Below are 53,667 nucleotides of genomic sequence, written 5' to 3' on the forward strand. Positions count from 1 at the left end.
TCATGGCCATTAACTAAAGAAAAAAAGAATTTACATACAAAAATAGAGAAAGGTGAATTTGAGTTTCCTCAAATTCACCTTTCCCACTATTTGAAGCTAGTTATGTCCCAGCCTCTTTATTCATTATAACGATTATAGTCCTTCCGTTAACACAGGAACAATTTGTTTTTTACGAGAAACAACACCCGGTAATTCGACTAAATTATTTACTAATTCTTTACCAAAGCTTTTCGCAGCAGCTTCCGCAGCATCCCCTACAACAACAGCTGTAGAATCATTGTTTAGAATATCTGTTACAACAAAGAAGAATAAGTTTAAGCCATTGTCAGCTACATTTTTATTTAATAAACTTACTAGCTCATCTTTACGATTTAATACGTCATTTACATCTACTGCGTTTACTTGAGCTACTACTGATTTTACTTCACCAAAAGTAAATTCTTTCGCATCTAACGATAGTAAATCTTCTAGCGATTTATCTGAAAGGTCAGCTCCTGCTTTTAACATCGCTAAACCGTACTCATCTAAATTTACCCCCGCTTTTTCAGCTAATTCTTTACCAGCTTGTACATCTTGTTCTGTGCAAGTTGGAGATTTGAATAATAATGTATCTGAAATAATAGCAGAAAGCATTAAACCTGCAACATTTGAAGGTACTTCTACATTATTTTCTTTAAAAATTTTATTTAAAATCGTAGCCGTACATCCTACTGGCTCTGCACGATAGTAAAGAGGATCCGAAGTTTCAAAATTTGCAATGCGATGGTGATCAATTACTTCTGTTACTTTTACTTCTTCAATGCCATCAGCTGATTGTTGGCGCTCGTTATGGTCTACTAAAATAACTTCCTTTGCTTCACTAGCAACATTTCCAATTAAACGAGGTGCTTCAAAACCAAATTTCTCTAAAGCATATTTCGTTTCATTGTTTACTTCGCCAAGTCGTACCGCTTCTGCTTCAACCCCTAGTTGTTGTTTTAAATAAGCATAACTAAGTGCAGATGTAATTGTGTCTGTATCTGGATTTTTATGACCGAAAACTAATACTTTGCTCATTAAATGAGTCCTCCTATTTACAATGTTCATATTTATTCGATTTTATTTTATCATACCTAAGTTGGAATAGAAAAATAGAACATGAATGTCATTTCGAAAGCAAGAAGGTAATTGAATTTACACTCTCCACTATTGAATATGACGATCAACAAAGCGCATTCGTAAATGCCCCCGCAATTTACGAATACGCTTTACTTTGTACTACATACTGTTTGCCTTTTTTAAGTAGGAATCCTGTTGATTTGTTTTTTTATACTTTGTATATTGGCTTCTATTTTGTGCCACCATTCCTTCTACTAATGCATGGATTAAAGAATGGGATGCCATAATCGTCTCAGATGTTTCTTGTTTTTGACCCCCTACTTTAAATAAAACATCTACATAGTCATTAATAGGGGAAATGGTAGTATTCGTAATCGCAATAACTTTTACATTTTTATTTTTTGCTAATTGAATAGTAGTTAAATCATCCTCATGAATGCCATCCAATGCAATCAAAATTAAAAGAGACTCTTCATCCATAGCGCTAATTTGCTGCACAATATTATCAACATCATGTTCTATTTGCTTCACATGTTTACGATAATGACTTAACGTACAAGTGACAAAGCTAGCTGACGGAGAAGATTGTCTAAACCCTAGAACATACAAGTAGTTAGACTCATGCATTAGTCGAATTGCATATTCAAACTGTTTTTCATCGATAACATGTATCGTGTTCAAAATACTTTTAATATCGCGATTCATCACTTCGCTTAGAAAGTGTTCATGTTTCTTTGAAATAAGAGGATGTTCATATTCTAGTTTTCCCTCAGCTTTTAACAGATCCTCTTTAATTTTTTCCTGTAATTCTAAATAGCCCGATAAATCCATCGAATAACAAAAACGGATAACTGTCGACTCGCTAATTCCAATCTGCTTCCCTACATCTGAAGCTATATGAGTTGCTATAATATTTGGATTATCAATAACAAATTGAGCAACTTTTCGCTGCCCTCTAGAAAGTCTTATAAACCTTTTTTTAATCTCATCACAAAAGCTCATGGTAGCTTCATTTCCTCCTTTATATTATTTTTATTTTGTATACAAAATAGTTTGATAATTGATAGATTATCATTAACATTGATTGAATACAATGATTTTTCTGAAAAAACTTCAACGCTTTAAATGATAAAAGTTGAAAATTTGTCATATCCCACTACTATTCGACTTCCAAATTAAACAATTTAATTTTTATAAAATGACAAAAGAATAACTTTCCCAACATTTAAATACAACAAAAAAACTGATTCAAAGGTTGAAATGAACCTTGAATCAGTTTTTCCGTTAGTTATTCTAATTCTATTTGTTTCGTTTCTTTTCCTAAAAATAATACTGCTGCTACCCCAATTAAAATGGAGACGCAAAAAATTCCAAAGATAAATCCAATTTCATATTGTGCTTTTAGTAAGTATCCAACTAAAAGAGGACCAAAAATCCCACCGATACGCCCAACTGCTGCGGCCATTCCGGCTCCAGTCCCTCTTATGACCATTGGGTATTGCTCTGGTGTATAAGCATATAAAGCTCCCCATGCGCCTAAGTTAAAGAAGGATAATAAAATTCCAGATATTAATAATACTGTCACCGTTTCAGCATTACCAAACACATAAGCACTTGCTGCCGTTCCTATTAAGTACGTTACAAGGACAAATTTTCGTCCGAACTTTTCTACGAAATAGGCAGCTGTAAAATACCCGGGTAACTGGGCAATTGTCATAATAAGCACATATTTAAAGCTTGATATTAGATCAAACCCTTTTCCAACCATAACACTTGGTAGCCATAAGAACATTCCATAATAGGAAAAGACTACTGTGAACCAAAGAATCCAAAGCATCAGTGTAGAACGTGCATACTTCTTTTCCCAAACCCCTGCAATGTTTTGTCGTATTGTACGACTTTTCGCTTCTGATCTTGCAGTAAATTGAGGAGAATCAGGTAAATGCATGCGAATATAAACTGCATAAAGCGCTGGAATAGCAGTTAAAATTAATGCAACTCGCCATCCTTCAATCGGCCAAAATTCAGTTGGAATAACAAAATAAGATATGATTGCTGCAATAAGCCAGCCTGCCGCCCAAAAACTTTCAAGTAATACAACTACACGACCTCTTTCTTTTGCTTCTACACTCTCTGAAACTAATGTAGAGGCAACTGGCAGTTCACCGCCGAGTCCCATCCCTACAAAAAATCTTAATAACATAAATGCGGCAAAAGTTGTTGTTAGAGCTGAGAGTCCGCTGGCAACGGAGAAGATAATCAATGTCCACATGAATATCTTCTTACGTCCTACTTTGTCAGCAAATACTCCAAATACTAAAGCCCCTACTGCCATCCCGATAGAGTTAATACTTCCAATCCACCCCATTTGTGAAGAGGATAAACCCCAATCAGCTGCAAGAGCCGCTATTACAAATGATAAAATCCCTACGTCCATTGCATCGAACATCCAACCTACACCTGCAACACCTAATAATTTGTTGCGTGAGATGGGTGTTGTATTTGAATTTTTACTCACTTAATTTTCACCTGTCTTTACATTTGGATTTACACATTAACAATACCTTTTTTTTAATTGACTTACAAGATAAATTTAAAATATTTACATTTAGGTAAATTTCTCAATTTCTATTGAAAAATACATCAGTATTGCGATAAAATGTCTCTTATAGAAAAACAACTGTTCATTCAGTGAGAACAAAAGGAGCAAATTCGATATGTGGAAAGGTCTTATTGAAGAATATAAATCATTTTTACCTGTTACCGAAAATACACCTTCGCTAACTTTAAATGAGGGAAATACCCCACTTATTCATTTAGTTAATTTGTCAAAAAAGTTAGGGATTGAGCTTTACGGTAAAATTGAAGGGGCAAACCCAACTGGTTCATTTAAAGACCGCGGTATGGTTTTTGCAGTAGCAAAAGCTATTGAGGAAGGGGCAAAATGTGTTATTTGTGCATCCACAGGGAATACTTCTGCTGCAGCGTCAGCTTATGCTGCCCGTGCTGGAATCCAGTCGATTGTCGTTATTCCTAAAGGGAAAGTAGCCCTTGGTAAATTAGCACAAGCATGTATGTATGGTGCTAAAATTATTGAAATCGACGGCAATTTCGATGATGCACTCGCCATTGTACGCCAATTAAGTGAAACGACTTCTGTTCAATTAGTGAACTCCGTCAACCCATATCGTATTGAAGGCCAAAAAACAGCTGCATTTGAAATTGTAGACAGTTTAGGACAAGCTCCTCAATATTTATGTATCCCTGTAGGTAATGCGGGGAATATTACCGCTTACTGGAAAGGTTTTAAAGAATATAATGAGGCAAAACACACTGGCTTGCCGAAAATGTATGGCTTTGAGGCAGAAGGTTCCGCAGCCATTGTCAAAGGAGAACCTATCTCCAATCCCGAAACTGTGGCAACGGCGATTCGTATCGGGAATCCGGCAAGTTGGAAATTGGCTGAGGCCGCTCGCGATGAATCTGGTGGTATAATCGATTCTGTAACAGATGAAGAAATATTAGAAGCTTATCAATTAATCGCTAGTACTGAAGGAATATTTGTTGAGCCGGGCTCTGCCGCTTCTTTAGCAGGTGTTATTAAATCGGTTAATAACGGGAAAATTGAGAAAGGAAGCCAGGTTGTTACAATATTTACAGGTAACGGATTAAAAGATCCGGATACTGCAATGAACGTTTCTAAAATTGATTTAGTATCCCTTCAAAACAATGAAGAAGAAATTCGCCAATATATCGAGGAGATTTTATGAGTAAAAAATGGCAAATCACTGTTCCAGGAAGCACCGCTAACTTAGGACCTGGATTTGATTCCATAGGACTTAGTTTATCTTTATATTTAAATTTAACCGTGTCTATTTCGGATAAGTGGGAAATTATTCACCTTTCTGACCACCTTCCACAAAATATCGTAATTGAAAACCATTTAATTTATGAAATTGCTTCGGAAACTGCGGCTCGTTTTAATAAAGAACTTCCACCTTGTCGTATCGAAATGAAAAGTGAATTACCTTTTGCAAGGGGTTTAGGTAGTAGTGCAGCGGCGATTGTTGCAGCGGTTGAGTTAGCAAATCTCGTTTGTCAGTTAAATTTATCAACCCAAGATAAATTAAACATCACTTCTCAATTTGAAGGACATCCTGACAATGCTACTGCATCAGTTCTTGGTGGTTTAACGATTTCAGCAATGGATGATTTCGGTCATGTGGATACAATCCATGTACAAGATTTAGAAGTCTCTTTTGTTGTATTTATACCTAATGTGGAACTAAAAACGTCCGATGCTCGGAAAGTATTGCCTGAAAAGTTCGACCGTCACTACGCCGTTCACGCTAGTGCCAACGCTAATATGCTAGCGGCATCTTTCATATCAAAGGATTATGAACGGGTAGGTTATTATATGGAGTCCGATCTTTTCCATGAACCATTCCGTGCCAAGTTGATTCCATTTTTTGATGAAATTCGAAATGCAGCAAAAAATGCTGGTGCTTATGGAACGGCATTAAGCGGAGCAGGCCCAACTGTTATTTCCATTATACCGACCGCTATTGAGGAAGCATTTATTTCCAAGATGAAAGAACTATTCCCCTCACTTGAAATTATTTTAACAAAAGCAGATGATCAAGGGATTTCAGTAACTGAAGTCATTGAGGATGTGCTCGCTTAATCGCAAACCCATTAATATAGATGTCCAATAATTCATATATATGAATTATTGGGCATCTTTTTCTATTTGAAAAGATGTTCAAAATAACCTAACTTCCGTACACCTCAAAATGAGGTAAGTCATTTCGTCGCATGTACTTAAATTCAATTGAAAGGAGTATCGAAATGAAAATTGGCATTATTGGGGCAACTGGAAAGGCGGGCAACAATATTTTAACCGAGGCAAGAATGCGACATCATGATGTGACAGCTATAGTCGCTAATAAAGAGAAATTAAAAAATCAACAACATATTCATATTATAGAAAAGGAAATGTTTAATTTAACTAGAAATGATTTAATTCAATTCGATGTTGTTGTAAATGCTTTACTTCCTTTACATGGAGAAGAACATTTACACATTGAATTTGGCCGGTTTCTCATCTCCCTTTTGGAAGGTAGCCAAACAAAGTTATTTGTAGTTGGTGGAGCAGGAAGTTTATTCATCGACGAAAGAAATACTAGACTCATCGATATTCCTGATTTTCCAGAAGAATATAAAACAATAGCTTTCCAACAGTTACAACATTTAATAGATTTGAAACAATCCTCGATAAAATGGACGTTTTTAAGCCCCTCCGCTCTATTTGACTCAGACGGACCAAGAACTGGCCATTACATTTTAGGCAAAGACCATCTCCTATTAAATTCCCAACATATTAGTTATGTAAGCTATGCAGATTATGCTGTAGCTGTTTTAGATGAATTAGAAAACCCGAAACACGAAAATCAGCGTTTTACAGTCGCTTCTGAGAACGCAACAATTAGTTCATAGTCAATTCACTTTTTATAAATTAGAATGCCCTAAAAGCTATCCAAAGCTTTTAGGGCATTCATTCATTTTATGCTAACAATAACAAACTTAGCGCCATGACTGCCATACCGGCAACTAAACCATAAATCGATAAATGGGTTTCATCATATTTTTTAGCAGCTGGCAACAACTCGTCTAACGATATGAACACCATTATTCCTGCAACTGCTGCAAAAATAATCCCAAACATCGTATCCGTTAAAAACGGCATTAATATTAAATAAGCTACAACAGCTCCAATTGGTTCTGCTAACCCTGAAAGGAATGACAATTTAAATGACTTTTTTCGGTTTCCAGTCGCGAAATAAATTGGGACGGCAACAGCTATTCCCTCTGGAATATTGTGTATCGCTACAGCTATCGCAATGGCTACCCCGACACTTGGATCTTGAATGGCCGACATAAATGTTGCGATACCTTCTGGAAAATTATGAATAGCTATAGCTAACGCAGTAAAAACTCCCATTTTCATTAGCTTTTGTTCATCTATTACTTTAGAATTCAATTCCGCTTCATGGACATCTTCTACAGTTTTCACTTCATGAGGATTATTTTTCTTTGGAATGAAACGATCTATTAATGCGATAAACACCATTCCCCCAAAGAAGCCTATGACCGTCATCCAATACCCTTCCGTTTCACCTAAAGAAGTCGTTAACGCATCTTTCGCCTTAACAAAAATTTCAACTAAAGAGACATAAATCATAACACCTGCAGAAAACCCTAATGCAACGGATAGGAACTTCTTATTTGTTCTTGATGTAAAAAATGCAATTAAAGCCCCCAATCCGGTAGCTAACCCAGCAAATAGTGTTAAACCTAAAGCTAAAAGTACGTTTCCATCCATTTTACTTTGTCGTCTCCTCTTATCATTTAATAATTGTATTATACACTAAAAGTTTCCCTAGTGAAACTTTTTTCACCTTGGTTACATATTATTCACAAAGAAAACTTTTATGCAAAAAAATAACACCTAGTTAGGTGTTATTTTTTAGCTTATTAAATTTTCTTTTACTTTGTTCATACCAAAATACACAAAGGACAAACCAAGTGTATCCAAGACTCCACCCTGCAATGACATCAGAGCCAAAATGACGACTTTCTGCGATGCGGGATAGACCAATAAGGAAGGAAAGAATAATCGCAATAACCCAAACAATTCTACTTTTTTTACTATTTCCTACCCATTCCCCTACTAAATAAGCGATTGTGAATAAATAAAGCAAAGAGAGCATAGCATGTCCCGACGGAAAACTAAATGTGGACAATTGATCAACTATTTCTGGTCGAGGCCGTTCAATCCATTTTTTCACTAATTGATTTAACACATTTCCAGCTGCTATCGTTAGTAGTACAAAAATCATCCCATGATAATTTCGTTCCTTTAACCAAAGTACGATTAGTAATAGTAAACCTATTGAAATAACAAACCATGTATCACCAATATAATGAAAGGCAGTGATAAATACGTTCCCACCAAAAAGTTCAGCTAATGTGTTATCTAGTTGTTGAATACATTCTGAATCAAAACTCAACAACAAGGCAAGAAATATAAAAAATGTAACTCCTGCTAAAATATAATTCCATGGTTTCAACATGTATTCCACCTTTGTAAAAGCACTATATTATTTAACTTATTTAATTACATATTACTCTATGCAATCCAATTGTTGTTACGAAAAAATAAAAAAACCTCGACAAGTCGTCAAGGTTCTGAAAGTTATTGTACGTAATATAAACTATTGGCTGATTCAATAATATAGTCTGGTTTTGGCTGGCCAATTTTAGCTTTGTGGCCCGCTATATGTTCGGGACTCTTCTCCCAGCCTTTCCAAGCTTCTTCTGATTCCCAGCGTACCATAATGATAACTTCTTCATCACCACGACGGGATTTTTTCACTAACACTTCTTTACCGATAAAACCAGGTTGTTGTTCCATTAAAGATGGGCCATCCTTTTTAGCACCAAAACGGTCAATAATTTTTTGGGCATTTCCTTCAGCAACAACAAAACGTTTCATTTGAACAAACATTCTCATACCTCCCGAGAGAAAAAGCTGTCCTACTATTAGGACAGCTTAATTTGGTTAATAAATTATTTTAATTCATCTTTAATTTCTTGGATTTTAGCAAGCTCAGATTCTAAACCGCCACCGCTTAAGTACCAAAGTGGGCCATCTAAATAAACAATTCGATTTTCTTTATATGCAGTTGTTTGTTTAATGATGTCATTTTCCATATCCGCTTCGATATTAGACTCACCGCCTGTTGCAGCAGTTCTGTCAATTACGAATAATACTTGTGGATTGAATTCTAAAATCGCTTCAAATCCAAAGTTTGAACCATGAGATGAAGATTCGATATTATCTGTTACTGGTTTAAATCCATAGATGTCATAGATGTAGCCAAAACGAGAATTTTGAGCAAAACCAGATAAATTACCTTCATTATACATTGTAACTAATGATGTATCATATTTCCCAGCTAAAGCTTTTACCTCTTCAATACCGGCATTAATTTCAGCAATTTTCTCTTTTGCTTCTTCTTCTTTACCAAACATTTTTGCTGCAACATCAACAGATGCTAAGAATGTATTCCAGTAATCATCTTGAGACGTACCAACGAAGATTACATTAGGAGTAATTTCTTTTAATTGATCATAAAATGCAGATTGACGACCTGAGATGAAAATTACGTCCGGTTCAAGTTCTGCGATATCTTCTAATAAAGGAGCTTTTAAAGTACCAATGTTTGCATATTCATCACTAGAATATTTTGATAAATGTTCTGGTAAAGTAGAATCTTTGGCAACACCAACAATTCCTTCTACTCCAAGAGCATCAAGTGTATCTAAGAAACCGTAGTCGAATACAACGATTTTTTCAGGCATTTTTTCAAGGGTAACATCTTCATAAGCAATAGTTCCAGCTTCTTCAGATTGGCTTTCTGCAACAGTTGGAGAAATAGTCATTGGGTATGTAGGACCCTCTGCATTTTCAGTAGTTGTCTTCTCCCCTGTAGTAGAGTTTGTATCTGATTCTTTTTTATCATCAGAACCACATGCTGCAAGTACGAATAATAAACTTGCTAAAATGACCGTTAATAACTTCCAATTCTTCATTTATATTCTCTCTCCTATCTCTTATTAACGATAATGATAATCATTATCAATCTAATGAAAATTATAGCATTTAGAAAATAAAGGTCAATAGTTTTTTAGTTATTTTAACCAATTTTATTTTAAAAAATGATTTAGAAAAGCATATGAAATAAATACTTTTCTAAATCATTATCATAGCTAATGCGAGTTAAAATATACGCAAATTCGACAACCATTTTGTTCCTGTACCGGAATATTCATGTCGTAAATTTCACGAAGTGCATCTGAATTAATGATTTCATTCGTCGGTCCACTTTTTACAACTTTACCGTTTTTTAACGCTACAATGTAATCAGAATAGACCGAAGCAAAGTTAATATCATGCAATACAATAACTACTGTTTTCCCTAGCTCATCAACAAGCTTACGTAAAATTTTCATTATTTGTACGGAATGCTTCATATCCAAGTTATTTAAAGGCTCGTCTAAAAGAACGTAATCTGTATCTTGGGCGATGACCATTGCGATGAAAGCCCGTTGTTTTTGTCCCCCAGACAGCTCATCTAAAAATTTGTCTTGCATATCTGTTAAATTCATATATTCCATAGCTTGATCGACAAATTGTTCATCCTCAGGTGTTAAACGACCTCTTGAATAAGGATAGCGACCAAATGAAATAAGCTCACGTACCGTTAAACGTACATTAATAAAGTTTGCTTGTTTTAAAATGGATACACGTTTCGCAAATTCAACGGATTTCCATTGTTTTACGTCATTTTTATCGAGTAATACTTCACCTGTATCTGCATCTAATAACCGACTCACCATTGATAATAACGTGGATTTACCAGCACCATTTGGACCAATAAAGGATGTTATCGATCCCGGTTGAATCGTTACGGAAACATCTTCTACAACAGGCTTGTTACCAAACTTCTTTGTTAAACCTTTGATTTCAATCATCCTGCTGCCCTACTTTCCTTTAGTAATAAGTAAATGAAGTAAATACCACCAATAAAGTTAATAATGACACTTAAGGTAGTACTCATTTCAAACACATGTTCAACGATAAATTGACCACCGACTAAAGCAATAACACTCATTAAGCCGGCTCCTAAAATATGAATCGAATGCTTATATGTGACTAAAAATTGGTAAGATAAATTTGCTACGATTAAACCAAAGAACGTAATCGGACCGACTAGAGCAGTGGATGTAGCAATTAGTACCGACGATAAAATTAATACATTCATCACTAAGCGGTCATAATTAATTCCTAGGTTTATCGCATTTTCCCTACCAAGGGACATAACATCTAACTGACCCAAAATCCGATATCCGTAAATAAAGGCAATTAATAAAATCACAATCGAAATATATAGTAACTCGACTTTAATATTCGAGAAACTTGCAAATAAACGATTTTGTAAACTTAAATATTCTACTGGGTCAATTAATACTTGCAAGAACGTTACAAGACTTCCGAGTAATGTTCCTAAAATCATCCCAATTAATAATAATAAGTAAATTGGATGTTTATCTGCTCGGAATAAGAAGCGATATAAGAACAATGCAAACAGCACCATCGCTCCAATTGCTACTGCAAAGTTTAAATATTGATTTAACACCCAAATGGACATGGACCCAGCTAAAAAGTAAATAAGAGTTTGTACAACTTCATACATGGAGTCAAGCCCCATTACGGAAGGGGTTAAAATACGGTTGTGCGTAATAGTTTGAAACACTACCGTCGAATAGGCAATTGCAAATCCTGTTACGATCATTGCCCCAACCCGCATCATACGTCTTGGAAATGCGTAATCAAAACCACCCTTAATATCGTAGAATCCGTATAGCAAAATACAAATTATTGCTACAACTGCTAGAATAATTAGTTTTGTACTATTTCGCATATGCTCTCCCCCTAAATAACATAATTAAGAAGATCGCACTGCCGATTACCGCTACCGTTACATTTACCGGTATTTCATACGGATAAATAATGACACGCCCTAAAATGTCACAGATTAATAGGAAAACAACACCGAGAACGGCTGTATGTGGAATCGTCTTTCGTAAATTGTCCCCTAAATAAAGGGATACAATATTCGGTACGATTAATCCTAAGAATGGGATAACACCAACTGTGAGAACGACAGTTGTAGCGATAATTGCTACGAGAATTAACCCTATATTTAATACGAATTTATAACTTAAACCTAAGTTTTTAGCAAAATCTTCACCCATACCAGCAACGGTAAATTTGTTTGCATATAAATAGGCTAAAATTACAGCAGGTATACTTAAATATAGTAATTCATAGCGTCCAGATATTACTAATGTAAAGCTTCCCATTAACCAAGAAGAAATATTTTGAAGTAAATCAGCTTCATAAGCAAAAAATGTTGTAATGGAAGATAAAATATTTCCATACATAATCCCGATTAAAGGTACAAAAATAGCATCTTTAAACTTTATACGATCTAAAATTTGCATGAATAGCAAAGTTCCAACTAACGCAAATACAAAGCTAAAAATAATTTGCTGTGTATAGGTTACATTCGTAAAGAACAGCATCGAAATGAGAATCCCTAACTTAGCGGCATCTAATGTTCCAGCTGTCGTTGGAGAAACGAATTTGTTTCGACTTAAGCTTTGCATAATCAAGCCCGCGATACTCATCCCAATCCCCGCTAAAATAATCGCCATTAGACGTGGTACACGACTGATTAAGAAAATTTGTGTTTCTTCTGATTGCCAATCAAGTAAATCGCTTGGCTTTATATCAATCGCGCCAATAAATAGCGAGATAAACGACAGGATGATCGCTGCGATAATTAACATCCACAGTCTCATTTTTATCCCCATATTCTATTTATTCTCAAGTATGTAATGAAAATGATTCTCAACCTCGAGTACGTATTTCATTATAAGTTGAAAAAGTCGAAAAATCAATGCCGATAACTTGAAGTTGAAAAATTAGAGAGTATATTTCAAATTTTAGTAAAATGTAGTTTTTTTAAGTATTACTTATATTTATTAATGTTTGTCTCATGAAAAAAGCTTAACCCTTTTAGAGTTAAGCTTAAAAGTTTATTAATATTGTACGTCAACCGCCTTATCGATTACTTCTTGAGGAATTGTAATTTCTTTAACACCATTGAAGTTATCAAATTTGCTTACCATATCCGTCTTAATTGTCATTGACTCACCTTCGATATCCATCGTGAAAGTGACATTCATATCCATTGTCGTCATATCAAAGGTTTCCTTATCAATTTCAATTTTATAGTTAAGATTCTCAACTTTCGTATTTTCAAGCATTTGCGTGTCTTCTTCAGAAAGACCTAAAGTTTGATTAATTTTCATTTGCTCCAACATATACTTTGTAAACTTATCGCTAGCAGCTTCTAAAGTAAGAATATACTGATCTTCCGATTGTTCAAATGTAAAATCATTAATAAATGATTTCATTTGTTCAAGCTGTTCTGATGTATTAACTTGATTTGCTGTTTGCCCCATAATCGCGTCAAACTCTTCAGATGGTAGCTTCACCCATTGGTTAGTTTGAGAATCAAACATGTACATCCCTTCCTTGGACATATACATCTCCATATCCATCGATGCATCGCCCTCCGCTGTTGGCTCTCCCATCGTCATTGTTCCATCCATATACATGGAAACAGGATCTGTAACCATATCAAGTTTCAAATCACTCTTCGTTGTCATTTCAATACTTTCTTCCCCAGTTCCAAAACCAATTGTTTGGTCCATTGCAATCGAGCCACTGACACTTTTTAGTTCATTTTGTCGTTCTATCGCTTTGTTATAAACCTCTTCCAACGTCAAATCGCTACTTTTCGATGTTGCACCAGACTGTGGTTCTGCCGTGCTATTACATGCCGTTAACACGAATAACAATAAACCGATTAATAAGTATCCCCATTTTTTCATAAAAACCCTTCCTTTCATTAAACCTTTAGTTTACACACCATAGGATAACAGTATTTACAATATTTTCCTAACTATTTTTATCATTTTATACAAAATGTTACTTTTTTACTTCTTTCATTTCTGTAACTAATTCTCTATACAATTTGCTACATACTAATAATTTGTTTTATTTATAGGATAGCTACTATTATTTATTACGTATAAGTATGGAAAGGGTGTCATTTTTTTCTAAAATAATAAAAAAGAGGCTGGGACAAAAGAAAAATGTTAGACCAAAATTGTAAATGGTCTAACATTTTTTTGCGGTATAAAGGCGTAATCGAAGTTTTAAATCAGAAAGTTAATGCCCGACTTTTAGATTTCCTCAAAAATTCGAGTTATGTCCCAGCCTCTCATTTATTAATTTACTCCGCGCATCGCCTTTGCAATGATTGGTGTTAATATTAATAGTAAAAGACCTAAAAAGATAGATAATGCGCCAAGTGTTCCGAAGTACGTAATTTCTGTTACTGCTTCATAAACACGAACGAGTTGGGCATTAATCGCTTGGGCAGCCGCACTAGTTAAGAACCATAAAGACATTGTTTGTGCTGCAAATGCCGCTGGTGCCAATTTTGTTGTTGCTGATAAACCGACTGGTGATAATAATAACTCCCCTACTACAACAAGGAAGAAGGAAAGAACTAACCACCAAGGGCTAACAAGTTCTGTACCGCCAGACATTTTCGCTGGAATAATCATTACTAAGAATGATAAACCTGCAAAAAATAATGAAATAGCAAATTTCTTCGGAGTAGAAGGTTGACGGTTACCAAGTTTTAACCACATCCATGCAAAAATAGGTGCAAAGATAATAATGAATAATGGGTTAAGAGATTGGAACCAAGATGCTGGGATTTCAAAGCTTCCCACAGTTAAATCCGTACGAGTATCTGCATATGTTGCTAAAATTGTTGCTCCTTGTTCTTGAATAGCCCAGAACATAACAGCAGCAATAAATAAAGGAATATAAGCTAATACTCGAGATTTTTCATCTTTCGTCGTTTTAGGACTTCGATACATCACAATGAAGAACACGGTTGGAATTAATATACCCAGTGTTGTAATGATTAAACTAAACACAGCCATTGTTAAATTACCAGTAGCATTTAAAATGAACCCTACAATTAAAATGGCAATAATGGCAATAATAACATTACGAATTGTTTTCTTTTTCTCTTGTTCTGTTAATGGGTTTGGCACTTCAAGACCAGCTAGTCCTAAAAATTTCTTTTGCGTTACAAAGAAAACGATTAAACCGATTAACATACCGACAGCAGCTAAACCGAATCCGAAATGGAAATTATATTTTTCCCCAACAGTACCAATAATTAATGGTGCGATAAAGGCACCCATATTAATACCCATGTAGAAAATACTAAATCCTGAGTCACGGCGATTATCTCCCTCAGCATACATATCTCCAACAATCGTTGATACGTTAGACTTTAATAAACCAGTTCCGACAATAATAAACGCCATCGAAATGAGTAAAGCAGTAAGACCGAATGGTAATGCTAATACAATATGACCAATCATGATCAATATTCCACCATAAAATACCGTCTTACGTGTACCCCATACGCGGTCCGCAAACCAACCGCCAATAATACCTGACATATAAATTAAAGACCCGTAAAGAGCCATTATAGAGTTCGCAGTTCCTCTATCTAATCCTAATCCACCATCGTGCAATTCATAATACATATAAAGGATAAGAATGGCACGCATTCCATAATATGAAAATCTTTCCCAAAATTCAGTAAAGAATAATGTGAATAAGCCCTTTGGTTGACCAAAAAATCCTTTTTGAGGAACGGATTTGACAATTTCGTCTTTACTATACATAAAGAAATCCCTCTTCCGTTAATATTTTTATATTTTCAAACAATTTAGATTATTGAAATCACAGTCTGAAAACTCGTTTTATTACCTTAAAACAAAATGAATGTTTTTTCAATATATTATAAAAAAGTTAGAAATTTCGATTTCTTCTTTATTTTCTATATCTTTTACTAAAGAACTGTTATTAACGGACTTTAAAAGGTATATAAAAATAATTTTTATTTATAAAAAAATAGGCAACGACAAATACATCGTTACCCATTTTCATTATTTTATTACAAAGCTTTCATACTTTTTCATATCCGACTCTTTTAATTCAACTACTAACCTAGTCCCATTTTCTTCATATTCTGTTTCTTTCACTTGTGCATACGTATTTAAGTACGAAACGATATCGCCACGCTCAAAAGGAATAAACATTTCACATTCAACGTAATTGGAAAAAATATGTTGTTTAATCATTTCGATTAATTCGTCTAAACCACTATCTTCCTGGGCAGAAATCCAAATATTGTCTCCACTTATTAATGGATATTTTACGTTTGCAATGTCCGATTTGTTATATACATAAATGGTCGAAATCCCCTCTACGTCAACTTCACTCAACGTTTTGTTCGTCACGTCCATCATAAATCGATACTGCTCATTAGAAACATCTACTACGTGTAATAATAAGTCTGCTTCTCTTGCTTCCTCCAAAGTAGAACGAAATGCCTTTACTAAATGATGGGGTAACTTACTTACAAATCCAACTGTATCTGTTAATAAAAATGTCTTTTTATCTGGCAACTCAATATTCCGAACAGAAGTATCTAAAGTTGCAAACAACATATTTTTTTCCAAAACTTGTTTATTATCTTCTTGTCCAATCTTTTTCAATAATCGGTTCATTATTGTTGATTTCCCAGCATTTGTATACCCCACTAAGGAAACAATTGGAATTTCGTTTTTCCTTCTTTTTTTCCTTTGGGTTTCCCGTTGTTCTTTCACACCTTCAAGCTCTTTACGAAGCTTTGAAATTTGGTCTTCAATTTTTCGCCGATCCAACTCTAGTTTTGTTTCCCCAGCACCCCGGTTTCTAAAACCTCCACCAGTGCCACCACCTTGACGGGATAGTGAAGCATGAAGCCCAACTAGTCGTGGCAACATATATTGAAGCTGAGCTAATTCGACTTGCATTTGCGCTTCCCGTGTTTTTGCACGGCGATCAAAAATATCTAAAATAAGCATCGTACGATCTATTACTTTAACTTCTAAATCATGTTCTAAATTTCTTATTTGGGAAGGTGAAAGTTCATCATTAAAAATGACTAAATTTCCATTTAACTCTTCTATAAAACTTTTTATTTCCTCAATTTTTCCAGTTCCTACATAATGGGATGGATTTACCCGCTCTAAATTTTGTGTAACTGTCCCCATTACCGTCACATCAAGAGCTTCAGCTAAACTGGATAACTCCTCCATTGAGTAATGGAAATTAGGATCATTTTGTAAATTAACGCCAACTAAAATGGCCTTTTCAATAATTGTTTCAATCTGTTGCATATTCGTCACTAAAAGATTCCTCCCTGTTAACGTAGGGTATTTTCCACAATCGTATCATACATTATATCCCTTTTTACACAAGAAAAGACCTATAACAAAGGAATGTTATAGGTCTTTTAAAATTCTATTGTTTCTCTTTTTCTGAATGTAACAAGTTTAAAGTTTCATCGAATTCATCTTCAATTTCATCATTTCGTTTATAAGTTAATAAACTTACAATAATCGCCAAAATTAAATTGATTGCAAAACCAGGTACAATTTCATATAGCATACCGGATAGCTCTTTATTTTGTCCCCAAATAAAGGCAACAACAGCCCCTACTACCATACCTGTTAGCGCACCAACATTTGTTAACTTTCTCCAATATAGAGCAAGTAAAATTGTTGGTCCAAACGCTGCACCAAATCCTGCCCAAGCAAATCCAACTAAATCTAAAATTGAACTGTCCGGGTTCCATCCTAATATTGCAGCAACGACTGAAACAACAAGAACTGCTAAGCGACCTGCGAAAACATAATGTTTATCCGTCGCATCTTTTTTAAATAACGCTTTATACATATCTTCCACAAGGGCCGAAGATGTTACAATCAATTGGGAAGAAATCGTACTCATAATAGCGGCTAGTATCGCAGCTAACATAATACCAGCAATAAATGGATGGAATAAAATTTGCCCCATAACAATAAAGATTGTTTCTGGATCATCAATATTCCCACCATTTTGTTGGAAGTAGGCTAATCCAACTAGTGCAGTACCAATTGCACCAAATAAACTTAATATCATCCAACCAATACCGATACGACGGGCTTGTTTTGTTTCTTTTACCGATTTGATTGCCATGAATCGAACGATAATATGCGGTTGTCCAAAGTAACCAAGTCCCCAAGCAACAGAAGAAATAATCCCAGCTGCTGTTGCCGTTTGAGCAAACAAATTAAAGTGTTCTGGATTCACCGATTGAATGGAGTCGATTGTATCGCCAAATCCACCAGTGAAAAACAAACCAATTGTCGGTACTAATATTAAAGCTAAAAACATAATAAGACCTTGTAAAAAGTCAGTGTAACTAACGGCTAAAAATCCGCCAAATAACGTATAGCCAACCGTCACGACGGCAACAACTAATAGACCTGTATGGTAATCAAAACCAAAGGAACTTTCAAAAAATTTACCGCCAGATACCATACCTGATGATACATAGAATGTAAAGAATACTAAAATAACGATACCTGAAACGATACGAATTAATTTCGTCTTATCACGAAGACGGTTATCTAAAAAACTCGGAATCGTAATGGAATTTTTCGAAACTTGAGTATAAACCCGTAAACGAGGTGCAACAAAATACCAGTTTAGCCAAGCTCCTACCGTTAAACCAATTGCAATCCATGCTTCTACTAAACCTGCAGTATAAATTGCACCTGGTAACCCCATTAGTAGCCATCCAGACATATCTGCTGCTCCAGCACTTAAGGCCGTGACAGCTGGACCTAAATCACGTCCGCCTAACATATAATCATTTAAATTCGTTGTTCTTTTATAGGCGTACCAACCAATAATAATCATTGTTAGCATGTAAATAACAATGGCTAACAATTGAAAAGCGTGATCTGACATAATCCATCCCCCTTATTTCAATTTTTTTGAAAATAGTGTCGAATAATAGAAAATAAACGCGTATTCTAGAAACACTATTATTTGCTTATAATTTATCATACTTCATAATAATTGTATGTAAGATTTTTTAAAAAATAAAATTTTCAATATACTTCCATTATTATTTAATTTTATAGTCCAATATATGAATATAAAAACTAGAATTTAGCACTTGTTAATAGAGCTATGTTAAACTATTTTCAACAATTTAAAAGTAGAGGCTGATTCAAATGGACTTTGAACAAATGAAAGAACAATTTTTAAATCGTATTAATAGCCACCAATTAATTAATGCAACCTTTAGCCAACCACGGCAAAAATCAAACGAGTTAAAACGAGTGAAGTTAAAACCAATTGAACTAAAAGGGCTTTACCATATTCAATTGGAATATCAATACGAACGTATTTTAAAACATGAAAATATTTTATTAGAAAAGTTTTCCGATTCCTTCGATATATTATTACAGCAATTTCGTCAAATTCATGCCCAATTTACGGATGAAAAAATACACATACAATTGTCGAAAAAAAATAAAGTACTTTGGAAAGTTGAAAAACTTGAAAAAGCAAAACAAGTTAACCTTTCCCATAACCGTAAAAAGCAATATTTACTTGATGAATCGACACCATATCCTTTCCTTATTCGTCTTGGTGTTCAAACGGAAGATGGGAAAGTGAAAAAGCAAAAGTTTGATAAATTTCGACAAATTAACCGTTTCGTTGAGTTTATCGATGATTCATTACAACATTTACCTAAAGATCGACAAATTCGAATTCTTGACTTTGGTTCAGGAAAATCCTATTTAACCTTTGCCTTATATCATTATTTAAAAATCGAAAAGGGATTAGACATACGAGTAACTGGACTGGATTTGAAAAAAGAAGTTATAGAAGAATGTAATCGTATTGCTCATGATCTACATTATGATCAGCTTGAATTTTTAGTGGGTGATATTAATGATTATAATGATGAAAATGCAGTGGATATGGTTGTAACATTACATGCTTGTGACGTTGCGACAGATCTGGCTTTGGCCCGTGCCGTTAAATGGGGAGCAAAAGTTATTTTAAGTGTTCCTTGTTGCCAGCACGAATTAAATAGACAACTAAATGCACCTGCCCTAGATATTATGATGCAGCACGGTTTAATTAAGGAACGATTTGCTTCCCTTGCAACTGACTCCATTAGGGCGGAAATATTAACTTTAGCCGGCTATGATACACAACTTTTAGAGTTCATCGATATCGAACATACACCTAAAAATATTTTAATTCGTGCTTACTTTACTGGAAAAAAACCATCATTAGAACAGCTTGAACGCTACAATTCGTTTATTCAATTTTTATCTGCAGAACCATTTTTACAAAAAGAACTTCAACAGTATTTTTAATTCAAAACTCTTCATAAAATCAAATTAATGGGCAAGTATATTATTGTAGGAGAATAATCGTACTCTAATATGCTTGCTTTTCTATTTGTGAACTCTTTTTATGTTACAGCAATGTAAATTTTGTGAAATGAAACATTTAAGGTGTATAGATTTTTTTAAAATTTTGTTATGATTATTTAGGTTTAAAATAACTATTAAAAATTTGCACATATACCAGGGGGCATTTTCATGTTTAGTCCAAAAAAATCAGATCCATTTTTCTTATCTTTACACAAGATAGCAGAAAATATGAGAGAGGCTGTTCATTACGCAAGAGATTTTAAAATCAATTCCATAGCGGATTTAAAAGAACTTAGTGTTCGAATGAAAAAGTATGAAACAGATGGCGATAAATTAATTCATGAGTTAATCGTTATGTTAAACAAATCTTTCATGACACCAATTGAACGTGAAGATATTTTAGCTTTAGCTAACAAAATGGATGATGTACTTGATGGAGCAGAGCATTGTATCGCACATTTTGAAATGTTTTCATTTATTGAAATCGATGAATCGATGGAAAAATTCTTAGACTATATTTCAAAAAGTGCCGATGAAATCGTTGCAGCAACAGATCTTTTAAATAAAAAGGACTTAGTTGCAATGCGTAAACATATTATCCTTATTAAGGATTATGAACGCGAATGTGATGAAATTTCACGTTCATCTACAAAGCAACTATTTTTAAATGAAAAGGATCCAATCCGTCTAATTAAAATGCGCGACATCTATGATCAACTAGAAGAAATCGCTGACTCTACTCAAGATGTAGCGAATACATTAGAAACAATTATTATGCGTAACGCGTAGAATCAGGAGATTTTATAAATGGATACTATATTAATACTTACAATATTAGTCGTAATCTTCGCCTTAGCTTTCGACTTTATAAACGGTTTCCATGATACAGCAAACGCAATCGCTACTTCCGTATCAACTCGTGCTTTACCACCACGGGTTGCTGTATTATTGGCTGCTGTCATGAACTTTTTAGGGGCAATTACATTTGTTGGAGTGGCAAAGGCTATTGCAAAAGATATCGTTGATCCCTTTTCATTGAACGTAACGCCAGATGATACAACTGGTACAGTCGTTATTTTAGCAGCATTATTATCTGCTATTACTTGGAACTTATTAACATGGTATTTCGGTATACCATCAAGTTCTTCCCATACATTAATCGGTTCTATTGCCGGGGCAGCTATTGCGGCAGCTGGATTTGGAATATTAAATTACGGTGGTTTTTCAAGTATTATCATCGGTTTAATCGCTTCTCCATTTTTAGCATTAGCTATAGGATTTATCTTTATGTCCGCATTTAAAGTAATTTTTAAAAATTTCAACCTTTATCGAACAAATAAAGGTTTCCGTACAGTCCAAATTTTCACAGCGGCTATTCAATCCTTTACCCACGGTACAAACGATGCTCAAAAAGCAATGGGTATTATTACGATGGCTTTAATTGCTGCCGGCTTACAATCAACGGATGAAGTACAAGAATGGGTACGAATTGCCTGTGCCATTGCAATGGGTCTTGGTACTTCAGTTGGTGGTTATAAAATCATCAAAACGGTCGGTGGTAAAATTATGAAAATCCGCCCTGTAAACGGGGCAGCTGCCGACTTAGCATCTGCATCCGTAATTTTCGGTGCAACACTTATTCATTTACCAGTTTCAACTACCCACGTCATTTCTTCTGCTATTATGGGGGTTGGATCTGCACAACGGGTTAAAGGTGTAAAATGGGGAGTTGCTCGTAAAATCGTTTTAACTTGGATTATTACAATGCCAATATCAGCGGTGATGGCAGGAATTTTCTTCCTTATCCTTAACCTATTCTTCTAATCATTTGATGAAACCAAACGAAAACTTTCGTTTGGTTTTTTATATAAAAAAGAGCTAAAGTAGATTACTTTAGCCCTTTCGATGATATTATAAACGAATTATTTCTCCCTCTTTAACAGGAGTTAACAATGAAGTTTCATTATTTGTTGTATCTTTTTTCGGTTCATATGTAGCGAAGAATATTTGCATCGCAATTACTATTAATAAACAAACTACTACGATAAATCCAACAAAATAAATGGCCACTTTTTTCCCGTTCATTATTATGTTTCCCCTTTTATTTTTTCAACTTAAATCCTTCTTCTTGTAAATAATTCATCGCTGCCTCACGGGTTCCAAAGGACTCTTCTAAATTATTTTGATGATAAATATCCCAATTCCACTGATCATGAACTAGTGTTAAAATGGTCCCATCACGGGAAACCCATGTTTCTTCAATTGGTGTATCCGTCTCTTCCGACAAGTAATCAATTGAATCCTGAATAATTTCCCGTAATGATTTTTCATCAAAATCGCGAATGTTGACTAAGCCTTTATCATTTGCCAACTTCTCATATTTTAGCAAGTCTCCTACGTAAACGAATCCATTACCGTTCGGATGTAACTTTTCAACAACAATCGTTTTTTCGTATAGGCTTTCTTCAAAATGATAGTTTAATCGTTTTAATGAAATTTCCTTTTTCATTAATTCAGGAAACGATTCAATGATTGATTGCTTTTGTTCAAATGATAACATGTATGAACTCCTTCGTATATCTACTAGTAATTATACCGTCTTAGTAGCAGCCTCTTTTATTTTTTTCCGTTCTTCGTAAATATTTTTTACGATAACTTTAATAACCGCATAAGTTGGAATGGCGATAATAATGAAAATAAAGCCGCCAATATTACCTGCTGCTAAAACAATCGTAATAACGGTTAACGGATGTACATCTAATGTTTTCCCCATAATATTAGGTGTAATTAAGTTACTTTCTATTTGTTGAGCAACTAAAGTAATCACCCCAACCCAAACAACTAAAATTGGGTCTTGTACAATTGCAACGACAAGAGCCGGCGCTAATGATATCCATGGTCCGATAAATGGAATCATATTCATAAAGAATGCAAAAATCGATAGTAATAGTGCATAATCTAGATCGATAATTAAGTATCCAATAAACATCATCGAAGCTAAAATTAAACTAATTAATACTTGTCCTTGAACATAATTTCTTAATACATTATCGATATCTGATAAAGTTTCCTTTACCCATGTACGTCTTTCTCCTGAAAAGATTTTATAAATATTTGGCGCAAACTTTTCATGGTCTTTTAACATATAAATAAAGAAGAACGGTACTAAAATTAAAGTAAACACTGCTGAAAACGTTCCGCTGACAAAAGAGACGATATATTTACTCCCTGTCATAGCAATTTCTTGAATCGAGTTAGAAATAGAGTCAACAAAATTTTCTACCTGTGGAGGCAAATTATCTTTGTTATCTAGTACTATATCTGCTGTATCCATTATTTTATCTCCTATATAAGGAGCGTTTTTCACTAAATTGTTTACCTGTTCCGAAATTGGATTACCGATTAATAAAAGAATTCCTGTTACGATACCTGCTAATAATAAGATGATTGTAGAAATGCTCGCCCATCTTGGAGCACCCTTTTTTTCCATAATTCTTTGTAATGGTTCAGATATGTAATAAAGTACACCGCCTAACAACAACGGAATAAATATCGTTTTAATAATGATAAAAATCGGATTAAAAATCCAATGAATTTCGACAACATATTTAATAATTAAAAGTGCTATGATAATTCCTATACCAACTTGAAACCATACTTTTTTTGTCATTTACACAACCTCCTTTCCACATTGTTCCAACAATCATAATTTCCTATTCAACCATTATATACTATTTTTGATTTTATAATATGAAATAGAAAGAAACTACAAAAAAACTCCCGAAAGATTAACTTTCGAGAGTTTTTTAAACTATAATGCCACATCGTCTACGGAGTTTAAATATTCTTCAATGGCATCGATGACCGATTCCACACAACCATCCTCAAATGGAGAAATTAATCCCGCTTCTTTTACTAGTTTAGTAAATGACATGGAACCACCTAAGCTACAAAGGTGAAGATAATCCTTCCACGCTGCTTCAAAGTCTTCCCTTGAACGTTTCCAAAATTGGAACGCACATACTTGAGCTAATGTATAATCAATATAATAGAATGGGCTACCATAAATGTGGCCTTGACGTTGCCAGAATCCACCTGCCTCTAAATATTCATAACCGTCATAATCACGGTGAGGTAAATATTTGTCTTCGATTTCTTTCCAAGCCTGCTTCCGTTGAGCAGGTGTCATTGCTGGATTTTTATAGACTACATGTTGGAATTCGTCGACTGCAACACCGTATGGTAAAAATAGTAATCCACTACTTAAATGGGTGAATTTATATTTTTCTGTTTCTTCTTTAAAGAATAATTCCATCCATGGCCAAGTAAAGAACTCCATACTCATGGAATGAATTTCAGCAGATTCATATGTTGGCCATAAATATTCTGGTATCCCGATATTGCGACTAGAATAAACTTGGAACGCATGACCCGCTTCATGTGTTAATACATCGATATCTCCGGAAGTACCATTAAAGTTAGAGAAAATGAACGGTGAATCGTAATTATCGATAAATGTACAATAACCTCCGCTTTCTTTCCCTTTTTTCGCCTCTAAATCCATTAGTTCACGGTCAATCATATAATTGAAAAATTCACCTGTTTCACTGGAAAGTTCTTCATACATTTTTTTGCCGTTTTCCACGATCCACGCAGGATCACCTTGTGGTTTTGCATTACCTGATAGAAAATTTAGTCCTTCATCATAAAATTTAAAATCGCTAATTCCTATACGTTTTGCTTGTCTTTCATAAAGTTTTGTTGCTAAAGGTACAATTAGTTTTTGAACTTGATCACGGAAATTCGCAACCATTTCTTCGTTGTAATCAATACGATCCATATTGATATAGCCTAATTCAACGTAATTTTTATAACCGAGGGTCGTTGCGATTTGATGGCGAAGATGAACTAGCTTATCATAAATTTCATCAAACTTTTCCCCATTTTCTGCAAAGAAGTTAAAACGTGCTTTCATCGCTTCTTTACGGACTTCTCGATCAGTAGATTCACCATATGGTGTTAGTTGGGCAAGTGTTAATGTTTTACCATCAAATTCAATTTGTGCAGAAGCCACTAACTTGTTATATTCGGAAACAAGTTTGTTCTCCTGTTGCATTAGCTCAATGACTTCTGGAGAAAAGGCTTTAATTTGATTTTCAGCTAACGCAAATAGCTGTGTTCCCCATTTTTCTTCTAATTGCTTTCGGAAAGGCGAATTAACAAGTTCTTTATAGTATTCAAAAGTAAGTTCTTCAAATTGGGGTGAAATTTCGTCTAAATAATCCCGTTCCTTTTGATAAAATTCATCATTTGTATCAATTGAAGCCCGTACATATACTAAATTGGCTTGTGTAGAAAAATCATTTCGGAAAGCATTAATTTTTTTAATAATTTCACTTTGAGTTTCAACAGAATTAGCATTTTTAAACTGTTCGATTAATTCTCGAATATTTTTCTTTAGTTCATCTAAGTTTGGTCTTTTATATTCATAATCCTTGAATGTAACCATCTTTTGCACCCCTCTACTTTTCACAATTCACTTCATTATCTATTATTAACGATTTCTCCCAAAAGAGCAACTATTCTGATAATTTTTAAACTTAATAGAATCGTTTTCTACCTACAAGATAAAAAGTACACTCATTTAAAAATGAATGTACTTTTCAAATAATTAAATTTTAAATTTACTTATTTCTTCAATCATTTCTTTAGAAGTTGATTCAAGTAACGCAACAACTTCTTCAAGTTTATCGACCATATTAACTTGAACGTCCGTTGATCCTGCCACTTCTTTTGTTTGATTCGTCGTATTGGATACAAGTTTATTCATCTCTTCCGTAGATGCTAATATTTCCTCTGAACTTGCAGACATTTGTTCAATTACGGCTGAGTCATCTTGTATTTTAGAGTTTACTGCGGATACAACTGTTAAAATTTGATTTAACATTTGACCAATTTCCATAACCGACTGGTTCCCCATTTTTACTTCTTCTGTGCTATTTTCCATTTCTTCTAAAGCTTTATTACTAATTAGCACGAATGTTTGAAGATGGTTTTGAATATCATCGGCAGAGCTTTTCGACATTTCCGCAAGTTTTCGAACTTCATCAGCAACGACAGCAAAGCCTTTCCCAGCTTCTCCTGCCCGCGCAGCTTCAATAGCAGCATTTAATGCAAGGAGATTCGTTTGATCAGCAATGTTCGTAATAATCGAAACCATCTCTTTTATAGAACTGAATTTTTCTCCCATTTCCCGTACATAACTTTCTGTATGTACAACGGATGTCTCCACATTTTGAATTTGAGAGACAACTTGTTGGGCATGTTCTACACTTGTAGTTACTAAACTTGTCATTTCAGTAGATGACTCGGCAATTTCAGAAGTTGTATCCGCCAACCGTTGAATACCAATGGACATTTCATTCATCGCTTGTGTCACTTCTTTATTACTTTCTTCTTGTTGGTCGCTACTAGAAGCAATTTCAATAATGCTAGAAGCAATGGTCGTAGTCGACTTTCCTACTTGAGTCGCTGCATTTTCCAATTCTACAACTACTTGTTCCAAATTTTTTGATTTACTATTTATTTTCAATAGTGATTGGGACAAATTGTTTAAAGCTTGCGAAAAGGTTTTAGAAAAGATGGCAATTTCATTATTTTGTTTTAACTTTAAAGTAGATAGTGTTTCATTAACACCTTTTAAATTTCCTTCGGATAATTGATTCGATGCTTCTTTTAACACATCTAATGGTTTTAAAGATTTATTTACATAACGATAAACAATATATAACCCTACCAATATAATGATTAAAAAGATGACTCCGATTTTTGGAACAATTCCCATCATTACATTTGAACTTACTTCATCCACATAGGAAGCATCAATATCAACACCTAAAAAGGCAACGACTTCACCATTTTTATCTTTCATCGGTACTGTACCTGAAATATATTCACCGAAATCACTACTTAATAAATCAGAATGGTAGGATCCATCTTTCAATGCTTTTTGTAAATGTTCGTAGGTAGTTGATTCAGACTTATCACCAATAGCAGCTGCATTTTCCGTATCATCTGCAGGCATACCATCTACTAAAAATGTGACCTCTTCCCCTTTTTCAGGAACTGCATATGTATAGGCATAAAGAACACCATTCATTTCACGTAAACTGTTTAATTGTTCTCTTAACTCCCAATATAAGTCGTTTTCCTCCGGATTCGCCGCTAATTCTTTATATTGTTCAACATCGATAAAGTTCAACATATTATTAGCGATTTCAACCGTTCTTTCCCCGACCGCTTCCTGTACTGATTCTCTCGAATTATACATCATTGTAAAAGTATAAATGCCTAATAATAAAACAAAAACAACGATAATAATGAAGAGAATCTGTCTTGATAACCGTTTCCCCTTGTTCATAGTATAAAAACTCCTTTAAATAAATTACTCAAAGTTCTTATCGACCCTTTTCGATGAAATTTAAACAAAAGCATTTCAATTAAGCAAATCTTACTCTTTTCCACAAAAAAACCAGTAGCAAGTAGCTACCGGTTCCTTTTCTTTTTAACTATAAAACTATACCTGTACTTATTCACCTAAATCGGCATTATGGTAGACACGTTGTACGTCGTCTAAGTCTTCTAATGCATCAATCATTTTTTCAAACTTCGCTTTATCTTCTCCTGTTAACGTCACTTCTGTTTGTGGAAGCATTGTTAACTCAGCAACTGTAAACTCACTAATACCCGCTGCTTTTAAAGCCTCTTGTGCTACATGGAATTGATCTGGCTCTGCATAAACGATAACTGTACCTTCTTCTTCGAATACGTCACGAGCATCTACGTCTGCTTCTAATAATATTTCTAATACTTCATCTGCTGTTTTATCTTCAATACCGAATACTGCTGTTGAATCGAACATGTAAGTAACAGAACCTGTTACACCCATATTTCCTCCATTTTTACCGAAAGCAGCACGTACATCTGAAGCAGTACGGTTAACGTTGTTTGTTAAAGCATCTACGATAACCATCGTTCCGCCAACCCCAAATCCTTCATAGCGTAACTCGTCATAATCTTCTCCGCCGGCACCTTTTGCTTTATCAATTGCTTTATCGATAATATGTTTTGGCACATTATATGTTTTGGCACGTTCTAATACAAATTTTAAAGCTGAGTTAGATTCCGGATCTGGTTCACCTTTTTTAGCTGCTACATAAATTTCCGTACCAAATTTTGCATAAATACGACTTGTATTTTTATCTTTTTCGGCTTTCTTGTCTTTAATGTTATTCCATTTACGACCCATTGGATTCACTCTCTTTCCATTTTAATAACTATATTTTAAGGCATATATGATAAACCTTTAAATGATATGAGACTGTAATATTATACACCATTCGATTGACAAAGAGAAAGGTATCATATTCCAACCTACTTCTCTTTTAAAATCTTATTTAGTAGTGCTTCGCATCCATCCACTACCAGTTCATAAGTTTCTTGAAAATCCCCTGTATAGTAAGGATCTGGTACATCCTTTTTGTGATCTGTTAAATCTAAAAATCTAAAGATTTTCGGGTGGTCAGGCTGGCCTAACATTTGTCGAATATTACTCACATTACTATTGTCCATTCCTATAATGTAATCGAATGTTTCAAAATCTTCTTTATCGAGTTGTCTTCCCTTCATACCGCTAGTTGATATACCAAACTCTTTCAGTTTGGCTTTAGTTCCTTTATGGGGAGGCTCTCCGATATGCCAAGAACTTGTTGCTGCCGAATCTACTTTAATTTGATCGCTTAATCCTTTCTTCTCCACTAAGTGACGCATAACCGCCTCAGCCATTGGTGAACGACAAATATTCCCTAAACAAACAAAAAGAACCCGTTTCATTTTTATTCCTCCTTATAAAAAGAGGCTGGGACAAAAGAAAAATGTTAGACCAAAATTGTAAATGGTCTAACATTTTTTTGCGGTATAAAGGCGTAATCGAAGTTTTAAATCAGAAAGTTAATGCCCGACTTTTAGATTTCCTCAAAAATTCGAGTTATGTCCCAGCCTCATGTACATTATTTTTTAATTTTAGAGTTTAATTGTTCTGTTAAACGTTCCAGCTCTTTTTCTAGAAATTGAGTTGATTCGTCCCTTGCCTCTTTACCACTTCCAACTGTAAATGGTTCCCCATAAATAAGATAACCTTTTTGACGTTTAAATACTTCGCCAACGTTTCTTGGTCCAACATAGGCAGCTGGAACAATTTGAGCTTTTGATAATTGGGCAATTGTAATCGCCCCTTGTTTTAACTCCGTATTTTCCGTTGATCGTGTTCCACTAGGGAAGATCCCGACCACTTTTCCTTCTTTTATTAGTTGACGTGGAATTTTAATAACACTTGGACCCGGGTTTTCGCGATCTACAGGGAAAGCATTCAAATTGGCAATAATTGAGCCAAACTTCCCTTCAAACAATTGTTTCTTAGCCATAAAGTGAATGTGCCGAGGGTATAATGACACTCCTAAGTTTAAAATATCTACGTAACCATTATGAGTACAGGCGATAATATATCCGCCTTCCTTTGGTAAATTTTCTTTACCATATACCTTTGCCTTTGAGCCATTAAGCATTAAAAATACATTTACAAGTTTAGCTCCAATATCATATAACACTTCTACATTCCTACCTTTTTTATTATATCTATAGTTTATTTTGTTATTTCTCCAACTAATATTTCAAGGTCAATTGTAATTTCATTTAAAGAAATATCCTTTTCTAAGTGCCAACCAAGGGGCGTCATTTCTAGAAGTTTTGGAACGAGCTGTTCTTCTAGTGGCATTGTATATGTAATACGCTCCTGTTGGACATTAGCAAAATGTTCTTTAAATCTCTCTACCGTTTGCTCATTCGTATAATATTCTTTTTCTGAATTCGCAAAGGCTTGTCTACGAATTTCCTTTAAATAGTCTGATTGGGGCACTACTTTTATCAATTTCCCCTTATCTTTTAACAAACGGCTAAATTCACCGTAATTCGCAGGGGATAAAATATTTAATATACAATCAAAGGATTGTTCTTTAAACGGACTATTAGCTAAATCCCCTACACACCAAATTTTTTGTTCATAAAACTTTGCTGCAGACTGGATGCCTTCCTTTGAAATATCAATTCCGACAGCTATAACTTGTTGTTCCAATTCATTTATTATTTTATTTAAGTGAGAACCTTCACCACAGCCGGTATCTAATATCGTCTCACTCTGGTTCCCTACATATTTCGCAATGGCCTTTTGTACTGGCTCATATAAACCACTATTCATAACTTCCTGACGAGATTCAAATAAACTTTTACTATACATGGATGTGAAAGGTTTAATCATGAAATTTACATAGCCTTGTTTTGCAATGTCAAAGGAATGATGATTACGGCATAACACATGGCCATCGTCACTTACATGCATCTCCTTTTGGCAAATCGGACAAGAAAAAAGTGTTTCATGTTCTTTCATATATAAAATGCTTGCAGCTCTTTTTGATACTTTCCCCACATTCATGCTCCTTTTTAAGTTGCTGTAAGTATCATATCATCTATTCCTATAGAATGAAAAACTAAACAATTTCCTTTGGCGCTTGTTTTTTTATGAGAATAACAAATAAACTAGCTAATAAACAAAAAGCTCCTGCCAAGGCGAACGCCCACATGTAAGAACCAAACACTTTATATACGACACCACCTGAGTAAGCCGCTACCCCTGCTCCCACTTGGTGTGCCGCAGTAATCCATCCATACATCATTGCACTTTTCTCAATCCCAAACTTTTGCCGGGTTAGACCTATCGTTGGTGGTACTGTAGCAATCCAATCTAAACCATAAAAAATGGAAAAAATGACAAGCCATGTATAAGAACCTTGTGCAAGGGCAAAGGGTAAAAAGACTAGAGAAAACCCTCGAAGCAAATAGTACCAAAATAATAACCAGCGATTATCAAAACGATCGGATAACCAACCGGAGATAGTCGTTCCAATTAAATCAAATACTCCCATAAATGATAACATTGCCGCAGCTGTCACTAAAGGAATACCAAAACTAACACAATAGGAAATAAAATGAGTTCCAATAATACCGCTTGTAGATAAACCACATATAAAGAAACTTCCTGCAAGCAACCAAAATTCCTTCATCTTTAACCCTTCAATCAATGAAAATATCGCCATCTTAAAAGGATTTCGATTTGTTGATAAACGGGCAGGTTCTAACTGTTTTTCTTGACCATAAGGGGCGATTCCTATTTCCTCTGGCCAACTCTTCATAAAAATCGCAATTACAACAAGCATCACGATACTTAAAAAGAAAATAAGTGCAATGGCAGAGCGCCACGAATAATTGTCTACAAATGCGGCTAAGACCGGTAATAAAATTAATTGCCCTGTAGCCGTAGCAGCTGTTAAGATACCGACAGCAAGTCCCCTTCTTTTCACGAACCATCGATTCGCTACTTGTGTACTTAGGACTGTTAAAAATAATCCAGAGCCGACTCCTAACATGATGCCCCAAATGAGTATTAATTGCCATTTGCTTTGCATAACAAACGTTAAACCTAATCCTACTGCTAATAGAGCCATCGAATAAAGCATCATCCGCTTCAAACCAAAAACATCTACAAAGGCTGCCATAAAAGGTCCTGAAAAACCATATAAAAACAAGCATATAGCAAAGGCAAAAGAGATCGTTGGCCTATCCCAACCAAACTCCATTTCAAATGGATCGATAAATATCCCCGAAGATGAACGAATTATCCCCGCTACAATAATTGCAATAAATGTAACCGTTAGAATAATCCAACTATAATGGATTTTTCTCATTTCTCCACCCTTAAAAATAGTTTTCTTCCATTGTACACGAAGTCATATATAATATTGATAGAAAATTCTAAATTATCTTTTTCGGGTAGTTCATTATTATTTTAAACCTGTCCGATGAAAGCACAAAAAGACAAGAATACGTATTTATTACAAATTATGATAACAATAGAGGTGAGCATTATGGGGTGGCTAGAGTCCATTCAAAAAGCAATACATTATATAGAAATGAATTTATTAGACAATGAACTGACAATCGAATCAATTGCTCGAGCTGCTAATTCTTCTGTATTTCATTTTCAGCGTACATTTTCAATATTAACAGATATTACTGTTAGCGATTATATACGTAGACGGCGTTTAACACTAGCAGCACAAGAACTGATCAATACAGATCAGAAAATCATCGACATCGCTTTTAAATATGGATATGAAACACCTGAGTCCTTCACAAAAGCTTTTCGAAAGCAACATCGTATTTCTCCATCAGAAGCACGTAAGAAAAAGGGAACGCTACAATCCTATAATCGCCTCGTTATTAAAATTCAATTGGAGGGAGCAGTACCTATGAACTACCGTATTATTGAAAAAGAAGCATTTCAAATTGTTGGTGTAAAACGAACGTATAATTATGAAAACGGGGAGAACACCCAAAACATACCTCAGTTTTGGAATGATGTACACAAGGATGGAACGAATGATCGGTTGTTTGAATTAAATAACGGAGAAGTAAAAGGAATTCTTGGAGTCTGTAGTATAGAGAAATATAAACAAGATGAAAAATTAATGGATTATTGGATTGCAACTGCCTATAATGGCGAAGTACCAGAAGGATTCGAAACTTACGAAGTGCCTTCATCTAAATGGGCTATTTTTGAAATTCATGGACCAATGCCCCATGCAATGCAAGATACTTGGAAGAAAATTTATTCTGAATGGTTCCCTTCCAACCCATACGAACAAGCAGGAACTACTGAGTTAGAAGTATATTCAGATGATGATCCAAACGATCCAAATTGTTACTCAGAAATTTGGATTCCAATAAAATAATCATGACTAGACGCTCGTTTCCTTTTAACGGGCGTCTTTATGCTTTTACTTATTAAGAAATAGTAAACTTTCCCGTTATTTCCTTTTGTGTATAATCATATTAGAGTCTAACTTTTATAAAAATCGGAGGCCTTACTATGGAAAAAAATTTGGCTATTACAATTGATGCCTTTGCTATAGAAGGGAATTTAATCTCCCCAAAGATTGAAATGCAACTGGAGAAAGAGTCCATCTTCGGGATTTACTCAGATGTCGCAAAAATTAACTATTTAACAAAACAACTTGCTTCTTATTCAAAAATACATATCGAGCTAAGAGAAAATGGGATGTATCATCGCTTAACTGTTAATGAATACATTAATTTTGTGAAAGGTCTTTACCATTCATCAGTAGATAATACCAGTTTATTACAATTGCTAGATTTCATTGATCGAAGAAATGTAAGATTAGAAAAATTAACATATAGTGAAAAACAAAGGTTGCGATTAATCCCTTGTTACATAAACGAAAAGCCAATTCAGGTAATTGAAGAACCTTTTCAAAACTTAGATGAACATTCTAAAAGGACTGTCTTGAACTGCCTTCTGTCACTAAAAGAAAAACAAAAAACTGTCATATTGTTATCAAATAATATGGAAGATGTTTTTTTAGCGAGTGATTTCGTATTCCGATTAGATTCTAAAGGCTTACATAAGTTAGACGTAAAAGAGGAAGAACCATTAATGATTGAAAAATCGGAGACGGGCCCAATTCACTTTGAAAAAATACCAACGAAGCGAAATGAAAAAATCATTTTATTTAATCCTCCTGAAATTGATTATATTGAAAGTGTTGAAGGAGAAGTTTCGGTTTATGTTGGCGGAGAAGGTTATCCTTGTTCTATGACTTTGAATGAATTAGAACAGAAATTAACACCTTTCGGCTTTTTCCGTTGCCATCGTTCCTATATTGTAAACTTGCAAAAGGTTAGAGAAATCATTACCTGGACACGTAATAGTTACAGTTTATCTCTTCATACTTCCGAAGAAAACATTGTCCCATTGTCTAAAAATAAATTAGTCGAATTAAAACGTATTATAGGGATTTGACCAATTTCCTGGGAAATTTTCATCGCCCATTTATAGAAATTTTGACACCTTTTATCAAAAAATAACTCCTTTCACCGGAAATATACTGCAATATTCGTTGTTTCTATTTATTGTTAGGTTAATTCAACCTAATAGGAGGAACGAGAATGACGTACGTAATTGATGTTCAACATTTACAAAAACATTTTCACCAAGAAGCTGCATTACGCGATGTATCGTTTAGTATTAAAAAAGGAGAAATATTCGGATTTTTAGGACCTAGCGGATCAGGTAAAACTACTACTATCAAAATTTTAACCGCCCAATTAACAAAAACAAAAGGGCAAGCAATTGTATTTGGAAAAGATGCTAAAGAAATGCAAAAAAGTTCCAATAGAGCACGTTTTGGTATTTTAACAGATAATAGTGGACTATATTTAAGGTTATCAGTGGAGGAAAATTTACAACTTTATAGTAAGTTGTATAACTTACCAATTAGTTCCGTGAAAGAGTCATTAGAATTTGTCAATTTATACGATGAGAGAAAGAAAAAGGTAAGCCAATTATCGAAAGGTATGATTCAACGGGTTACGTTAGCTCGTTCGATTATGCATAAACCTGAATTGTTATTTTTAGATGAACCTACTTCTGCCCTTGATCCCGTAAATACACAACATATTTATAACGGATTGAGGAAACTTAACGAAATGGGTACGACGATTTTTCTAACAACCCATGATATGAGTGAAGCAGAAACTTTATGTGATCGAATTGCTTTTTTACACAAAGGGAAAATCCGAGCGATTGGTTCACCCCAGCAATTAAAAAAACAGTTTGGTAATGACACGATTACCGTAGAGTTAGTAGATGGTAGTGTCCATTGTATTGAAAATTGTAAGGATGAAGCAAAAAAAGTATACGATTGGATGAGAAGTGGATTGATCTCTCGTATTTATACGAACGAACCGACTTTTGGGGACATATTCTTACAAGTGACTGGGAGTGATTTAATATGAATTTTTCTCGTATTCAAGCAATTTTCATTAAAGATTATAAAGAGTTTTCACGGAATTATGCCGTTTCAATAATGGTTCTTTTACCTCTAATTATGGCTTTTATTTACAACAAAACAGGTGTAAATAATTTACAGGCATACTTTTTGCCCATTAATTTAACCTTTTCTTCCGTTACTGCCTTTGTACAATGTTGTTTAATCGCAGAAGAAAAAGAACGAAATACTCTTCGTAGTTTAATGTTATCACCGGCTACATTGTTGGATATATTATTAGGAAAAAGTTTACTCGTATTGTCCATTTCAGCTCTTACGGTCTTACTTTCGATTTTTCTAGTCGGATATAAACCTGGAAATTGGCTTATTTTAGGAATTGCGTTATTCCTTTCGATTGTTTTTTATACTGGCTTAGGAACACTAGGTGCACTTTTTACAAAAACAATTTTAGAAGCTTCCGTTGTGATTTTACCAATTATATTATTGTTTTCCTTCGGTCCTTTTGTAACGGTATTAGCTGAAAAAATTCCTGCATTACAGGTGGCAGAATGGTTACCGAGTACTCAAATCATATTATTAGCAGCGTCAATAGAAGGAAGTTATACGTCTTTTGATGTTCTAATTCCCATTATGACGATACTTATTTGGGCAATCATCACATGGTTATTTACCTTCTTCCTTTATAAAAGGCGAATGGTTGATTAAACGAATACAAAAACCATCTTTAACTGTTATCAAATCACGTTTTATAAAAGAATAAAAAAATACATGAATCTAATAATGTATTATTTCCTAATATATTGGCACAATACTTGAAAAGGATAATTCACTTTAATTCCATATAACCTTCAACTATATATCGGGATGTTTGTTTTATATCATAATGACTACTCCATAAAATGCGGATTCGATTGATACTATGAGAAGCAACAACAGTCTTTTGTAAGAAGGTCATTCATAAAAAAGAACTTACTGTAAATAATAACGGTAATGTCTTAACATTCCTAATAAAGACGGAGGTTTTAACTGTGGACATTATAGAGGGAAATGCTATTCCTGCATATCTTGAATCCAATCAGCTCATCATTGAACTAGAAAGTGTCGATATATACAATAATATTATCTTTCCTGTTCAAGCGAAAGAATATGATATCAACCCACAAGTAGAGGTACCCTATGATTTAACGGAAGAAAAAAATACTCAAAAAAGTGTAGATGAGGGACATTCTCCTTGGCGCTTAGATCCTATAGCTACGACACAAGTTTTTGTTAGTTTAAAAATATCCCCTGAAGGTATAGAGGGAGATTATCCGATTCCAAAAGAAAGTCTTAAGCTTTTACACAGCACAATGGATTCAGCCATTGTTGAAGTCAACGATACACAAACATTAATTAAATACGTTTATTTAAAAAGACTAGTTCGACAAGATCCTACTGGTATATGGACTGTAGTTGGTTATGATCACATTAATAAATAAGTTCAGGTGATGAATTTAAACTAATTCATCACCTTTTTTTGATGTTTCTCGTATAAATTTTAAAAACATTTCGGTCGTTTTTGATTGAAAAGGTGTTTTTAAATAAATCATATAAAAATCCCGTTCGTAAAAAAATTTTTCTTCATCCACGATAAATAACTTTTTATTTGCCACTTCTTGCTGTACAGTCCATTTCGATAATAACGTTACTCCTACCCCTTCTTCTACTGCCCCTTTTATTAATTGGGTGCTACCAAATTCCAACACTTTGTTCGGTTCCAAATGATGTTTCTCAAAAAAACGTTCTGTTGCAGAACGGGTACCTGAACCATTTTCCCGTGCTATCCAAGTTGTTTCATGGCCAATCTCTGTATTCGGTTCATTTGAGACAACAACCATTCTATCCGTTGTAAGTTTTTCACATACAATACGAGATGGTTCAATGATCCCCTCTATAATTCCAATATCAATTTTTTTATTTATCATTTCCTGGGCGATTTCCGATGTATTTTTTATTTGGACACTCGGTTTTACTAACGGATACCGTTTTATAAATTCCGCTAATTTAGAAGGAAGAATATATTCTCCGTAGGAATAACTAGCTCCTATCATGAGTGGACCTTTAACTACATTCATTAATTCGTTTAAAGATTGAGTCATATTATCGGATAGTTTCTTCATTTCCAAACAATACTGAAAGGCTATTAGCCCTGCTGCGGTTAAATGTAACGACTTAGACGACCGATCAAACAAAATAACCCCTAAATCCTTTTCTAAACTCTTAATAAATTGACTGACAGCCGGTTGGGTCATATATAAAGATTCTGCAGCCTTTGAAAAACTGCCAAGCTCAACAATTTTTAAAAATACCGTTATTTTTTGATTCATAAATTCCCCTATCATAAGCAATCACTTATATATTTCATCAGTATAATTAATTTTTGTTTATACTCCATCCATATTACCATAGTAGTTGAAAGTGAGGCATTATTGTATGACCAAATATACAACGACTGGATTTTATTTAGGCATTTTATTGATGGTTTTTATTACTTTTTTAGCTTATAGCATAAGTTTAATCCCCATTTTTTCTTTTATAGGGCCATTGGCAATTGCCCTTTTACTAGCTATTATTTATCGTAATGTATTTCAATATCCCGAAACCCTTCGAAGCGGTATTCAATTCTCTTCCAAAATGATTTTACGTTTAGCGATTATTTTATATGGAGTACGACTAAATATTCAAATGATTGTCGATGAAGGATTTCCTCTACTTTTCCGCGCAACGATTGTCATTATTTTTGCTCTCTTTATGACTTTTACTATCGGTAAAGCCTTTGGAGTCGATCATAAACTTTTACTTTTACTAGGATCTGGCACTGGGATATGTGGAGCTGCTGCAATCGGCGCAGTATCTTCCATCCTTGATTCGGATGAAGAGGATACAGCACTAGCTATTGGAATGATTGCTTGTGTAGGAACGATATTTGCTTTGTTTGCACCTTTTATAGCAACGTTAACCAATATGCCCCCTGATATATATGGCCAGTGGGTCGGATTTAGTCTCCATGAAATTGCCCATGCACTACTTGCTGGTTCATCCTACGGAGATGAATCGTTAACACCAGCAATTTTAAGTAAGTTAAGTCGTGTGTTACTTCTTTTTCCTGTAACGTTGATTATTGTCTTCATTGTTTCAATGAAAAGGAAAAACGCTAAAAAGAAAGCATCCTTCCCATACTTTCTATTCGGTTTCATTCTTGTTTCTATTATCAGTACCATCGGGTTACAAAAAGGTTGGATGACAATATCCTTTCAAGAAAACATTGCCGCTATTGCTTCCTTTCTTTTAACGGTGGCAATGGCCGCCTTAGGGATGTCCGTTGATTTAAGAAAAATAAAGAAAAATGCATTAAAACCATTTCTCACCCTGCTCTTTACTTCCATTTTATTAACTTTATTCACATGGTGGATTGTATAAAAAAATGTACTTTCCGAAATCGGAAAGTACATTTTTTATCTCATTATTGTTAGTTGATTAATTATTCTTTAGGTTGTAAATCTTCGATTGAATCAATATGCATATATTTAGGTACAACCATACCAATCTTTGCACCTGTTAAGTTTTCACCTAGATCCACGATATCTTCCTTATATTGTTCATAAAAAGAAGCATGAGTTGCCGGTAACCAAGGAGCAACCGATACATCGCCTTCCCCCGTCGCAATCGCTTGGAACATAATAACCGGGTCGACAGGTGTTAATGTTACCTTATACCCTTGCTGTTCCAATACTATTTTTAACACGTTACCCGAGGCACGTTCAGTATCCCATGGTGTTGATACTAATTCAATCTCTTTACCGTCTACTTTCTCTGTTCCTTCCGTCCATTCAGCAACCTGATCTTGATTTTTTTCAACCCAATTTTTTGCTGCTTCTTCAAATGAAATATCTTGAGCAGCAAACATGACTTCTTCCATATCTTTTGGTTCCCAATAAAATCGATCGACTATTTTATAAGCATCTGGCATCTCCTTTTTGAAACCTTTTCTTACAATTGTATTGATATTTTCAATTCCGCCAAATGTACCTTTTGGATCTTCTAAATATTTCAAATCATAATTAGCAAACATCCAATGGGGAGTCCAACCTGTTACAATAATTGGTTCTTCATTTTTTATGGCTTTATCCAATGAGGATAACATACCTGCAGTGGAGCTTTCTAAAAGTTCCCACCCATCCAAGTTTTCATATTCCTCTAAAGTGTTTCGAGCAAGCTCTGTCGTTCCGGCTCCAGGTTCTATTCCTGTAATTTTATAGTTTAACTGTTCGCCTAGATTCGAACTACTTCCTTGTACCTCTCCATTATTTTTTGTGTCTGTCGCTGAATCACTGCCACAGCCAGTCAATAGCAGAGTAACAAATATACCAAGGGTTATATTCAATAAGTTTAATTTCTTCAATTTTTCTAACTCCTTATAATTTAAGGAGTTATCTAATGTTTAGATAACTCCTTTTATTTTTTTGCAATGACAGTCATTTTCTTATCATACGCAATGAATATAGATTTTTTATCGGAAACTAATCATGTATCTTTGTATAAGTTACTCTATTACTCTACGCCTTTTGTCCATTCAGCTACTGTGTCTGCGTTTTCTTCAACCCAGTTTGCAGCAGCTTCTTTTGGATCAACCCCTGAATTAATTTCAAGCATTACGGATTCAATATCTTCTGTTGTCCAATGGAAAGCATCCAATACTTGATAAGCTTCAGGCATATCTTCTTCTAACCCTTGACGGGCAAATGTGTTAATTGTTTCTTCGCCACCAAATACACCTTTAGGGTCTTCTAAATATTTCAAATCATATGATGAAAATTTCCAGTGTGGAGACCAGCCTGTAACAATTACGTCTTCTTCATTCTCTATTGCTTGACCTAAAGCTACAGTCATTGCACCAGAAGAAGATGGCAGTAGCTCCCAATCTGCTAAGTTTTCATACTCTTCTAACGCTTGTTCCGTTGCGGCCATAACCCCTGCACCTGGTTCAATACCAGTAATCGTTTTGTTTGCTTCATCTGTTAAATCTTCGATCGAATCAACATCCATATAAGAAGGAACGACTAAGCCAATTTTAGCACCGGATAAATTTTCGCCTAATTCTACTAAACTATCTTTATATTGTTCATATTGTGCGCCATGGGTATTCGGTAACCATCCTGCTACCATCGCATCGGCTTCCCCGTTTGCAACAGCTTCCCACATAATCGCATTATCAAGTGGAGTTAGTGATACATCATAACCTAAGTCTTCTAACACTTTTCCTACTACATGGGTTGAAGCAATTTCTGTATCCCACTCAACATAGGCCAAATTAATTTCTTTTGATTCGTTTTTTGTAGCCGCATTCTCTGAATCCTTTGCTCCTTCATCGGAACCGCTACAAGCAGCGAGCAATGCACCCATACCTAATGCTAAACCCATTATTTTCAATTTTTTTAAGTTCATCCAATCTCCCTCTCTATGATTTCTTTTTATTTAAGCTTTGCGTTAAACGGTCAATAATAATGGCGAATACAACAAGACTAAGTCCTGCAACAAAGCCATTTCCAACTTGAGCACGTTGCAAAGCAGATAAAACTTCCCGTCCTAATCCAGGGGCACCAATCATTGATGCAATAACAACCATCGATAATGATAGAAGTACGGTTTGGTTAACACCTGCCATAATTGTAGATTTTGCTAGTGGCAGTTCTACTTTTATTAACTTTTGCCATCCTGTACTACCATAAGAATCTGCAGCTTCTACTAATTCCTTTGGTACTTGTCTAATACCTAGGTTGGTAAAACGAACAGTAGGCGGTAGTGCAAAAATTACTGAAGCAAAAACCCCTGGTACAACACCAATACCGAAGAAAGCTACAGCAGGGATTAAATAAACAAAACCAGGCATTGTTTGCATAAAATCTAGTACCGGTTTAATAATGGCTTCTGCAATTGAACTTTTAGACATTAATATCCCAAATGGAATACCAATGATGATGGCAATAATACTTGCAAATATGACAAGAGTTATCGTATTCATTAGCTCATCCCATAAGCCTTGGTTGTATATATAGAGCAAACCGACTATTGAGAATACTGCTAAACCAAATTTCCTTTTTGTTGCAAAGAACGCTATTAGCGCAATAATTAAAATAAATATAACTGGTGGAATTGCAACAAGCATATTAGTAATGAATTCCATTGCTGTTTTACCACCATTTTGAACAAAGTCAAAGAGAGGTGAAAAACTTCCAGTTAACCAGTCCATTATATTTTCAACAGTTTCTGCTACAGGTAATGTAGGAATACTATCTAGCAATTTACTCATCCTTTGTCACCCCCTCATTTTCAGAAGCAAGTGATTGAATGACAACGCCTCTAATTAACACACCGACTAATTTATTTTCATTGACAACTGCAATAGGAGTCGGTGATTCCGAAATAAGACCTAACACATCTTGAATAAGCATATCCTTCGGTACTGTAGGCATATCTGTTTTCAAGAAACTAACAACACTTTTTTCACCACGTTTTGCAGCTTCCAACGCATCGTCTGCAGTAATATAACCTTTAAACTCTCTCTTTTTGTCAATAGCTAGTAAAACACTAACCTCTTCTTCTCGCATACGTTGAAGCGCTACTTTCGGTCCATCTAGTTCAATATTGACTGTAATTGGACGTATCATCGCATTTTCAACTGTTAACACTTTTGAACGGTCAACATCTTCCAAGAATGTTTTGACATAATCATTAGCCGGATTCGTTAATATTTCCTCTCCCGTACCAATTTGAATAATTTTACCATCCTTCATGAGGGCAATGCGGTCGCCAATTCGCAATGCTTCGTTTAAATCATGGGTAATGAAAATAATCGTTTTCTTCACTTTTTGTTGTAAATCTAATAATTCATCTTGCATTTCTTTACGTATAAGTGGATCGAGAGCAGAAAAAGCTTCATCCATTAATAAAATATCAGGGTCATTCGCTAATGCTCTTGCTAAACCGACCCGTTGCTGCATACCACCTGAAAGTTGACTCGGATATTGATCCTTATATGGTAATAATCCAGCGTTATCTAAAGCCTTTTCTGCTTTCAATCTTCTCTCTTCTTTAGAAATGCCTCGCACTTCTAATCCATACTCTGTATTGGCGAGAACTGTACGTTGAGGGAATAAACCGAAGTTTTGAAACACCATGCTCATTTTTTCACGTCGAATTTTTCTGAGCTGTTGTTTATTCATTTTGGAGATATCTTCACCATCTATGTAAATACTGCCGCTTGTAGTCTCAATGAGGTTATTTAGCAATCTTACTAACGTAGATTTTCCACTACCAGAAAGGCCCATAATGACAAATATTTCACCTTCATTGACAGTGAAATTTGCATCATATACTCCAATCGTTGCTCCTGTTTTTTCTAAAATTTCCGTCTTACTTTTTTTCTCTTCGACAAGCTTTAAGGCACTACTTACATGCTTACCGAAAATTTTTGTGACGTGCTCCACTCTAATCTTCTCCATACCAATCTCCTTTCCTATTTTTGTATGTTACAAATAGATTACAACAAAAGTGACAACTTAATGCTAACAAAAGGTTGTTACTTGTGTCAAATTAACAACCTCGTAAACTATTAAGAAGAAAATAGCAAAATTCATTAAAAAAGCTACAAATGCTAAGTCATTAGCATCTGCAGCTTACATTAATTGGGATATAAAAATTTTTGAACGCGTTCTAGACATTCATCATTTCCGATGAAATATATGATATCGTGATGTTGAAAAGTAGCGTATGGGCCTGGTGAAATAATTAAATCATTCTCTCTCCGTATACCTACAATAGTAGCCGTTGTATTTTGCCAAAAGTTAATCATCCCAATGGATTGGGAAATATAGGGGCAACTTTCTTCAATTTCGACTTGAAAAGGAACAAAGGGATTTACAGATTTAAAACGTTCTGTACGGTTTACAAGTAATTCGGTCGTTTCTTGCAACACATTTAGTTCTTCCTTTTGTCTTTTAATACTTTCAAGCATTTCCAATTGAACTTGATAAATTGATTGTACTTCTAAAAATTGGTGAGCGAATTGGGCTGCCTTCTCATATGATTTAATGACAACCCCACTTCCCTTTGTAGCTTCCACAATTTCTAAATCTTGCAGAATAGCAATGGCTCGCCTAGCTGTTTCAGCAGATACTCCGTATTGACTTGCCAATGAAGATCTAGCATATATTTTTTCACCAACTAAATATTTTTTCTCTACAATTTTAGATGCAATATCTGCAGCAATCTTTTGATATTTAGGTTGCTTTACTTGTAGTTTTTTATTTTCCATTTTGATTTACCTTCCGAAGCTTTATTCATTTATTAATCCACAGTATGGTCTTTGAATCTTATAGTAATCGACAATTAGGTCAAGTAGCTAGTATTTTATTTCACTTATTGAAAAAGAGATTATTTTTTGTTGACATTCTCGTTACGTCAACCTTTATGATGATGTTAACAGGGGGGATAAAAGTGGAGTACACCATTAGTAAATTAGCAAAATTAGCGAATGTTAGTGCTCGAACATTGCGTTATTACGATGAAATAAATTTGCTTAAACCAGCAAGAGTAAATAGTTCAGGCTACCGAATTTACGGACAAAAAGAAGTAGATCGTCTACAACAAATTCTTTTCTTTCGAGAATTAGATGTCGATTTAGAAACGATTACTACTATAATGAATAATCCAAACTTCAATCAAACAGAAGCATTACAGCGCCATTACAAGGAACTTGTACAAAAACGTGCTCGCCTGGATAAATTAATCGAGACCGTTAAGAAAACGATTGCTCACGAGAAAGGAGAAATTATTATGCAAAATAATGAAAAGTTTGAAGCGTTCAAAGATCAATTAATTGCAGAAAATGAACAACAATATGGTGATGAGATACGTCAAAAATATGGTAACGATGTCGTGGAAAATTCCAATGCCAAGTTTAAAAATATGTCAAAGGAAGATTATGATGCGATGACTCGATTAGGAGAAGAAATTCTTGAACTTCTTCCGAAAGCTTTCGCAACAAATGATCCAACCTCGCCATTAGCAAATGAGCTCGCAAAAAAACATAAAGAGTGGTTAACCTTTACATGGCCTTCTTACTCTAAAGAAGCCCATATCGGATTAGCGGAAATGTATGTTGCGGACGAACGTTTCAAAGCTTATTACGATAAAGTCGTTGATGGTGGAACCGAATTTTTACGAGACGCTATTGTCCATTTCATCAAACAACAAAAATAAATCAATCGTTTGAAGTAATAAAAAACCACGAGCACACGGGTGTCAATCCATTGTTGGCACCCATTTTTTTGCACAAATATAGAATGAAACGAAATTTTTATAAAGTTGAATATCCCATTCATTTTGCATATTTGATTTTCCTATGGAAAGACTATTATTAAAAAGGAGATTCAGTATGCCAAAAATTGCTTCTGTTAGTACATATAATCCACCCTATACATTAGAACAAGTCAATATAGAACAACTTACTAAAGAACTTTTTCGAGATAAAATACCGCAACTCGATCGGTTATTGAAAGTATTCGAAAATGGAGAGATAAAACAACGCCATTTCTCTGTTCCATTAGAGTGGCACCGAACAAAACACACCTTTGAAGAGCGAAATGATTTATATATTCAGTTAGCGACTGAATATAGTATAAAGGCCATTGAATCTTGTCTTCAAAACACCCAATTTTTAACACACCCCCTTACGCCACCCGATATTGATGCCATTATTTTTGTATCCAGTACGGGTATTTCCACACCTAGTATTGATGCAAGAATAATGAATAAGCTAAACTTTTCAGATCGCTTAAAACGATTACCGATATGGGGATTAGGCTGTGCCGGTGGAGCATCCGGTTTAAGTCGTGCTTATGACTATTGTTTAGCCCATCCAAAGGAAAAAGTACTCGTCGTTTGTGTTGAGCTTTGTAGTTTAACCTTTCAACAAAATGATTATTCAAAAAGTAATTTAGTTGGGGCATCCCTTTTCGCTGATGGTGTCGCTTGCCTTTTAGTATGTGGTGATGAAGCGTTCGTAAAAACGAATAAAATGGTGCCCTATATTTTAAATACGGCTTCAAAATGGATGCCTAATTCTGAGGATGTGATGGGATGGGATTTAAAAAATGATGGGTTACACGTTATCTTCTCGAGAGATATTCCTTCTATTATAAGTAAATGGTTGGGACCATTTATTGATGACTTTTTACAGGAACAACAGTTGTCAAAGGAACAACTAGAATATCTTGTCGCTCATCCTGGTGGAAAAAAAGTATTAAAGGCTTATGAACAAACGTTAAACATGACAGAACAACATACCGCTATTTCTCGGGAAGTTCTTCAGAAAAATGGAAATATGTCTTCTCCTACTGTCCATTATGTATTGGAACAATTTATGCTAAAAGAAACAAAATCAGATGCTTTTGGCTTATTAGTTGCCCTTGGACCTGGCTTTAGCGGAGAAGCAGTATTACTTCAATGGAGGGATTAACTTGTTCTTTTTACTATTTGTTTCGATTGTCATTCTACAAAGAATTATTGAAGTGATGGTTGCTAAAAGAAATGAGAAAAAAATGTTATCGGCCGGTGCCTACGAAGTGGGAGGTTCCCATTATCCATTTATGATTGCCCTCCACGTTAGTTTTTTTATTAGTTTAATTGGTGAAGTCATCCTATTTGAACGTACCATATCACCGTGGTTTTTATTACTTTTTATCGTCTTTTTACTAGTCCAAGCTTTAAGAATTTGGTGTTTAATTTCCCTTGGACCTTTTTGGAATACGAAAATCATTATTCTTCCATCAGCCAAAGTAGTTAAAAAAGGACCTTATTTATTTGTTCGACATCCAAATTATCTCGTCGTATGTACGGAAATTTTACTTCTTCCCTTAATGTTTCAAGCTTATTTTACAGCTGTTTGTTTTACGATTTTGAATTTTATTATGCTATCGATACGTATTCCTACCGAAGAAAAGGCATTAATAGAAGCAACCAACTATAGTAAAACTTTTAATAGGAAAGTATCGTCTTCGGTTCCAAATGATTCATCTAATGAATGTTAAATTTTTTATGGACTATATCATGTAATAATCATAAATAATATATATTTATTAGAAATTCCATGGGAAAAGTCGTATAATGCAAACTATACAGCACACATAGTGACTTATTCACACCCATTTTACCAATTTAATATTTATAAATAAATTTTCATTTTGAATATACTTCTTAGTAATTACTTTTCTTAGAAAAAAATTCATAATTGTTCCATTCCAACTACATTTTTTAGAAAGAACTATGATTTAAAACATATTTATACTATCATGATATACGATGATACAAATTTCACATCGTGGAAATAATAGTTGGATTTCTATTAATGTGTGACTATATGTGAAATGATTTTCAAACTTTTTCTAACTAACAAAATGCATAAAATGCAAAATGTAAAGGAGAATTGGATATGTCAGAAGAATTGACTCAAGCTCAACAAGCAGTAAGCCAAGGAAAACAAGATTTACTTGATCAATTATTAAAACCTGAAGTTCAAGAATCGTTAACGACTTTAGTTGAACAATTACCAAAGTTAACTGAGGTTGTTACTCTATTAACAAAAGCTTATGACTTTGCTCAATTAGTTGCAACTGATGAAGTCTTAAAGAGCGATACTGTAAATGCTATTAAAGAAATGTCAGAGCCTGTTATCGGTTCGGTTAAAACTCTTGCTGCAACGGCAATCGAAGCGAAAGATCGTGCAGATGCAACGAACGAAAACATCGGTATATTTGGGTTATTAAAATTAATGAAAGATCCAGAAGCTCAAAAACTTTTCCGTTTCGCCAATGCCTTTTTAGAAATCCAAGCAGAACGTAAATCTCAAGAATAGTTCACTTTTAAACAATAGTATGGACGGAGGATTAATCATGTCAAAAGAAATCGTCATCTTAGGTGCAGGTTATGGTGGATTACTAACTGCTCTAACATTACGTAAATATTTAAATAAAGATGAAGCAAAAGTTACTGTAGTAAATAAATATCCAACTCATCAATTGATTACAGAATTACACCGTCTTGCAGGTGGTACAATTTCAGAACCTGCAATTTCATTCCCATTAACTAAACTATTTAAAGATAAAGATGTTAACGTAGTTATCCAAGAAGTGAAATCATTCTCAGTTGCCAATAAAGAAGTTTATTTAGCAGATGGTTCTGTCTTATCATACGACAACCTAGTTGTTGCCCTTGGTAGCCAAACTGGTTTCTTCGGAATTCCTGGATTAGAAGAAAACAGCATGGTATTAAAATCTGTTGATGATGCTAATCGCATCAACAAACATATCGAAAGTAAAATTGCTGCTTATGCTAAATCCAAAAATCCTGCAGATGCAACTATCGTGATCGGCGGTGGCGGTTTAACTGGTGTTGAATTAGTTGGTGAAATCGTTGATAACTTCCCTAAAGTTGCTAGAAAATACGGTATCGACTTTAAAGATCTAAACATTAAGCTAGTTGAAGCAGGTCCGAAAATCTTACCAGTACTTCCGGATGACTTAATCCAACGCGCTACTGAAAGCTTATCAGCTCGTGGTGTTGAATTCTTAACTGGCCTTCCTGTTACTGGTGTTGAAGGTAACAAAATTTCATTAAAAGACGGTACGGTTATCGAAGCAAACACATTCATTTGGACAGGTGGAGTTGCTGCTCTTCCTCTAGTTCAAGAATCAGGTTTAGCATGTGACCGTGGTAAAGCGATCATTAACGAATACTTACAATCTACTTCTCATCCAGAAGTATTTGTTGTAGGTGATGCTTCTGTTGCTTTACCAGCAGATGGTGGTCGTCCACTATTCGCACCTACAGCACAAATTGCATGGCAAATGGGTGAAACTGCTGGTTACAATTTATATGCAACAATCGAAGGTCAAAAACTAGAAGTATTTAATCCTGTTAACTCCGGTACTCTTGCTAGCCTTGGACGCAAAGATGGTGTAGCAACAGTTGGTGGTAACAATATTCCATTAAAAGGTCTTCCTGCTTCATTAATGAAAGAAGCAAGTCACGTTCGTTACTTAGCACATATTAAAGCATTATACGGTTTAGCATATTAATTAAACAAAAAAGAAGATTTCGTATTAAACGAAATCTTCTTTTTTGTATATTCATTTAATTTTTTCCTGCTTCTAATAAAACTTTGCTTCCTAATAAGAAGAAACTTAATATGAAAATTAATATTCCTGTACCAATTAAAAGCCATTCAATCGCAATTATATCCGCAATCGGTCCAAATACTAACATTCCCAAGGGCATCATAGAAGTTGAGATCATCGTTAATACACCAAAAACTCTGCCTAAGAAATCCGGTTCAACCTTTTCTTGAAGTAAGACAGTTGCCGGCGTATTAAACAACGGCATTATCAATCCAATGATTCCCATAAATATTAAGTAAATCCAAAATACTGGAACAATTCCTAATAGCAATGTACAAAGACCAAAAACAAAGGCGGATAAAGCCATCGTATGGGTTTTGTTTTTAAATCCTCCCCAAGAAGCTATTACAATCCCACCCACTATCATTCCAATAGAGAAGGCAACCTCAATAGCAGATAAATACCATTCATTCGCTCCAAAGGTTCGCGTTACCTGTAATGGTGTTAAAAATGAGGCAGGTGCAGCTAACACAAAGAAAAAGGCAAAAAACATAAAAAATTTCTTTAAAAATGCATGCTGATTAATGTAGTTTAAACCTTCTTTAAAGTCATTAAAATACCCAACTTTTTGTGTTTCCATTGCCTTTGCATGAAGGGGAATTTTCAAAAAGAATAGTAACGTTAGTACTGCTATAGCAGCTGTAATCACATCGATAAAGAATATCATCTCTAATGTAGTCACTGACAATAGTCCAGCACTAATCATCGGTGATAACAACATAACAAAAGCTTGTATACTACCATTTGCTCCGTTTACTTTTGTCAGTTTTTCTTCCGGTACGATTTGAGGCAAAATGGCGCCAACAGCAGGTGTTTGTATTCCTGTGCCTATCGCTCGTATTGCATACATAACAAACAATAACCACATCGAATTATAACCATTTAAAAACAAGATGGCTAAAATTAACGTTGAAATGGCAATCATTGAATCCGCAATCATAATTAAATATTTACGATTAAATCGATCTGCCCACACTCCTGCAAAAGGTGCAAGGAAAAAAGTAGGAACAAATCCGCATATAATCGAAATCGTCATCATAATTCCCGACTGAGTTGTTAATGTGATATACCACATGATGGCATATTGTACAAGGGAAGAACCGAATAACGATATCGTTTGACTCCCTAAAAAGAGCGTAATGTTTTTCTTCCACTTAACCTGTTCTTTTTGATTCATTTAGATATTACATCCTTTTCTAATTGATTTTGTTTTTTCAAATCGCTTAGAAACGTTAATTACTATACGAGTCATAAACCAAAATACAGGTGGAAATTTCAAATTTAGTAAATGGCTATTGATTAACAAAATGTCAGTCGCTCATACTTATTCTAAGGATTCCGTTTATATGAAAAATTGAATAAGTTACTCGATTTAAGTTAGACCAATTCCATTTACCCCACAAATTCATTGAGGTTTGAACGTATTGCATTAACGGTTCGAATTTTGGAAACGTAGTCTAACTGATTGCATTTTGAAAACCCTCCATTCCTTTAAGTAAGCCCATTATAGCATAATATTTTCCAAAACTATAAATATCTATATGAAAATAAGATGAGAGGGGTATAATTGTAAATACGAGTCAAATATGAAGGTGTGAATAAACAATGAGTGATACAAAAGCAGCTTTAAATAATCCAATCTATCCAGTTATGATTGCAATTGGAGTAGCCCATCTAATCAATGATACGATGCAATCCGTTGTTCCAGCTATGTTTCCATTACTTGAACGGGATTTAGGTTTATCCTTTACTGAGTTGGGCATTATTTCCTTTGTTTTAAATATGTTCTCCTCTGCTTTACAACCTGTAGTAGGATTCGTTAGTGATAAAAAACCAATGCCCTTTGCATTACCTATTGGGATGATGAGTGCCTTCGTCGGCTTATTACTCCTTGTATTGGCAGAAAGTTACTGGCTTATTTTAATTTCCGTCCTATTTTTAGGTTTTGGTTCAGCTGTATTTCATCCCGAAGGCTCACGGGTATCCTTTATGTCAGCTGGAAATAAACGGGGTCTGGCCCAGTCGATTTATCAAGTAGGCGGAAATTCCGGACAAGCCCTTGCCCCTTTAATTAGTGCTTTTATTTTAGATGTTTACGGTCAGCATGGAGCAGCCATTGTACTGCTTTTAGCAACCATTGGAATTGCCCTTCTTCTCCAAATATCTAGATGGTATATACGCCAATTAGAGGCAGAAAAATCACAACAAAAGAAAAAGAAAATATTAATTTCCTCATTACCGCCTTTAACTAAAAAACAAGTTGGGATTGCGTTAGGTTTATTACTTACCATTATTTTTGCTCGCTCTTTTTACACAACGAACATTACGAACTTTTATGTCTTTTACTTAATGGATCATTATGATTTAAATTTAAAAACCGGACAAGTGTTTATTTTTATTTTTATGGCTTTTGGTGTATTAGGTACTTTTTTTGGAGGGTCACTTTCTGACCGTATCGGTAGAAAAAACGTGATCATTCTTTCGGTAGTAGGACCCCTTCCTTTCTGTTTACTATTACCATATATGCCGATTTGGGTTGTTCTTATTTTCTTAATTATTATCGGTACGCTTATTATGATTAGTTTCTCCGTTACAGTTGTATATGCCCAAGAATTAGTTCCAAGTAAAATTGGGACGATGGCTGGACTTACAACGGGATTTGCCTTTGGAATGGGCGCAATTGGTGCTGTCGTTATCGGCTTTTTACTCGATAAGATTGGGATTGAAACGACAATTCAAATCGTTTCCGTCTTACCTATACTGCTAATTGTTGCATTCTTCTTACCGAAAGATAAAGTCGAAAAAACAGCATAAAAAATATGGAGGCATCCTTTCATAAGGTGCCTCCATACTTTTAACTTCGCATCTTTTTTTGATAAAATCGAACGACCACAACAATGAAAATAATCGCAAGGACCGCATACGCAATATTGGAATAGATGTCCATGTAGTGAACAATCGTTTCCCACGATTCTCCCACAGCAGCACCTATGTTAACTAAAACCAAATTCCAAATTAATGTACCTAACGTTGTAAGTAGTAGGAATGTAAAAAAGTTCATTTTAGCTAATCCAGCTGGTAATGAAATTAAACTACGAATTAAAGGAATAAAGCGGCAGAAAAATACAGTCCATACATCATACTTTTCAAACCAAGAATTCGCTTTATGAATATCTTTACTAGTGAGACGTAGAACTTTCCCCCATCTATCCACAAACCGTTCAATTCTTTTAATACCGACAAGGGCACCTATTCCATAAAGAATAATAGCCCCTACTACTGAACCAATCGTAGATGCGACAACAACTCCAAAGACGGATAAATCCGTTTGTGTCGTCATAAACCCACCAAAGGTTAAGATAACTTCTGACGGTATTGGAGGAAATAAATTTTCTAACATGATTAATAAGAAAACACCTATGTATCCAAATTCCTCCATCACCGTAGTAATCCAATTTTCCATTCATACTCTCCTTATATTCTTTCATATTTTTTCTTTCATTTATTATCTTATTTCCAATATAATGCTACTCTATTATACAACCCTATTCAAATTTTCTTTAAGACATTCGTGAAATAAAATGAAAAAAGCCAACGAAAACTACATTGGCTTTATTGTATATGACTTTATAGAAGGAAAATGGTTCCTAAGAAAAGGGATAAAAATTACTTATACTTTTTCTTAAGCCCTTTCGAGATTTGCTTCCATTTTCTCTTTTCAGCTAATTTTTCTTGTGTATTTGTCTTTCTTTCCATAAAGGCTAATTCCTTTTGGAGTTTAAAATAACTTTGCAATCTGGAAAATTCTAAATCACCGTTATCAATGGCCTGGACGACCGCACAACCCGGTTCTTTTTTATGGGTACAATCTCGATAACGACAACTAGTTGATAGCTCTTCAATATCTTGAAAACTTGATGCTAAGCTCTCACCTTGATCCCATAACTGCAACTCTCTCATTCCTGGTGTATCAATCAAACACCCACAGCCAGATAAAAATACTAGCTCCCTGTGAGTTGTTGTATGTCTTCCCTTTGCATCATCTTCCCGAATACCGGATACTTTCATAATATCCTCACCATATAAAGCATTCATTAAAGTAGATTTTCCTGCACCAGAGGAACCAAGCAAAGCACCTGTTACCCCTTCATTAAAAAATGCTCGGATTTGTTCTATTCCTTCACCCGTATAAGAGCTCGTAACAAATATATCGACACCTATTGCAATAGACTCTGTTTCCCTTAAATAATCGTCAACATCTTCACATAGATCCGCTTTCGTTAAAACGATGACAGGAGTGGCACCGGAATCCCAAGCCGCTATTAAATACCGCTCTAATCGCCGAATGTTGAAATCCGCATTCAAACTCATAACTAGAAATACAATATCAACGTTCGATGCTACAATTTGTTCTTCCACTTTTCTTCCGGCAATTTTCCGTGAAAACTGTGACTTCCGTTTAAAAATTTTATGGATGATCCCTCTTTCCTCACCATCCATTTTTTCCACTAACACCCAGTCTCCTACCGCAGGGAAATCTGCTTGTGAAAAGGACTCGTAAACAAAATGTCCTGCTACTGTTGATAACCACTCCCCTTGCTCTGACAATACCCGATAGGAATGTTTATGCTCTAAAAGAACACGGGCAGGAACACAGTTTTTATATTTTTCTTCTTTTAAAAAAGACGTATATTGTTCTTCAAAAAATGTTGTAAAACCTAAAGATTTTAAATTCAATGGATGGACCTCCTAAAATGATAATTTAGCGGTTATTTTCCGCAGTAAATTAAAAACCCTTATGAGCTGCGATTTGGCAGTCATAAGGGTTCATCACGTTCAAGAGGTAAATTAAAATACTTCCAAGCCTAATAGGCAAGGATCTTTAATATCCATTATTGAGGTGAGTGAAATTAGACAAACCAAATCGCTTTTGAACAATCGCATATACAGTTGCCATGATACTTCACCTCTCTTTTCTTATTATTCTGTTTATTATATTCCGATTTTCAAAAAATGTCAATTTAATGTTGGTATACCAATTAGCTACCTAATAAAGAAAGGGACATCTCTTTTAAAATGTACCCTATAAGAAAGACACTTGAAAAAAGGTCTCTCTTATAGGGTACTTTTATTTATAATGAAATAAAATAAATGGTTGATGGAGCGGAAGAACATGTCGAAAAAGTTATTTA

At 34.7% G+C, this 53,667-nt stretch carries 51 protein-coding genes; 18 read left to right on the forward strand and 33 right to left on the reverse strand.

Features of this window, described 5'->3' with window-relative positions:
* Window positions 1-132 precede the first annotated feature (132 nt).
* The 3 genes from EC501_RS09750 to EC501_RS09760 form a co-directional block, all read right to left on the reverse strand.
* Window positions 133-1,056: a manganese-dependent inorganic pyrophosphatase gene (locus tag EC501_RS09750; protein ID WP_122972101.1), complete on the reverse strand. Its 924-nt coding sequence runs from the start codon at window positions 1,054-1,056 to the stop codon at window positions 133-135.
* Between the two features lie 201 nt (window positions 1,057-1,257).
* Window positions 1,258-2,100 (reverse strand): MurR/RpiR family transcriptional regulator, encoded by an 843-nt coding sequence (locus EC501_RS09755; RefSeq protein WP_122972102.1) that lies wholly within the window; start codon window positions 2,098-2,100, stop codon window positions 1,258-1,260.
* 286 nt (window positions 2,101-2,386) lie between these two features.
* A complete protein-coding gene (locus tag EC501_RS09760; RefSeq protein WP_122972146.1) occupies window positions 2,387-3,547 on the reverse strand; it encodes an MFS transporter in 1,161 nt (386 codons plus the stop codon).
* Window positions 3,548-3,815: 268 nt separating this feature from the next.
* Between EC501_RS09760 and thrC the strand changes: the two genes are divergently transcribed.
* The 3 genes from thrC (at window position 3,816) to EC501_RS09775 (ending at window position 6,594) form a co-directional block, all read left to right on the forward strand.
* Window positions 3,816-4,868 (forward strand): threonine synthase, encoded by a 1,053-nt coding sequence (thrC, locus tag EC501_RS09765; RefSeq protein WP_122972103.1) that lies wholly within the window; start codon window positions 3,816-3,818, stop codon window positions 4,866-4,868.
* Window positions 4,865-5,782, forward strand: a complete 918-nt coding sequence (thrB, locus tag EC501_RS09770) for a homoserine kinase (RefSeq protein WP_122972104.1) — start codon at window positions 4,865-4,867, stop codon at window positions 5,780-5,782. Before thrC ends, thrB begins: the two co-directional genes overlap by 4 nt.
* A 164-nt stretch (window positions 5,783-5,946) precedes the next feature.
* On the forward strand, window positions 5,947-6,594 hold the full coding sequence (locus tag EC501_RS09775) for an NAD(P)-dependent oxidoreductase (protein WP_122972105.1): 648 nt from the start codon (window positions 5,947-5,949) through the stop codon (window positions 6,592-6,594).
* A gap of 67 nt (window positions 6,595-6,661) precedes the next feature.
* Here the strand turns inward: EC501_RS09775 and zupT are convergent, their stop codons facing one another.
* The 11 genes from zupT to putP form a co-directional block, all read right to left on the reverse strand.
* Window positions 6,662-7,480: a zinc transporter ZupT gene (gene zupT, locus EC501_RS09780; protein WP_122972106.1), complete on the reverse strand. Its 819-nt coding sequence runs from the start codon at window positions 7,478-7,480 to the stop codon at window positions 6,662-6,664.
* Window positions 7,481-7,610: 130 nt separating this feature from the next.
* Window positions 7,611-8,231 (reverse strand): phosphatase PAP2 family protein, encoded by a 621-nt coding sequence (locus tag EC501_RS09785; RefSeq protein WP_241559311.1) that lies wholly within the window; start codon window positions 8,229-8,231, stop codon window positions 7,611-7,613.
* A 122-nt stretch (window positions 8,232-8,353) separates the two neighbouring features.
* On the reverse strand, window positions 8,354-8,665 hold the full coding sequence (locus tag EC501_RS09790) for an antibiotic biosynthesis monooxygenase family protein (protein WP_122972107.1): 312 nt from the start codon (window positions 8,663-8,665) through the stop codon (window positions 8,354-8,356).
* 62 nt (window positions 8,666-8,727) lie between these two features.
* Window positions 8,728-9,753: a siderophore ABC transporter substrate-binding protein gene (locus EC501_RS09795; RefSeq protein ID WP_122972108.1), complete on the reverse strand. Its 1,026-nt coding sequence runs from the start codon at window positions 9,751-9,753 to the stop codon at window positions 8,728-8,730.
* A gap of 177 nt (window positions 9,754-9,930) precedes the next feature.
* Complete coding sequence (locus EC501_RS09800) at window positions 9,931-10,695, reverse strand: iron ABC transporter ATP-binding protein (RefSeq protein WP_122972109.1); 765 nt, start codon at window positions 10,693-10,695, stop codon at window positions 9,931-9,933.
* Entirely contained in the window at window positions 10,692-11,645 is a 954-nt protein-coding gene (locus EC501_RS09805) for an iron chelate uptake ABC transporter family permease subunit (RefSeq protein WP_122972110.1), read from the reverse strand. Before EC501_RS09805 ends, EC501_RS09800 begins: the two co-directional genes overlap by 4 nt.
* Window positions 11,635-12,588 carry an ABC transporter permease gene (locus EC501_RS09810; protein WP_122972111.1) on the reverse strand — a complete coding sequence of 318 codons (954 nt, stop codon included), beginning with the start codon at window positions 12,586-12,588 and terminating at the stop codon, window positions 11,635-11,637. The genes EC501_RS09805 and EC501_RS09810 overlap by 11 nt, the downstream gene beginning before the upstream one ends.
* Before the next feature lie 240 nt (window positions 12,589-12,828).
* On the reverse strand, window positions 12,829-13,686 hold the full coding sequence (locus EC501_RS09815; RefSeq protein ID WP_122972112.1) for a DUF6612 family protein: 858 nt from the start codon (window positions 13,684-13,686) through the stop codon (window positions 12,829-12,831).
* A gap of 399 nt (window positions 13,687-14,085) precedes the next feature.
* A complete protein-coding gene (locus tag EC501_RS09820; RefSeq protein WP_122972113.1) occupies window positions 14,086-15,573 on the reverse strand; it encodes a peptide MFS transporter in 1,488 nt (495 codons plus the stop codon).
* Between the two features lie 264 nt (window positions 15,574-15,837).
* Window positions 15,838-17,115, reverse strand: a complete 1,278-nt coding sequence (gene hflX / locus EC501_RS09825) for a GTPase HflX (protein WP_122972148.1) — start codon at window positions 17,113-17,115, stop codon at window positions 15,838-15,840.
* A 124-nt stretch (window positions 17,116-17,239) separates the two neighbouring features.
* On the reverse strand, window positions 17,240-18,733 hold the full coding sequence (putP, locus tag EC501_RS09830) for a sodium/proline symporter PutP (RefSeq protein ID WP_122972114.1): 1,494 nt from the start codon (window positions 18,731-18,733) through the stop codon (window positions 17,240-17,242).
* A 269-nt stretch (window positions 18,734-19,002) separates the two neighbouring features.
* On the opposite strand from putP, the gene EC501_RS09835 reads away from it, so the two are divergent.
* From EC501_RS09835 to EC501_RS09845, 3 genes are all read left to right on the forward strand, one after another.
* Complete coding sequence (locus EC501_RS09835) at window positions 19,003-20,163, forward strand: class I SAM-dependent methyltransferase (protein WP_122972115.1); 1,161 nt, start codon at window positions 19,003-19,005, stop codon at window positions 20,161-20,163.
* Window positions 20,164-20,391: 228 nt separating this feature from the next.
* Window positions 20,392-21,012 carry a DUF47 domain-containing protein gene (locus EC501_RS09840; protein ID WP_122972116.1) on the forward strand — a complete coding sequence of 207 codons (621 nt, stop codon included), beginning with the start codon at window positions 20,392-20,394 and terminating at the stop codon, window positions 21,010-21,012.
* An 18-nt stretch (window positions 21,013-21,030) separates the two neighbouring features.
* Window positions 21,031-22,047, forward strand: coding sequence for an inorganic phosphate transporter (locus EC501_RS09845; RefSeq protein ID WP_122972117.1), 1,017 nt, complete (start codon window positions 21,031-21,033; stop codon window positions 22,045-22,047).
* A gap of 87 nt (window positions 22,048-22,134) precedes the next feature.
* Here the strand turns inward: EC501_RS09845 and EC501_RS18405 are convergent, their stop codons facing one another.
* From EC501_RS18405 to EC501_RS09890, 10 genes are all read right to left on the reverse strand, one after another.
* A complete protein-coding gene (locus EC501_RS18405) occupies window positions 22,135-22,308 on the reverse strand; it encodes a hypothetical protein (RefSeq protein WP_158599699.1) in 174 nt (57 codons plus the stop codon).
* Window positions 22,309-22,324: 16 nt separating this feature from the next.
* Window positions 22,325-22,783 carry a hypothetical protein gene (locus EC501_RS09850; RefSeq protein WP_122972118.1) on the reverse strand — a complete coding sequence of 153 codons (459 nt, stop codon included), beginning with the start codon at window positions 22,781-22,783 and terminating at the stop codon, window positions 22,325-22,327.
* A gap of 30 nt (window positions 22,784-22,813) precedes the next feature.
* The gene (locus EC501_RS09855) at window positions 22,814-23,893 is read right to left on the reverse strand and encodes an AI-2E family transporter (RefSeq protein WP_122972119.1); all 1,080 of its coding nucleotides are present in this window, start codon (window positions 23,891-23,893) and stop codon (window positions 22,814-22,816) included.
* A gap of 141 nt (window positions 23,894-24,034) precedes the next feature.
* On the reverse strand, window positions 24,035-25,732 hold the full coding sequence (locus EC501_RS09860; RefSeq protein WP_122972120.1) for a M3 family oligoendopeptidase: 1,698 nt from the start codon (window positions 25,730-25,732) through the stop codon (window positions 24,035-24,037).
* A gap of 162 nt (window positions 25,733-25,894) precedes the next feature.
* Window positions 25,895-27,643, reverse strand: coding sequence for a methyl-accepting chemotaxis protein (locus EC501_RS09865; RefSeq protein WP_122972121.1), 1,749 nt, complete (start codon window positions 27,641-27,643; stop codon window positions 25,895-25,897).
* A gap of 168 nt (window positions 27,644-27,811) precedes the next feature.
* Window positions 27,812-28,531, reverse strand: a complete 720-nt coding sequence (locus EC501_RS09870) for a YebC/PmpR family DNA-binding transcriptional regulator (RefSeq protein WP_122972122.1) — start codon at window positions 28,529-28,531, stop codon at window positions 27,812-27,814.
* Window positions 28,532-28,656: 125 nt separating this feature from the next.
* Window positions 28,657-29,115, reverse strand: a complete 459-nt coding sequence (locus EC501_RS09875) for a low molecular weight protein-tyrosine-phosphatase (protein WP_122972123.1) — start codon at window positions 29,113-29,115, stop codon at window positions 28,657-28,659.
* A 176-nt stretch (window positions 29,116-29,291) separates the two neighbouring features.
* Complete coding sequence (locus EC501_RS09880) at window positions 29,292-29,846, reverse strand: lysophospholipid acyltransferase family protein (RefSeq protein WP_122972149.1); 555 nt, start codon at window positions 29,844-29,846, stop codon at window positions 29,292-29,294.
* A 77-nt stretch (window positions 29,847-29,923) separates the two neighbouring features.
* Window positions 29,924-30,763: a methyltransferase domain-containing protein gene (locus tag EC501_RS09885; protein ID WP_122972124.1), complete on the reverse strand. Its 840-nt coding sequence runs from the start codon at window positions 30,761-30,763 to the stop codon at window positions 29,924-29,926.
* Window positions 30,764-30,824: 61 nt separating this feature from the next.
* The gene (locus EC501_RS09890) at window positions 30,825-32,078 is read right to left on the reverse strand and encodes an MFS transporter (RefSeq protein ID WP_122972125.1); all 1,254 of its coding nucleotides are present in this window, start codon (window positions 32,076-32,078) and stop codon (window positions 30,825-30,827) included.
* 180 nt (window positions 32,079-32,258) lie between these two features.
* On the opposite strand from EC501_RS09890, the gene EC501_RS09895 reads away from it, so the two are divergent.
* From EC501_RS09895 to EC501_RS09915, 5 genes are all read left to right on the forward strand, one after another.
* Entirely contained in the window at window positions 32,259-33,125 is an 867-nt protein-coding gene (locus EC501_RS09895) for an AraC family transcriptional regulator (protein WP_122972126.1), read from the forward strand.
* Between the two features lie 137 nt (window positions 33,126-33,262).
* Window positions 33,263-34,213, forward strand: a complete 951-nt coding sequence (locus tag EC501_RS09900) for a LytTR family transcriptional regulator DNA-binding domain-containing protein (RefSeq protein WP_122972127.1) — start codon at window positions 33,263-33,265, stop codon at window positions 34,211-34,213.
* A gap of 146 nt (window positions 34,214-34,359) precedes the next feature.
* Entirely contained in the window at window positions 34,360-35,208 is an 849-nt protein-coding gene (locus EC501_RS09905; protein ID WP_122972128.1) for an ABC transporter ATP-binding protein, read from the forward strand.
* Window positions 35,205-35,906 carry an ABC transporter permease gene (locus EC501_RS09910; RefSeq protein ID WP_122972129.1) on the forward strand — a complete coding sequence of 234 codons (702 nt, stop codon included), beginning with the start codon at window positions 35,205-35,207 and terminating at the stop codon, window positions 35,904-35,906. The genes EC501_RS09905 and EC501_RS09910 overlap by 4 nt, the downstream gene beginning before the upstream one ends.
* Window positions 35,907-36,229: 323 nt before the next feature.
* Window positions 36,230-36,679 carry a hypothetical protein gene (locus EC501_RS09915; RefSeq protein WP_122972130.1) on the forward strand — a complete coding sequence of 150 codons (450 nt, stop codon included), beginning with the start codon at window positions 36,230-36,232 and terminating at the stop codon, window positions 36,677-36,679.
* A gap of 15 nt (window positions 36,680-36,694) precedes the next feature.
* On the opposite strand, the gene EC501_RS09920 is transcribed toward EC501_RS09915, so the two are convergent.
* Entirely contained in the window at window positions 36,695-37,567 is an 873-nt protein-coding gene (locus tag EC501_RS09920) for a LysR family transcriptional regulator (protein ID WP_158599700.1), read from the reverse strand.
* Window positions 37,568-37,673: 106 nt separating this feature from the next.
* Between EC501_RS09920 and EC501_RS09925 the strand changes: the two genes are divergently transcribed.
* Entirely contained in the window at window positions 37,674-38,660 is a 987-nt protein-coding gene (locus EC501_RS09925; RefSeq protein WP_122972132.1) for a YeiH family protein, read from the forward strand.
* A gap of 61 nt (window positions 38,661-38,721) precedes the next feature.
* Here EC501_RS09925 and EC501_RS09930 read toward each other — a convergent pair whose 3' ends face one another.
* The 5 genes from EC501_RS09930 to EC501_RS09950 all read right to left on the reverse strand — a co-directional run bounded on the left by EC501_RS09930 (window position 38,722) and on the right by EC501_RS09950 (window position 43,554).
* Window positions 38,722-39,642: a glycine betaine ABC transporter substrate-binding protein gene (locus tag EC501_RS09930; protein ID WP_122972133.1), complete on the reverse strand. Its 921-nt coding sequence runs from the start codon at window positions 39,640-39,642 to the stop codon at window positions 38,722-38,724.
* 149 nt (window positions 39,643-39,791) lie between these two features.
* Window positions 39,792-40,685, reverse strand: coding sequence for a glycine betaine ABC transporter substrate-binding protein (locus EC501_RS09935; protein ID WP_122972134.1), 894 nt, complete (start codon window positions 40,683-40,685; stop codon window positions 39,792-39,794).
* A gap of 13 nt (window positions 40,686-40,698) precedes the next feature.
* Window positions 40,699-41,550: an ABC transporter permease gene (locus EC501_RS09940; protein ID WP_122972135.1), complete on the reverse strand. Its 852-nt coding sequence runs from the start codon at window positions 41,548-41,550 to the stop codon at window positions 40,699-40,701.
* The gene (locus tag EC501_RS09945; protein WP_122972136.1) at window positions 41,543-42,742 is read right to left on the reverse strand and encodes a quaternary amine ABC transporter ATP-binding protein; all 1,200 of its coding nucleotides are present in this window, start codon (window positions 42,740-42,742) and stop codon (window positions 41,543-41,545) included. The genes EC501_RS09940 and EC501_RS09945 overlap by 8 nt, the downstream gene beginning before the upstream one ends.
* A 179-nt stretch (window positions 42,743-42,921) precedes the next feature.
* Window positions 42,922-43,554, reverse strand: a complete 633-nt coding sequence (locus EC501_RS09950; protein ID WP_122972137.1) for a GntR family transcriptional regulator — start codon at window positions 43,552-43,554, stop codon at window positions 42,922-42,924.
* Window positions 43,555-43,736: 182 nt separating this feature from the next.
* On the opposite strand from EC501_RS09950, the gene EC501_RS09955 reads away from it, so the two are divergent.
* The 5 genes from EC501_RS09955 to EC501_RS09975 all read left to right on the forward strand — a co-directional run bounded on the left by EC501_RS09955 (window position 43,737) and on the right by EC501_RS09975 (window position 48,376).
* Complete coding sequence (locus EC501_RS09955; protein WP_122972138.1) at window positions 43,737-44,501, forward strand: MerR family transcriptional regulator; 765 nt, start codon at window positions 43,737-43,739, stop codon at window positions 44,499-44,501.
* Between the two features lie 175 nt (window positions 44,502-44,676).
* Window positions 44,677-45,759 carry a type III polyketide synthase gene (locus tag EC501_RS09960; RefSeq protein WP_122972139.1) on the forward strand — a complete coding sequence of 361 codons (1,083 nt, stop codon included), beginning with the start codon at window positions 44,677-44,679 and terminating at the stop codon, window positions 45,757-45,759.
* 55 nt (window positions 45,760-45,814) lie between these two features.
* The gene (locus EC501_RS09965; protein WP_241559312.1) at window positions 45,815-46,330 is read left to right on the forward strand and encodes an isoprenylcysteine carboxyl methyltransferase family protein; all 516 of its coding nucleotides are present in this window, start codon (window positions 45,815-45,817) and stop codon (window positions 46,328-46,330) included.
* A 401-nt stretch (window positions 46,331-46,731) separates the two neighbouring features.
* On the forward strand, window positions 46,732-47,154 hold the full coding sequence (locus tag EC501_RS09970; RefSeq protein ID WP_122972140.1) for a helical membrane plugin domain-containing protein: 423 nt from the start codon (window positions 46,732-46,734) through the stop codon (window positions 47,152-47,154).
* Window positions 47,155-47,191: 37 nt separating this feature from the next.
* Window positions 47,192-48,376, forward strand: coding sequence for an NAD(P)/FAD-dependent oxidoreductase (locus EC501_RS09975; RefSeq protein ID WP_122972141.1), 1,185 nt, complete (start codon window positions 47,192-47,194; stop codon window positions 48,374-48,376).
* A 55-nt stretch (window positions 48,377-48,431) separates the two neighbouring features.
* Here the strand turns inward: EC501_RS09975 and EC501_RS09980 are convergent, their stop codons facing one another.
* Complete coding sequence (locus EC501_RS09980) at window positions 48,432-49,652, reverse strand: MFS transporter (RefSeq protein WP_122972142.1); 1,221 nt, start codon at window positions 49,650-49,652, stop codon at window positions 48,432-48,434.
* 428 nt (window positions 49,653-50,080) lie between these two features.
* On the opposite strand from EC501_RS09980, the gene EC501_RS09985 reads away from it, so the two are divergent.
* Complete coding sequence (locus tag EC501_RS09985) at window positions 50,081-51,289, forward strand: MFS transporter (RefSeq protein WP_122972143.1); 1,209 nt, start codon at window positions 50,081-50,083, stop codon at window positions 51,287-51,289.
* A gap of 40 nt (window positions 51,290-51,329) precedes the next feature.
* Here the strand turns inward: EC501_RS09985 and EC501_RS09990 are convergent, their stop codons facing one another.
* Window positions 51,330-51,938: a DedA family protein gene (locus EC501_RS09990; RefSeq protein WP_122972144.1), complete on the reverse strand. Its 609-nt coding sequence runs from the start codon at window positions 51,936-51,938 to the stop codon at window positions 51,330-51,332.
* Window positions 51,939-52,141: 203 nt separating this feature from the next.
* A complete protein-coding gene (rsgA, locus tag EC501_RS09995) occupies window positions 52,142-53,212 on the reverse strand; it encodes a ribosome small subunit-dependent GTPase A (RefSeq protein ID WP_122972145.1) in 1,071 nt (356 codons plus the stop codon).
* Between the last annotated feature and the right edge of the window lie 455 nt (window positions 53,213-53,667).

Origin of the sequence: Lysinibacillus halotolerans (assembly GCF_003711845.1) — a bacterium.
GTDB lineage: Bacteria > Bacillota > Bacilli > Bacillales_A > Planococcaceae > Ureibacillus > Ureibacillus halotolerans.

Excerpts from the sequence above, each read along its gene's own strand:
- EC501_RS09775 (WP_122972105.1), top strand. The coding sequence starts at position 5,947 with ATGAAAATTGGCATTATTGGGGCAACTGGAAAGGCGGGCAACAATATT.
- EC501_RS09925 (WP_122972132.1), top strand. The coding sequence starts at position 37,674 with ATGACCAAATATACAACGACTGGATTTTATTTAGGCATTTTATTGATG.
- EC501_RS09980 (WP_122972142.1), bottom strand. The coding sequence starts at position 49,652 with ATGAATCAAAAAGAACAGGTTAAGTGGAAGAAAAACATTACGCTCTTT.
- EC501_RS09800 (WP_122972109.1), bottom strand. The coding sequence starts at position 10,695 with ATGATTGAAATCAAAGGTTTAACAAAGAAGTTTGGTAACAAGCCTGTT.
- EC501_RS09845 (WP_122972117.1), top strand. The coding sequence starts at position 21,031 with ATGGATACTATATTAATACTTACAATATTAGTCGTAATCTTCGCCTTA.
- putP (WP_122972114.1), bottom strand. The coding sequence starts at position 18,733 with ATGTCAGATCACGCTTTTCAATTGTTAGCCATTGTTATTTACATGCTA.
- EC501_RS09790 (WP_122972107.1), bottom strand. The coding sequence starts at position 8,665 with ATGTTTGTTCAAATGAAACGTTTTGTTGTTGCTGAAGGAAATGCCCAA.
- EC501_RS09840 (WP_122972116.1), top strand. The coding sequence starts at position 20,392 with ATGTTTAGTCCAAAAAAATCAGATCCATTTTTCTTATCTTTACACAAG.
- EC501_RS09880 (WP_122972149.1), bottom strand. The coding sequence starts at position 29,846 with ATGCTTAATGGCTCAAAGGCAAAGGTATATGGTAAAGAAAATTTACCA.
- EC501_RS09750 (WP_122972101.1), bottom strand. The coding sequence starts at position 1,056 with ATGAGCAAAGTATTAGTTTTCGGTCATAAAAATCCAGATACAGACACA.
- EC501_RS09815 (WP_122972112.1), bottom strand. The coding sequence starts at position 13,686 with ATGAAAAAATGGGGATACTTATTAATCGGTTTATTGTTATTCGTGTTA.
- EC501_RS09760 (WP_122972146.1), bottom strand. The coding sequence starts at position 3,547 with ATGTTCGATGCAATGGACGTAGGGATTTTATCATTTGTAATAGCGGCT.
- EC501_RS09850 (WP_122972118.1), bottom strand. The coding sequence starts at position 22,783 with ATGTTATCATTTGAACAAAAGCAATCAATCATTGAATCGTTTCCTGAA.
- EC501_RS09985 (WP_122972143.1), top strand. The coding sequence starts at position 50,081 with ATGAGTGATACAAAAGCAGCTTTAAATAATCCAATCTATCCAGTTATG.
- EC501_RS09900 (WP_122972127.1), top strand. The coding sequence starts at position 33,263 with ATGGAAAAAAATTTGGCTATTACAATTGATGCCTTTGCTATAGAAGGG.
- EC501_RS09820 (WP_122972113.1), bottom strand. The coding sequence starts at position 15,573 with ATGTATAGTAAAGACGAAATTGTCAAATCCGTTCCTCAAAAAGGATTT.
- EC501_RS09755 (WP_122972102.1), bottom strand. The coding sequence starts at position 2,100 with ATGAGCTTTTGTGATGAGATTAAAAAAAGGTTTATAAGACTTTCTAGA.
- EC501_RS09935 (WP_122972134.1), bottom strand. The coding sequence starts at position 40,685 with ATGAACTTAAAAAAATTGAAAATAATGGGTTTAGCATTAGGTATGGGT.
- EC501_RS09865 (WP_122972121.1), bottom strand. The coding sequence starts at position 27,643 with ATGAACAAGGGGAAACGGTTATCAAGACAGATTCTCTTCATTATTATC.
- thrC (WP_122972103.1), top strand. The coding sequence starts at position 3,816 with ATGTGGAAAGGTCTTATTGAAGAATATAAATCATTTTTACCTGTTACC.
- EC501_RS09875 (WP_122972123.1), bottom strand. The coding sequence starts at position 29,115 with ATGAAACGGGTTCTTTTTGTTTGTTTAGGGAATATTTGTCGTTCACCA.
- EC501_RS09895 (WP_122972126.1), top strand. The coding sequence starts at position 32,259 with ATGGGGTGGCTAGAGTCCATTCAAAAAGCAATACATTATATAGAAATG.
- EC501_RS09855 (WP_122972119.1), bottom strand. The coding sequence starts at position 23,893 with ATGACAAAAAAAGTATGGTTTCAAGTTGGTATAGGAATTATCATAGCA.
- EC501_RS09975 (WP_122972141.1), top strand. The coding sequence starts at position 47,192 with ATGTCAAAAGAAATCGTCATCTTAGGTGCAGGTTATGGTGGATTACTA.
- EC501_RS09795 (WP_122972108.1), bottom strand. The coding sequence starts at position 9,753 with ATGAAGAATTGGAAGTTATTAACGGTCATTTTAGCAAGTTTATTATTC.
- zupT (WP_122972106.1), bottom strand. The coding sequence starts at position 7,480 with ATGGATGGAAACGTACTTTTAGCTTTAGGTTTAACACTATTTGCTGGG.
- EC501_RS09905 (WP_122972128.1), top strand. The coding sequence starts at position 34,360 with ATGACGTACGTAATTGATGTTCAACATTTACAAAAACATTTTCACCAA.
- EC501_RS09810 (WP_122972111.1), bottom strand. The coding sequence starts at position 12,588 with ATGAGACTGTGGATGTTAATTATCGCAGCGATCATCCTGTCGTTTATC.
- thrB (WP_122972104.1), top strand. The coding sequence starts at position 4,865 with ATGAGTAAAAAATGGCAAATCACTGTTCCAGGAAGCACCGCTAACTTA.
- EC501_RS09940 (WP_122972135.1), bottom strand. The coding sequence starts at position 41,550 with ATGAGTAAATTGCTAGATAGTATTCCTACATTACCTGTAGCAGAAACT.
- EC501_RS09970 (WP_122972140.1), top strand. The coding sequence starts at position 46,732 with ATGTCAGAAGAATTGACTCAAGCTCAACAAGCAGTAAGCCAAGGAAAA.
- hflX (WP_122972148.1), bottom strand. The coding sequence starts at position 17,115 with ATGCAACAGATTGAAACAATTATTGAAAAGGCCATTTTAGTTGGCGTT.
- EC501_RS09805 (WP_122972110.1), bottom strand. The coding sequence starts at position 11,645 with ATGCGAAATAGTACAAAACTAATTATTCTAGCAGTTGTAGCAATAATT.
- EC501_RS09910 (WP_122972129.1), top strand. The coding sequence starts at position 35,205 with ATGAATTTTTCTCGTATTCAAGCAATTTTCATTAAAGATTATAAAGAG.
- EC501_RS18405 (WP_158599699.1), bottom strand. The coding sequence starts at position 22,308 with ATGAACGGGAAAAAAGTGGCCATTTATTTTGTTGGATTTATCGTAGTA.
- EC501_RS09960 (WP_122972139.1), top strand. The coding sequence starts at position 44,677 with ATGCCAAAAATTGCTTCTGTTAGTACATATAATCCACCCTATACATTA.
- EC501_RS09870 (WP_122972122.1), bottom strand. The coding sequence starts at position 28,531 with ATGGGTCGTAAATGGAATAACATTAAAGACAAGAAAGCCGAAAAAGAT.
- EC501_RS09785 (WP_241559311.1), bottom strand. The coding sequence starts at position 8,231 with ATGTTGAAACCATGGAATTATATTTTAGCAGGAGTTACATTTTTTATA.
- EC501_RS09950 (WP_122972137.1), bottom strand. The coding sequence starts at position 43,554 with ATGGAAAATAAAAAACTACAAGTAAAGCAACCTAAATATCAAAAGATT.
- EC501_RS09860 (WP_122972120.1), bottom strand. The coding sequence starts at position 25,732 with ATGGTTACATTCAAGGATTATGAATATAAAAGACCAAACTTAGATGAA.
- EC501_RS09990 (WP_122972144.1), bottom strand. The coding sequence starts at position 51,938 with ATGGAAAATTGGATTACTACGGTGATGGAGGAATTTGGATACATAGGT.
- EC501_RS09920 (WP_158599700.1), bottom strand. The coding sequence starts at position 37,567 with ATGAATCAAAAAATAACGGTATTTTTAAAAATTGTTGAGCTTGGCAGT.
- EC501_RS09945 (WP_122972136.1), bottom strand. The coding sequence starts at position 42,742 with ATGGAGAAGATTAGAGTGGAGCACGTCACAAAAATTTTCGGTAAGCAT.
- EC501_RS09965 (WP_241559312.1), top strand. The coding sequence starts at position 45,815 with ATGGTTGCTAAAAGAAATGAGAAAAAAATGTTATCGGCCGGTGCCTAC.
- EC501_RS09835 (WP_122972115.1), top strand. The coding sequence starts at position 19,003 with ATGGACTTTGAACAAATGAAAGAACAATTTTTAAATCGTATTAATAGC.
- EC501_RS09890 (WP_122972125.1), bottom strand. The coding sequence starts at position 32,078 with ATGAGAAAAATCCATTATAGTTGGATTATTCTAACGGTTACATTTATT.